The 55,074-nt window shown below is 69.9% G+C and carries 56 protein-coding genes (2 of these 56 cut by a window edge); 24 read left to right on the forward strand and 32 right to left on the reverse strand.

Going from position 1 to position 55,074, the window contains the following annotated elements; translation table 11 throughout:
* Both ACMGFI_RS07620 and ACMGFI_RS07625 read left to right on the forward strand, forming a co-directional pair.
* Window positions 1–1,427: the 3' portion of an ABC transporter ATP-binding protein gene (locus ACMGFI_RS07620; RefSeq protein WP_436908607.1), read on the forward strand. 217 nt of this gene lie to the left of the window's left edge; 1,427 of the gene's 1,644 nt are visible here — the last part of the coding sequence; its start codon lies off the left edge, out of view; the stop codon is at window positions 1,425–1,427.
* The gene (locus tag ACMGFI_RS07625) at window positions 1,420–2,208 is read left to right on the forward strand and encodes an inositol monophosphatase family protein (protein WP_436908608.1); all 789 of its coding nucleotides are present in this window, start codon (window positions 1,420–1,422) and stop codon (window positions 2,206–2,208) included. The genes ACMGFI_RS07620 and ACMGFI_RS07625 overlap by 8 nt, the downstream gene beginning before the upstream one ends.
* A 168-nt stretch (window positions 2,209–2,376) precedes the next feature.
* Here the strand turns inward: ACMGFI_RS07625 and ACMGFI_RS07630 are convergent, their stop codons facing one another.
* The 3 genes from ACMGFI_RS07630 to ACMGFI_RS07640 form a co-directional block, all read right to left on the reverse strand.
* Window positions 2,377–3,543 carry a flippase-like domain-containing protein gene (locus tag ACMGFI_RS07630; protein ID WP_436908610.1) on the reverse strand — a complete coding sequence of 389 codons (1,167 nt, stop codon included), beginning with the start codon at window positions 3,541–3,543 and terminating at the stop codon, window positions 2,377–2,379.
* A 101-nt stretch (window positions 3,544–3,644) separates the two neighbouring features.
* Window positions 3,645–4,997: a nitroreductase/quinone reductase family protein gene (locus ACMGFI_RS07635; RefSeq protein ID WP_436908611.1), complete on the reverse strand. Its 1,353-nt coding sequence runs from the start codon at window positions 4,995–4,997 to the stop codon at window positions 3,645–3,647.
* Complete coding sequence (locus ACMGFI_RS07640; RefSeq protein ID WP_436908613.1) at window positions 4,994–5,413, reverse strand: DUF6069 family protein; 420 nt, start codon at window positions 5,411–5,413, stop codon at window positions 4,994–4,996. Before ACMGFI_RS07640 ends, ACMGFI_RS07635 begins: the two co-directional genes overlap by 4 nt.
* A 1,694-nt stretch (window positions 5,414–7,107) precedes the next feature.
* Here ACMGFI_RS07640 and ACMGFI_RS07645 point away from each other — a divergent pair.
* From ACMGFI_RS07645 to ACMGFI_RS07675, 7 genes are all read left to right on the forward strand, one after another.
* Complete coding sequence (locus ACMGFI_RS07645) at window positions 7,108–9,420, forward strand: endo-1,4-beta-xylanase (protein ID WP_436908615.1); 2,313 nt, start codon at window positions 7,108–7,110, stop codon at window positions 9,418–9,420.
* Between the two features lie 79 nt (window positions 9,421–9,499).
* On the forward strand, window positions 9,500–11,638 hold the full coding sequence (locus ACMGFI_RS07650) for an ABC transporter substrate-binding protein (RefSeq protein ID WP_436908617.1): 2,139 nt from the start codon (window positions 9,500–9,502) through the stop codon (window positions 11,636–11,638).
* Between the two features lie 837 nt (window positions 11,639–12,475).
* On the forward strand, window positions 12,476–12,805 hold the full coding sequence (locus ACMGFI_RS07655) for a hypothetical protein (RefSeq protein ID WP_436908619.1): 330 nt from the start codon (window positions 12,476–12,478) through the stop codon (window positions 12,803–12,805).
* Window positions 12,806–13,061: 256 nt separating this feature from the next.
* Window positions 13,062–14,045 (forward strand): 4-demethylwyosine synthase TYW1, encoded by a 984-nt coding sequence (gene twy1, locus ACMGFI_RS07660; RefSeq protein ID WP_436908621.1) that lies wholly within the window; start codon window positions 13,062–13,064, stop codon window positions 14,043–14,045.
* A 234-nt stretch (window positions 14,046–14,279) separates the two neighbouring features.
* A complete protein-coding gene (locus tag ACMGFI_RS07665) occupies window positions 14,280–15,035 on the forward strand; it encodes a DUF120 domain-containing protein (protein WP_436908623.1) in 756 nt (251 codons plus the stop codon).
* 1 nt (window position 15,036) lies between these two features.
* Window positions 15,037–15,705, forward strand: a complete 669-nt coding sequence (gene ribB / locus ACMGFI_RS07670) for a 3,4-dihydroxy-2-butanone-4-phosphate synthase (protein WP_436908626.1) — start codon at window positions 15,037–15,039, stop codon at window positions 15,703–15,705.
* A gap of 98 nt (window positions 15,706–15,803) precedes the next feature.
* A complete protein-coding gene (locus ACMGFI_RS07675; protein ID WP_436908628.1) occupies window positions 15,804–16,229 on the forward strand; it encodes a plastocyanin/azurin family copper-binding protein in 426 nt (141 codons plus the stop codon).
* Between the two features lie 27 nt (window positions 16,230–16,256).
* Here ACMGFI_RS07675 and ACMGFI_RS07680 read toward each other — a convergent pair whose 3' ends face one another.
* The 3 genes from ACMGFI_RS07680 to ACMGFI_RS07690 form a co-directional block, all read right to left on the reverse strand.
* Window positions 16,257–18,644: a PAS domain-containing sensor histidine kinase gene (locus ACMGFI_RS07680; RefSeq protein ID WP_436908630.1), complete on the reverse strand. Its 2,388-nt coding sequence runs from the start codon at window positions 18,642–18,644 to the stop codon at window positions 16,257–16,259.
* A 264-nt stretch (window positions 18,645–18,908) separates the two neighbouring features.
* Entirely contained in the window at window positions 18,909–19,394 is a 486-nt protein-coding gene (locus ACMGFI_RS07685; RefSeq protein WP_436908632.1) for a DUF3592 domain-containing protein, read from the reverse strand.
* Entirely contained in the window at window positions 19,391–19,546 is a 156-nt protein-coding gene (locus ACMGFI_RS07690; RefSeq protein ID WP_436908634.1) for a hypothetical protein, read from the reverse strand. Before ACMGFI_RS07690 ends, ACMGFI_RS07685 begins: the two co-directional genes overlap by 4 nt.
* A gap of 208 nt (window positions 19,547–19,754) precedes the next feature.
* Here ACMGFI_RS07690 and ACMGFI_RS07695 point away from each other — a divergent pair, with 208 nt between their 5' ends.
* Both ACMGFI_RS07695 and ACMGFI_RS07700 read left to right on the forward strand, forming a co-directional pair.
* Window positions 19,755–20,693: a branched-chain amino acid transaminase gene (locus ACMGFI_RS07695; RefSeq protein WP_436908636.1), complete on the forward strand. Its 939-nt coding sequence runs from the start codon at window positions 19,755–19,757 to the stop codon at window positions 20,691–20,693.
* A 202-nt stretch (window positions 20,694–20,895) separates the two neighbouring features.
* Window positions 20,896–21,132 carry a hypothetical protein gene (locus ACMGFI_RS07700; RefSeq protein WP_436908637.1) on the forward strand — a complete coding sequence of 79 codons (237 nt, stop codon included), beginning with the start codon at window positions 20,896–20,898 and terminating at the stop codon, window positions 21,130–21,132.
* Between the two features lie 38 nt (window positions 21,133–21,170).
* Here the strand turns inward: ACMGFI_RS07700 and ACMGFI_RS07705 are convergent, their stop codons facing one another.
* The 7 genes from ACMGFI_RS07705 to ACMGFI_RS07735 all read right to left on the reverse strand — a co-directional run bounded on the left by ACMGFI_RS07705 (window position 21,171) and on the right by ACMGFI_RS07735 (window position 28,336).
* Window positions 21,171–21,983 (reverse strand): PH domain-containing protein, encoded by an 813-nt coding sequence (locus ACMGFI_RS07705; protein ID WP_436908638.1) that lies wholly within the window; start codon window positions 21,981–21,983, stop codon window positions 21,171–21,173.
* The gene (locus ACMGFI_RS07710) at window positions 21,980–22,630 is read right to left on the reverse strand and encodes a PH domain-containing protein (protein WP_436908640.1); all 651 of its coding nucleotides are present in this window, start codon (window positions 22,628–22,630) and stop codon (window positions 21,980–21,982) included. The genes ACMGFI_RS07705 and ACMGFI_RS07710 overlap by 4 nt, the downstream gene beginning before the upstream one ends.
* A gap of 560 nt (window positions 22,631–23,190) precedes the next feature.
* A complete protein-coding gene (locus ACMGFI_RS07715) occupies window positions 23,191–23,598 on the reverse strand; it encodes a pyridoxamine 5'-phosphate oxidase family protein (protein ID WP_436908642.1) in 408 nt (135 codons plus the stop codon).
* An 85-nt stretch (window positions 23,599–23,683) separates the two neighbouring features.
* Window positions 23,684–24,298: a zinc metalloprotease gene (locus tag ACMGFI_RS07720; RefSeq protein WP_436908854.1), complete on the reverse strand. Its 615-nt coding sequence runs from the start codon at window positions 24,296–24,298 to the stop codon at window positions 23,684–23,686.
* 92 nt (window positions 24,299–24,390) lie between these two features.
* On the reverse strand, window positions 24,391–26,190 hold the full coding sequence (locus ACMGFI_RS07725) for a TraB/GumN family protein (protein WP_436908644.1): 1,800 nt from the start codon (window positions 26,188–26,190) through the stop codon (window positions 24,391–24,393).
* 120 nt (window positions 26,191–26,310) lie between these two features.
* Complete coding sequence (locus ACMGFI_RS07730; protein ID WP_436908646.1) at window positions 26,311–27,318, reverse strand: AI-2E family transporter; 1,008 nt, start codon at window positions 27,316–27,318, stop codon at window positions 26,311–26,313.
* 274 nt (window positions 27,319–27,592) lie between these two features.
* A complete protein-coding gene (locus ACMGFI_RS07735; RefSeq protein WP_436908648.1) occupies window positions 27,593–28,336 on the reverse strand; it encodes a DNA polymerase sliding clamp in 744 nt (247 codons plus the stop codon).
* Between the two features lie 160 nt (window positions 28,337–28,496).
* On the opposite strand from ACMGFI_RS07735, the gene ACMGFI_RS07740 reads away from it, so the two are divergent.
* Complete coding sequence (locus ACMGFI_RS07740; RefSeq protein WP_436908650.1) at window positions 28,497–29,204, forward strand: hypothetical protein; 708 nt, start codon at window positions 28,497–28,499, stop codon at window positions 29,202–29,204.
* A 42-nt stretch (window positions 29,205–29,246) separates the two neighbouring features.
* Here ACMGFI_RS07740 and ACMGFI_RS07745 read toward each other — a convergent pair whose 3' ends face one another.
* From ACMGFI_RS07745 to ACMGFI_RS07755, 3 genes are all read right to left on the reverse strand, one after another.
* A complete protein-coding gene (locus ACMGFI_RS07745; protein WP_436908653.1) occupies window positions 29,247–30,161 on the reverse strand; it encodes an NmrA/HSCARG family protein in 915 nt (304 codons plus the stop codon).
* A 256-nt stretch (window positions 30,162–30,417) separates the two neighbouring features.
* The gene (locus ACMGFI_RS07750; protein WP_436908655.1) at window positions 30,418–30,930 is read right to left on the reverse strand and encodes a DUF8154 family protein; all 513 of its coding nucleotides are present in this window, start codon (window positions 30,928–30,930) and stop codon (window positions 30,418–30,420) included.
* Window positions 30,923–31,603 carry a nucleotidyltransferase domain-containing protein gene (locus ACMGFI_RS07755; RefSeq protein ID WP_436908657.1) on the reverse strand — a complete coding sequence of 227 codons (681 nt, stop codon included), beginning with the start codon at window positions 31,601–31,603 and terminating at the stop codon, window positions 30,923–30,925. The genes ACMGFI_RS07750 and ACMGFI_RS07755 overlap by 8 nt, the downstream gene beginning before the upstream one ends.
* A 242-nt stretch (window positions 31,604–31,845) precedes the next feature.
* Here ACMGFI_RS07755 and ACMGFI_RS07760 point away from each other — a divergent pair, with 242 nt between their 5' ends.
* The gene (locus ACMGFI_RS07760; protein WP_436908660.1) at window positions 31,846–32,628 is read left to right on the forward strand and encodes an RlmE family RNA methyltransferase; all 783 of its coding nucleotides are present in this window, start codon (window positions 31,846–31,848) and stop codon (window positions 32,626–32,628) included.
* Here ACMGFI_RS07760 and rio1 read toward each other — a convergent pair whose 3' ends face one another.
* From rio1 to ACMGFI_RS07790, 6 genes are all read right to left on the reverse strand, one after another.
* On the reverse strand, window positions 32,629–33,489 hold the full coding sequence (rio1, locus tag ACMGFI_RS07765) for a serine/threonine-protein kinase Rio1 (protein ID WP_436908662.1): 861 nt from the start codon (window positions 33,487–33,489) through the stop codon (window positions 32,629–32,631).
* A 69-nt stretch (window positions 33,490–33,558) separates the two neighbouring features.
* A complete protein-coding gene (eif1A, locus tag ACMGFI_RS07770) occupies window positions 33,559–33,846 on the reverse strand; it encodes a translation initiation factor eIF-1A (protein WP_436908664.1) in 288 nt (95 codons plus the stop codon).
* A gap of 82 nt (window positions 33,847–33,928) precedes the next feature.
* Entirely contained in the window at window positions 33,929–34,849 is a 921-nt protein-coding gene (locus ACMGFI_RS07775) for a metal-dependent hydrolase (RefSeq protein WP_436908665.1), read from the reverse strand.
* 94 nt (window positions 34,850–34,943) lie between these two features.
* Entirely contained in the window at window positions 34,944–35,270 is a 327-nt protein-coding gene (locus ACMGFI_RS07780; RefSeq protein WP_436908667.1) for a DUF5783 family protein, read from the reverse strand.
* A 160-nt stretch (window positions 35,271–35,430) separates the two neighbouring features.
* Entirely contained in the window at window positions 35,431–35,712 is a 282-nt protein-coding gene (locus ACMGFI_RS07785; protein WP_436908669.1) for a hypothetical protein, read from the reverse strand.
* A gap of 187 nt (window positions 35,713–35,899) precedes the next feature.
* Entirely contained in the window at window positions 35,900–36,121 is a 222-nt protein-coding gene (locus tag ACMGFI_RS07790) for a hypothetical protein (protein WP_436908670.1), read from the reverse strand.
* A gap of 131 nt (window positions 36,122–36,252) precedes the next feature.
* Between ACMGFI_RS07790 and ACMGFI_RS07795 the strand changes: the two genes are divergently transcribed.
* Window positions 36,253–37,113, forward strand: a complete 861-nt coding sequence (locus ACMGFI_RS07795; RefSeq protein WP_436908672.1) for a DUF7551 domain-containing protein — start codon at window positions 36,253–36,255, stop codon at window positions 37,111–37,113.
* 357 nt (window positions 37,114–37,470) lie between these two features.
* Window positions 37,471–38,079 (forward strand): GAP family protein, encoded by a 609-nt coding sequence (locus ACMGFI_RS07800; protein WP_436908674.1) that lies wholly within the window; start codon window positions 37,471–37,473, stop codon window positions 38,077–38,079.
* A 131-nt stretch (window positions 38,080–38,210) separates the two neighbouring features.
* Here the strand turns inward: ACMGFI_RS07800 and ACMGFI_RS07805 are convergent, their stop codons facing one another.
* The 4 genes from ACMGFI_RS07805 to ACMGFI_RS07820 all read right to left on the reverse strand — a co-directional run bounded on the left by ACMGFI_RS07805 (window position 38,211) and on the right by ACMGFI_RS07820 (window position 40,936).
* Window positions 38,211–38,702, reverse strand: coding sequence for a DUF1269 domain-containing protein (locus ACMGFI_RS07805; protein ID WP_436908676.1), 492 nt, complete (start codon window positions 38,700–38,702; stop codon window positions 38,211–38,213).
* Window positions 38,703–38,995: 293 nt separating this feature from the next.
* A complete protein-coding gene (locus ACMGFI_RS07810; RefSeq protein ID WP_436908678.1) occupies window positions 38,996–39,490 on the reverse strand; it encodes a DUF1269 domain-containing protein in 495 nt (164 codons plus the stop codon).
* A gap of 178 nt (window positions 39,491–39,668) precedes the next feature.
* Window positions 39,669–40,265: a DUF2238 domain-containing protein gene (locus tag ACMGFI_RS07815; protein WP_436908680.1), complete on the reverse strand. Its 597-nt coding sequence runs from the start codon at window positions 40,263–40,265 to the stop codon at window positions 39,669–39,671.
* Between the two features lie 68 nt (window positions 40,266–40,333).
* On the reverse strand, window positions 40,334–40,936 hold the full coding sequence (locus tag ACMGFI_RS07820; protein ID WP_436908682.1) for a hypothetical protein: 603 nt from the start codon (window positions 40,934–40,936) through the stop codon (window positions 40,334–40,336).
* 310 nt (window positions 40,937–41,246) lie between these two features.
* On the opposite strand from ACMGFI_RS07820, the gene ACMGFI_RS07825 reads away from it, so the two are divergent.
* Entirely contained in the window at window positions 41,247–41,855 is a 609-nt protein-coding gene (locus tag ACMGFI_RS07825; protein WP_436908684.1) for an HdeD family acid-resistance protein, read from the forward strand.
* Window positions 41,856–41,957: 102 nt separating this feature from the next.
* A complete protein-coding gene (locus ACMGFI_RS07830; RefSeq protein WP_436908686.1) occupies window positions 41,958–43,247 on the forward strand; it encodes an AI-2E family transporter in 1,290 nt (429 codons plus the stop codon).
* Between the two features lie 54 nt (window positions 43,248–43,301).
* Here the strand turns inward: ACMGFI_RS07830 and recJ are convergent, their stop codons facing one another.
* The gene (gene recJ / locus ACMGFI_RS07835; RefSeq protein ID WP_436908687.1) at window positions 43,302–44,729 is read right to left on the reverse strand and encodes a RecJ family nuclease; all 1,428 of its coding nucleotides are present in this window, start codon (window positions 44,727–44,729) and stop codon (window positions 43,302–43,304) included.
* A gap of 226 nt (window positions 44,730–44,955) precedes the next feature.
* On the opposite strand from recJ, the gene ACMGFI_RS07840 reads away from it, so the two are divergent.
* Entirely contained in the window at window positions 44,956–45,303 is a 348-nt protein-coding gene (locus ACMGFI_RS07840; protein ID WP_436908688.1) for a hypothetical protein, read from the forward strand.
* 418 nt (window positions 45,304–45,721) lie between these two features.
* Window positions 45,722–46,288 carry a mechanosensitive ion channel domain-containing protein gene (locus ACMGFI_RS07845; RefSeq protein ID WP_436908690.1) on the forward strand — a complete coding sequence of 189 codons (567 nt, stop codon included), beginning with the start codon at window positions 45,722–45,724 and terminating at the stop codon, window positions 46,286–46,288.
* Here ACMGFI_RS07845 and ACMGFI_RS07850 read toward each other — a convergent pair whose 3' ends face one another.
* Complete coding sequence (locus ACMGFI_RS07850) at window positions 46,289–46,675, reverse strand: hypothetical protein (RefSeq protein ID WP_436908691.1); 387 nt, start codon at window positions 46,673–46,675, stop codon at window positions 46,289–46,291. It abuts the gene before it with no gap.
* Window positions 46,676–47,216: 541 nt separating this feature from the next.
* Here ACMGFI_RS07850 and ACMGFI_RS07855 point away from each other — a divergent pair.
* The 5 genes from ACMGFI_RS07855 (at window position 47,217) to ACMGFI_RS07875 (ending at window position 51,941) form a co-directional block, all read left to right on the forward strand.
* On the forward strand, window positions 47,217–48,221 hold the full coding sequence (locus ACMGFI_RS07855; protein ID WP_436908693.1) for a formylglycine-generating enzyme family protein: 1,005 nt from the start codon (window positions 47,217–47,219) through the stop codon (window positions 48,219–48,221).
* A 112-nt stretch (window positions 48,222–48,333) separates the two neighbouring features.
* A complete protein-coding gene (locus ACMGFI_RS07860) occupies window positions 48,334–49,893 on the forward strand; it encodes an alpha/beta hydrolase (protein WP_436908695.1) in 1,560 nt (519 codons plus the stop codon).
* A gap of 128 nt (window positions 49,894–50,021) precedes the next feature.
* Window positions 50,022–50,999, forward strand: coding sequence for an ArsR/SmtB family transcription factor (locus tag ACMGFI_RS07865; RefSeq protein ID WP_436908697.1), 978 nt, complete (start codon window positions 50,022–50,024; stop codon window positions 50,997–50,999).
* A 66-nt stretch (window positions 51,000–51,065) separates the two neighbouring features.
* Window positions 51,066–51,320 carry a hypothetical protein gene (locus ACMGFI_RS07870; RefSeq protein ID WP_436908699.1) on the forward strand — a complete coding sequence of 85 codons (255 nt, stop codon included), beginning with the start codon at window positions 51,066–51,068 and terminating at the stop codon, window positions 51,318–51,320.
* A 60-nt stretch (window positions 51,321–51,380) separates the two neighbouring features.
* On the forward strand, window positions 51,381–51,941 hold the full coding sequence (locus tag ACMGFI_RS07875; RefSeq protein ID WP_436908701.1) for a metalloprotease family protein: 561 nt from the start codon (window positions 51,381–51,383) through the stop codon (window positions 51,939–51,941).
* Window positions 51,942–52,251: 310 nt separating this feature from the next.
* Here ACMGFI_RS07875 and lpdA read toward each other — a convergent pair whose 3' ends face one another.
* The 4 genes from lpdA to ACMGFI_RS07895 all read right to left on the reverse strand — a co-directional run.
* Window positions 52,252–53,676 (reverse strand): dihydrolipoyl dehydrogenase, encoded by a 1,425-nt coding sequence (gene lpdA / locus ACMGFI_RS07880; RefSeq protein ID WP_436908703.1) that lies wholly within the window; start codon window positions 53,674–53,676, stop codon window positions 52,252–52,254.
* A 49-nt stretch (window positions 53,677–53,725) separates the two neighbouring features.
* Complete coding sequence (locus ACMGFI_RS07885; RefSeq protein ID WP_436908705.1) at window positions 53,726–54,016, reverse strand: DUF5615 family PIN-like protein; 291 nt, start codon at window positions 54,014–54,016, stop codon at window positions 53,726–53,728.
* 579 nt (window positions 54,017–54,595) lie between these two features.
* The gene (locus ACMGFI_RS07890; RefSeq protein ID WP_436908707.1) at window positions 54,596–54,880 is read right to left on the reverse strand and encodes a DUF433 domain-containing protein; all 285 of its coding nucleotides are present in this window, start codon (window positions 54,878–54,880) and stop codon (window positions 54,596–54,598) included.
* 72 nt (window positions 54,881–54,952) lie between these two features.
* Window positions 54,953–55,074, reverse strand: the final stretch of a protein-coding gene (locus ACMGFI_RS07895) for a dihydrolipoamide acetyltransferase family protein (protein WP_436908709.1). Its footprint extends 1,612 nt past the window's final position; only the last 122 of its 1,734 coding nucleotides appear in the window; the start codon falls outside the window, past its right edge — the gene reads right to left on this strand; it ends in the stop codon at window positions 54,953–54,955.

The raw sequence follows: 55,074 nt of genomic DNA on the forward strand, positions 1-55,074 counted from the left end.
CGCTCGGCCGGACGCTCGTCGGGCTGGAGGACGCGACGAGCGGGACGATCGAGGCCGGGGGGCGGGACGTGACCGACGGCGGCGACGCCGAGTGGCAGCGCCGCGTCGGCATGGTGTTCCAGGACCCCGACGAGAGCCTCAACGACCGCCAGACCGTCGGCCAGATCGTCCGCGAACCGCTGGAGGCCCACGGCTGGCCGCGGCTCTCGGTCGCCGTCGAGGGGGTCGACGCGGCGACCGTCTCCGGATCGGGGCCGGTCGTCGGCGGGTCCGTCGGCGGCGACGACGCGGCCGGCGTCACCGGGAACCCCGACGACGGGCCGGACGTGACGGTCTCGCTCGCTCGCGGGACTCACGAGGTGTCGGTCCGCGACCGGCTCCCGCTGACGGCCGACGACGTGACGGTGTCGGTCGACGGGGGCGAGCGCCCGACTGTGTCGGTGCGCGTCGGGAAGTCGGTCGCGGAGCTGCGACAGGACCGCGTCGCGGAACTGATCACGCGCGTCGGGCTCAGCGAGGAGCACGTCCGGCGGTACCCCCACCAGTTCTCCGGCGGGCAGCGCCAGCGGGTGGGCATCGCCCGGGCGCTGGCGCTCGAACCGGACTTCCTCGTGCTCGACGAGCCCGTCAGCGCGCTGGACGTGAGCGTCCAGGCGCGGATCATCAACCTCCTGGAGGGGATCCAGGACGACCTGGGGCTGACGTACCTGTTCATCGCCCACGACCTGAGCGTGGTCCGGCACATCGCCGACCGGGTCGCGGTGATGTACCTCGGCAACGTGGTCGAACTCGGCCCGGCGGAGTCGGTGTTCGCCGACCCGCGTCACCCCTACACGCTGTCGCTGCTCTCGGCGATCCCCGGCAGCGGCTCCCCGTGGGACGGCGAGCGGGTGACGCTGCGGGGGACCCCGCCGAGCCCGCGGGACCCCCCGTCGGGGTGTCCGTTCGCCACGCGTTGCCCGGCGAAGATCCGCCCCGACGAGTTCGACCTCCCGGAGGCGACCTGGCGGGCGCTCGACGAGCTGCGGGTCGTCTTCCGGACGCGCGCCCGCTCGGAGGACTCGCTTCTCGCCCGGGCGAAGGCGCTCGCTGGCCGCCCCGTCGACGCCGAGGCGATCGACGACGCGGTCGACGAACTGCTCGGCGGCCGCGACCTCCCCCCGGCAGCGGCGGACGCCGTCGACGAGGCCGTCGACCTCGCCAAGGGCGGCGACGACCGCGCGGCCGCCGACCGGCTCCGGGAGACGTTCGGGTCCCGTTGCGACGGCGAGGCGCCCGACGCCTACGCGACCGGCGACGGCGAGCGCGAGAGTCGGTGTCTCCGGGCGGAGGACGACTATCGCGGCGTCGCTGCGACGGTCGCCGACCGGGAGCAAGGGGCCGGCGCGGCCCCGGCCGACCCCGCGGGCAGGAGCGACGGTGACTGACCCCGGCGCCCGGCGGGCGGCCGCCGAACGGGCCGCGCGCGCCGGCGGCGAGGTCGCCGCGTCGCTGTTCCGCGGGGACCTGGCCGTCGAGACGAAGGACAACGAGACCGACTACGTGACGCGGGCCGACGGGGAGGCCCAGGAGGCGGCCGTCGAGGTTCTCCGCGAGCGCTACCCCGACGAGCCGGTCGTCGGCGAGGAGGCCGACGCGCGGAAGACCGTCCCGGAGACGGGACGGGCCTGGGTCGTCGACCCGATCGACGGGAGCCACAACTACGTCCGCGGCGGGCGGGTCTGGGGCACCTGCGTCGCCGCCGTCCGCGACGGCGAGCCCGTCGCCGCGGCGACCGTCTGCCCGGCGCTGGGCGACGCGTACGTCGCGGGGGAGGGCCCGACCGAGCGAAACGGCGAGGTCGTCGCGGTGAGCGACCGGGCCGACCCCGCGACCTGCAGCGTCGCGCCGACGGTCTGGTGGCCGAGCGACCGCCGCGACGAGTTCGCCCGCGCCGCCGAGGCGGTCGTCACCCGCTTCGGTGACCTCCGGCGGCCCGGCTCCGTCCAGGTCGCGCTCGCCCAGGTCGCGGCCGGTCGCCTCGACGCCGCGATCACCAACGTCGCGGTCAACCCCTGGGACAGCATCGCCGGCGCCCACCTCGTCCGCCGGGCGGGCGGCCGCGTGACCGACCTGGCGGGCGACCGCTGGCGCCACGACGCGACGGGCCTGGTCGCGTCGAACGGCGCGGTCCACGACGACGCCCTCGCCGCCGCGACCGAGATCTGACGCTCTATATCGCTCCGGTGATCTACGTAGCCCCACGGGCCGTTCTTAGCGACCTTCTTTTCGCGTCGGGCGAAACGACCGAGTGGCGTGACCGGGCTGTCAGGCATGCACCACCCCCGAGCGGTCCGCCGCTCCCCGGACCGCTCGATTCTCCACGCCGATCCGCGGTCACGCCCCGTAGATCTCGTACAGCGCGGCGAGACCGCCGACGGCGACGACCAGCCAGTAGCTCGCCAGCCGGTAGACCAGCGCGACGGCCGCCGCGGTGCTCGCCGGGACCGTCGTCAGCGCGACGAGCAACCCGACCAGTGCGAACTCGACGCCGCCGAGGCCGCCGGGCGTCGGTACCAGCCCCGCGACGGTGCTCGCGGGGACGACGAACATGACGACGAACAGCCCGAGTTCCACGCCGAGGGTCCGGCCGGCCAGGTACAGCGGGAGGGCGAACAGCACCCAGCCGACGGTCGACAGCGCGAGCGCGTACGCGAGCGTCCGCGGCTCGGCGGCGATCCGCTCCAGTTCGGCGTAGAACCCCCGGACCGTCTCGCGGACCGACCCCACGTCGACGAACGGGAGCAGGTCGCCGGCGGTCCCGACCGCGCCGGCGACGGTGTCCTCGACGCGGTCGCGCTTGCGCCAGACGACCGCGCCGGTCACCGCCACCGTGCCGACGACCGCGGCGAGCGTCCCCGCCAGGAGGTTCGCCCGCCGCGGGAGTCCTCCTCCCAGGGCGAGTCCGCCGAAGCCGACGAGCGCGAACCCGACGTACGGGAGGAGGTTGATGGTGTCGGCGGAGGTGACGCTCGCCAGCCCCTGCTCGTAGGAGATCCGGTCGTCCGCCGAGAGGACGTAGGCGATCAGCGGGCCGCCGCCGGCCTTCCCCAGCGGCGTCACGTAGTCGCCGAACGTCGCCGCGAAGTAGGTGACCACCAGCGGCGGGTAGGCGGCGTCGACGCCGACCAGCGCGAGCAGTTCGTCCCACACCTTCGCCCAGACGGCGAGACCGGCGGCCGACGACGCCATCGCCAGCGCGAGCCACTTCGGGTCGGCGCGGGCGAACGTCGCCGCGATCTCCGACCAGCCGATCACCCGCCCGAACAGGTACAGCAACGCGACGGCGACGGCGAAGCCGACGCCGACCTTCGCGACGCTGCGCCGGTCGAGTCCCCCGCCGGGAGCCCCGGCCGTCCGGTCCCGGTCCGGGGCCGCCGGCTCCTGGCGGTCCGGACCCGACAGATCGTCGGACTCGCGCCGCTCCGCCCGGTCACGGGGCGAGTCGGTGCTCCGGCCGCGGTCGCCACCCGGGCGCCGCTCGCGCTCGGTGGTGTCGTCCATCGGTCGCGTCGGCTCCCGTAGTGCTCGCAGACTCAAAAGGAGCGACCGCGCAGGAGCGTGGTCCGACCGTCACGCGACGCACACGGCCGTCACACGCCGGTCTACGCGGTCGCCGCCGCGGCGGCCGCCTCCGCCCGCTCCAGTTCGATCTCGACGACGACGGTCCCCTCGACGCCGGTTTCCAGTTCCGCCCGCGTCGGTGGCCGGTCGCCCTTGACTGCGACGCCGAGGCGGCGGGCCGCGTCGACGCCGTTGCGCTCGACGTACTCGGCCACGTCCGCCGGGTCGGGGCGGGCGGTCGCGGTCCCCTTGTAGCGCTCGCCGCGAAGCAGGACCTTGACGGGCCGGCCGCCCCGGAGGTTGCGCCACCACGGGCTCTGGGTCGTGACGACCAGCCGCCCGTCGTCGTCGACCCAGTAGCCGACCGGCGTGGTGTACTCGTCGCCGCTCTCCCGCCCGGTGAACGTCAGCAACACGAGCGAGTCGCTGACGAGTCCGTGTAGCGGCGAGCGCAACAGCCGCTCGACGACGGGGTTGATCACGCGGTAGGCGACCTCCGGCACGGGCGGGCCGCGCGTCTCGACGTACCGGCGGTCGTCGGCCGGCCGGAACTGATCGGCGTAGTCGGCGACGAACGCCGCCACGTCGCGGGGCGGTCGACCGAGTATCCGTTCCGCGTCGTCGGTGACCCGGTCGGCGAGACCCACGCGTGCCGTCGTGTAGATGCCGACCATCAGGACGAGGAAGGGAAGCGGCTCCCCGCGCGAGCGCATCCGCCGGACGAACGCCGGTATCGACGGGTCGGCGTAGGTGATCGGCCGGTCGAGGGCGTCGCTGAACGCCGACGCGACCTCGCCGTAGGTGAGCGCCTCGGGCCCGGTGAGGTCGTAGGCGCGGTCCGCGTGGCCCGCCTCGGTCAGGACGACCGCGGCGACCTCGCCCACGTCCCGCGCGTCGACGAAACTCGTCGCGCCGTCGCCCGCCGGGACGAATATCTGGTCGCGCTCGACGACGTCCTCGCGGTGGACCTCGACGAGGTTCTGCACGAAGAAGGAGGCCCGCAGGAAGGTGTAGTCGAGGTCCGTCCCGGCGATCCGCTCCTCGATCCGGTGGTGGGGGATCAGCGGGTTCCGCTCGACGCCGAGCGTCGAGAGGTAGGCGAGCCGCTTGACGCCGACGCGGTCGGCCGCCGCAGCGAACTCGCCGACCCGCTCGCCCCCCGCGGTCGGCGGCCGCATCAGGAAACAGCCGTCCGCGTCGGCCAGCGCCCCGCCCCAGGTCTCCGGCCGCTCGAAGTCGAAGGCGACGTGCTCGGCCGCGTCGGGGAACTGTTCGCGGGCTGGCTCGGGGTCCCGCGTCGCGACGCGGACGGTCGCGTCCCGGTCGCCGAGGGCGTCGACGACGTGGCGGCCGACCGTCCCGGTCGCGCCGGTGACGAGGACCCGGTCGCTCATCCCTCACCCCGCCAGGAGACGAGCAGTTCGACCGCTATCGCGGCGACGACGACGTGCATGACCATCAGGACGACCACGCCCGCGGCCGTCGCGGCGGGGTCGGCGACCAGAAGCGCCAGGTCCGGGACGAACGAGACGACCAGTACCCCGAGGGCGAGTTTCCGGAAGGTCGCCGCCGGCTCTTCGACCCGGTTGCGCAACAGCGCGTAGACGCCGGCCGCTCCCACCGCGCCGAGGACGGAGAGGAAGACGACCGGCGGGTACGTCAGCGCCCGGAACCCGGGCGCGACCCCGACCGCCTGGACGACCGCGACCAGTGCGGCGTTGGCGGCGGCCGCGAGAACTGCCGCCAGTACCGTCCGTACCGGCAGCGAGCGCGCTCGCAGTGCTCCCGGGCCGGTGGTCGCAGCTACCATACTGTCCGTACGGCCGCCGAGTGGATATATCCCTGCCAGCGTCCCCGACCGCTCCGGGGACCGCGGTCGGCGGCGACTGCCGAATCGATCGACGTATAATACTGATTACTTTATACCAGTACTAACAGTAAATTTATAATAAATTCCGTCCGCAGAAGTTAGATGACGTGTACGAAACCGGGAAAATACGTCCCGGGCGCTCGCGACTACTAGTAACTATCGATCAGGTCGGTCTATACCGGTAGTACGGGTCTCCTCCGAGCGATCTCTCCTGGGAAGATCGCAGGAGCCATTTCGCGACGGCCGCCGACTACGGGGCCGACCCTCGACACGCCGTCTGTCCGCCGTAGGTGTCCGTAGATTCGGTTTCTGTACGTCTGACTGCGATATCGGATCGTCGCTTCCACGGGAGTTCCCCGTTCGGTGTTCCATCCCCGGCAAACTGCGTATCGATATCTGGGATGTGATACGATTGGTTCCTATCGCGATATATTACAAAAGTAGAGAATACGTTCTTTACGTATAATTCCGGAACTGGGACCGGTTACGGTCGCCAGTACAGAGAACCTGCACTACGGCGTGCGAACCCGCCTCGCGGTCGGCCTCGATCGGGATCGACAACGGTCGTCCCACGCCACAGCGATCAGCACCGATGGCCAGTGCTGATCCGACGATATCGGATAAACGACGGTTCTGAGCCACGCCTCGGTTCGCCGGAGTTGCTCCGACAGGCCGCCGTTCGACCCTCCGGGTTGCAATCGATTACACCAGTATGACTGTAATATATACGTCGGTACACTCCCGAATCTGTCCGGTATTTCCGGAAGGGCCTGGTTACCGGGTAGAACGCCGCCGTACGATCCGGTCAGTGACAACCGGTCGGAACGATACCGTCAGCTACCGGTGCTACTGGCCGGTCACCCTCCTACGTGAAGCTGTCAGGGGATGAGTCCTGCCGGGTCGGCGAACGAGCGGCGCGAGATGGACGACCCGGACACGTCAGCGGCAACTCCGCACGTCGCCCGTTCGTCGAGTACATCCTCGGAAGCCGATACCGCGGTGTCGGTCGCTCGGTACCCGCGTACCGCGTTCGGTTCCGGACTCCAGTTCGGTGACTGCGTATCCGATAGTACCGAATTACAGTCCGGATGCGATCGTACCCGGTACTTGCCCGAAAACAGAAGTGCCCGACCGGGATTCGGTGACGGCGTGGACGGGTTGGCGTCGGTCATCCCGTGTCGACCGACCGGCCGAACGTCGACGACTCCGGCGAGTAGACGGCTCGTCGGGTCGGTGTCGCGGATCTCGGCGAGAACGCCTCCTTCGCGTCTGGGGATCTGACGGCTGCGTCCCCGTCGCCGTCTCTGTATTTGTCCGATTTTACCGGACATCGTAGAGCCACACAGCCGGTATCTCCGGAACGATCCGACAGCGAGCGGTGGAGTTTGATCGCAGATCTCGGTCCCACGAACGACTGGAACGCTCCCCGCCCGACGCCGGGTCCGGACTGAGCGTGAGGAGGGCATCGGCGCGACCAACCGTGAGGGGAGTCGCCGAGTCGGCGTCCGACGCCTACCGCTTGCCGAAGTCGCCGCCCGGGCATTCGCCGACGACGGGGTCGGTGCGGAGGTTCCCGACGGGACACCGAAACTGCTAAGTGAGAAAGTGAAAACTGAACTGTTAGACGTTTCCACATGACAAGAGACTGGACTCCCGAGCACGAGCGCAGATCGTTCCTGAAATCGATGGCGGCGGTTTCGGCGGGGGCGGCGGTGTCGGCCGCGCCGGTCAGCGCCCGGTCGTCGCCGGACGACTACCACGAGACGCTCCGGAGCGACCTCACGGAGGGACAGGGGCTCCCCGAGGGGGAGTTCGTGTACGCCACGACCGAGGAGGGGGCGCTGGAGGCGTTCTCGCTCCAGGGCGGCGAGAACGGGACCGAGTCGGAGATCGACGTGACGGCGGAGGGCGTCCCGATCACGGTGGCCGACCGGGTCGAGATCACCGAGGCGCCGGCGAACGCCTACTCCTACACGTACAAGGCGAACATCGAGGACCGGTCGTTCGACGAGGGGGACCTGCTCCTGGCGGTCGCGTACCTCCGGGGCGTCGACGCCGCGGGCGAGGACACGTCGCCCCAGACCCAGGCTGGGTTCAAGTGGCAGTACACCAATCCCGACGGGAGCACGGGCTACTCGGCCAACATGGTCGCCAGCTCGGCGACCGTCTCGCCGGGGTCGAGCTGGGAACGGCACTACTTCGTCATCGACGTGGGCGCCAAGCCCGACGGGTCGGAGTACCAGCCCTACGTGGAGTTCTGGACCGGGTTCGCCGAGCAGACGATCGACTTCGGCGGGCTCGCGCTAGTCGACTACAGCGACACCGACGCCACCGTCGAAGACCTCAACGAGGCGCTGGTTTCCTACGACTACGAGGGCCGCGCCGAGGACGCCGAGTGGCGCGCGGACGCGAACGAACGGATCGAGGCGATCCGCAAGACCGACCTGGACGTCGAGGTGGTCGGGCCGGACGGCGAGCCGGTCGACGGTGCGACCGTCGACGTGGCGATGCGGGAACACGCGTTCGACTTCGGCGGCGAGTTCACCCTCTCGCAGATCGGCGACCGGTGGGACTCGGAGGTGGCGGAGACCTACCGGCAGAAACACCGGGAGAACTTCAACAAGGCCGCGCTCACCAACGGGCTGAAAGTCTCGCCGTGGAACGGGGAGTGGGGCGAGGCGGTCAGCCGGGAAACCGCGAAGCGGGCGGTCCAGTGGCTGCTCGACGAGGACGTGCCGACCCGGGGCCACGCGCTGGTCTGGGAGGAGTGGGACTGGATGAACGTCGACTCCGAGGGCTCCGCGGAAGAGATCAACGAACAGGTGAACCAGCGGATCCGGAACCGCGCCTCGGAGTTCCGGGGCGACCTCCCCGAGTGGGACATGCACAACCACCCGATCTGGCAGTCGAACATCCGCGACCAGATCGGCCGAGAGTACGCCCTCGAGTGGTGGGAGACTGCCCACGACGCCGCGCCCGACGCCCAGATGTACGTCAACGAGATGAACATCGTCGCGGGCAGCAGCTACCGCGACCCCTACGACGAGTTCATCTCCTGGCTGATGGACAGCGACGCCGGGGTCGAGGGGATCGGCTTCATGGGTCACTTCGACATCACCGCCCTGACCCCGCCGGAAGAGCTACTGTCGGTGTTCGACCGGTTCGGCGGGCACGGCGTCCCCCTGCAGATCACGGAGTTCGACGTGCAGATGGACACCCGGGACAACGAGGCCAAGGTCGAGGCCCAGGCCGACTACGTCCGGGACGTGCTGACCGCGGCGTTCAGCCACGAGGCCGTCGAGGGGGTCATGTCGTGGTGTCTCTGGGACGAGAACGGCGACCCGCGGCGGTACTACGGCGCGGACTGGGAACTGCGTCCCCACGGCGAGGAGTACCAGCGGCTGGTCTTCGACGAGTGGTGGACCGACGAGTCCGGCGAGACCGACAGCGAGGGGACGTATTCGACACGCGCCTTCAAGGGGGCCTACGAGATCACCGCCTCCGACGGCGAGCGGTCGAAGACGGTCACGACGACGGTTTCCGACGACACCGGGGCCGTCGAGGTCGCACTGGAGGGGTCTGCGGGGGCCGACACCGCGACCGAAACCGACGCGCCCGACACGGCCACGCCCACCGACACGGCCACGCCCACCGACACGGCCGCGCCCACCGACACGGCCGCGCCCACCGACACGGCCGCGCCCACCGACACGGCCGCGCCCACCGACACGGCCGCGCCCACCGACACGGCCGCGCCCACCGACACGGCCACGGGTGGCGACGGCGCGACCGAAGCACAGACGGGCGAGGACGGCGACGCCGCGACCGACACGTCGACGTCCGGGAGCGGCGCGCTGCCGGGGTCGGGCGCCGTCGCCGGCCTCGCCGGGCTGGCGGGACTCGCCGGCTACGGGCTCTCGCGGCGGAACGAGGACGGCGACGAGTAGCGGTCGAGCGCCGTTAGCCGCCGTTCATGAGGGAACATAAACATAATTTTTATATGTTCCTGTCGAATGGGTGTGACGTATGCGAGACGGTACCAACGAGAGTGAGCGGAACGTATCGCGGCGTCGGTACGCGCAAATACTGGCCGGAATGGGCGTTACAGGGCTGGCCGGCTGTCCGAGCGGTGGCGGGGACGGGACGCCGACCGGTGGGGACGGCGGCGACACCGATACCCCCGAGAGCGGCAACGGGGGCGACGGCGAGGACGACGGGACGCCCACGTCGGCCGACGAGACCGCCACGGCCCGCGAGCCGGTGGCGGACACGCTGTCGTACGCCGTGTTGAACTCGCCGAGCGTGTTCGACTGGAACGCCTGGACGCCCCAGGACAACGCGGCGGGCGACGAGATGATGAAGGAGCTGACGGGGCTCCGGAACGTCCACACGCGGGAGGTCCACATGAGCGGCGTGACGGTGCCGGCGCCGCACAAGCCCGACCGGGAGGAGGTGGAGATCATGACCTGGTTCGAGAGCCAGGAGGTCGAGCCGCCGTTCGACTGGTGGCACGACCTCGACGACCGGGCGCGGTTCTGGAACGGCGACCCCTACGACGCGGTCACCCGGGAGAAACACGACCACGTGAACTTCTTCCAGGCCGGGAACAAGTTCGCCGAGGGGGCGACGTTCAACTCGGAGGCCGAATCCCAGTGGCGCTACCACGGCTGGTTCGACAAGGGCGAGGTGCCCGAACAGGATCCCAGCCCGCAGGCCCGCCAGGTCATCGCGGCCGCGGCCTACGAGCTCCAGCTCTCGGCGATGATGCACCCCGACTTCACGGAGCCGTACATCGAGCGCTACCAGGACGCGGGCAACGCCGACCAGAGCCAGTCGATCACCGACGACCTGCAGAGCGACCGGATCCCGCTTCAGGAGCTCGCCGTCGAGGAGGGCAACGGCTGGGGCTCGGGGATGTACGTCCTCGAGACCATGGACGACGTGGGTTCGGAGAGCATGGTTCTCCACAAGAACGAGGACCACCCCAACGCCGACAACACCAACGTCGAGCAACTGGAGATCCTCTGGGCCTCCGGCGACCGCCTGCAGACGCTCCAGAGCAACGGCGCGGTCGACTTCAACGCCGGCGCGGTCACCCCGAGCGGGTCGATGAACCGCGAGACGCTCCCGGACCACATGCAGGAGGTGACCCGCTTCCTCGACGCGGTCGCCGGCCACGTCTGGAAGCTCAACATGAACGACGAGCACCTCCAGAACCTCTGGGTGCGCCGCGCGCTGGTCGAGGCCATCGACTGGAACGCCGTCGCCGCAAACGGCTGGGGCGAGGAGTCGTCGATCGTCACCGAACACGACACGTTCCTGCTGGACGCCCAGTCCGAGAGCACGTTCTCCGACGAGTTCCTCGACCAGCTGCACACCTACTCGCGCGGGCAGAACCTCGAGAACGCCAACCAGTACATGCGCAACGCGGGCTACAGCAGGCAGGGTGGCGAGTGGGTCGACCCCAACGGCAACACCGCCGAGATCGACCTGATGCAACACTCCGGCGGGACGGGCTACGTCCAGGGCTGTCAGACGGTCCGGGCGAACCTCGCCAACTGGGGCTTCGGCGTCAACTTCAGCACGGTGAACTACTCGACGTGGTCGAACAACATGGACCCCAACAGCGGGCTCAACTACGACTCGACCATCTTCTGGGCCGGGACGAACAACGTCTTCGGCTACTACACCGACCGCGGCGCCTGGTGGGGCGAGACGCTGCTGGGCGGCAGTCCCACCGCCGAGTCGCCCTACCGGCTCACCGAGGACGACGACTACGACACCCAGGGCCGGGCCGTCCACTGCGAGATCCCCAGCGAGGTCGGGTCCATCGAGGCGCCGGACCAGGCCGGCCTCGAACCGGACCTGGAGAACGGCGAGGAGGTCGACATGTTCGAGGTCGTCCAGCGGATCCAGCAGCCGGGCAACTCCGAGGAGGAACTGCTGGAGCTGTACCGCACCTGCGCCCGGTGGTACAACTTCTACCTCCCGAACTTCGTGTTCCGCCAGGGGCTCTCCGGCGCCTGGGGCAACGTCCGGGACTTCGACTGGCCCCCCGCGGACAACAGGGCGCTGGACTTCAAGCGCGCCGGGGTCGTCGACGCCTCCGTCCTCGGCGGCGTGACCCAGGCCAGCTACGACACCGAGTTCGAACCGCCCGAGTGATCCCGCCGCGGCGCACCGCGCACCGACACTGAACTGACCGAACCGCCCGCCGCCGTCGACGCTTCCCCCGAACCGACTTTTCCGGGCCCGACTTCACTGCCGGACCGCGACGCTCCCGATACAGGACCCTCTCGAGTGTGAAACAGCGGTGGCAGGCGAACTGTTCGACGCCTCACATCGCCGTCCAGCGACAGGGATCGTGGTCGCCGGCCGCCATCGCACCGCAGATCTCGGTTCCGAGTCGAGTGGCCTGACAGCCCGGTGTCTCCTCGCCTGCCGGGTTCCGATTCACAGCAGACCCATTTATGCGTTTGGTAGCCGATGGCGTGGGTCGCTGTCGCTCTCTCCGCCGACCCGCACGCGGAGTCCGAAACGACCGCTCCGGCGCCACGAGCCGGCGGCCGGTGACCCCGACGTGAGGACGAGTCGATCTGTTCCACCATCGCTGGAATCTGTATCTAGCAGGATCTTTCACCGTAATCCTCTCACAGCGTCGAAATCCCGTCACCACTCTTGTTATATGTTATCTTTTACCGTACTTTCGGCACGTGATGAATTACGAGTATACTATTGTAATTTTGCGCATGAATCCACTAATAGTGGATCCGACCGGAGTTGGGTGCGACCGGGTCGGCGTCCGCCGACGGTCGACTCACCTGGTTGCTGGCGGGCGCACGGGCGGACGGAAGAGTCGACACCGCTGATACTCCGATGCACGCGTCGCTCCCGATCCGCCATCGCTTCGGATCTCCGGTCTATAATTCGGTGATGGATTCACGGAGGATGGACGAGAAATACCCAAAAATATTTTAATCGTGGCGAATACATAGTCAGATAATGGAAAACGAGGATACACCACCGAAATCGGTCCAGACAACGGTCGAACTCGTCGGCGAATTCGATGATATCGAGGAGATACTCGGCCGGAGCGACTCCGGCGTCGACGAACTCGAACCGGTGACCGCCGACCTCGTCGCCCTCCTGGAGATCGTAGACCGGACCGGCGGAGCGACGAAGAGTCAGATCGCGGAGGCGGCCGCGGGCGAGGTGGCGGCGGAGTTCGACGCGGACTCGGTGATCCACGCGCTGCGACTGCTCGCGCAGTACGACCTGGTCGCCCTCGACGGCAACACGTGGCGTCCCGGGCCGGCACTGTCGATGGAGTAACGCCGACCGCCCCGGCGCCGTCGCTTCCGATGGGCCTCGGCACGACGGAAATACTGTTGCCTCCGAAAATACATCTATATACCGGAAAAATAGAGCTCGATATGGAACAGGTGTGGGTATGAGTGTCTATTCGCCGGAGAGAGGGACGGGGTGCGATGAGGGTCGGTTCGGTCCCGTTGGGATCTGTCGTCGAGAGCTCCACGCGAGACGCCCGGAGGGAACAGATGTATACGAGTCCCCGACGTGGCCCCTTCCAATGAGCGAATCGGACGGGCCCAAGCAGGTGTCGGACCCGGAGTACCACAGCGAGAACCACACGGCCGCACAGACCTGCGGCTGGACGGCCAACTCGCTACGGGGGGAGGGGAAGTGCTACAAGTACGCCTTCTACGGCATCGAATCACACCGCTGCATCCAGATGACGCCGGTCGTCAAGTGCAACGAACGGTGCGTGTTCTGCTGGCGCGACCACGCGGGCCACGCTTACGAACTGGGCGACGTGGAGTGGGACGACCCCAGCGCCGTCGCCGACGCCTCCCTGGAACTCCAGAAGAAGCTGCTCTCGGGCTTCGGCGGCAACGACCAGGTACCCCGCGAGCGCTTCGAGGAGGCGATGGAGCCCCGCCACGTCGCCATTTCGCTCGACGGCGAGCCCTCCCTCTATCCGTACCTCCCGGAACTCATCGAGGAGTTCCGCGACCGCGACATCACCACGTTCCTCGTCTCGAACGGGACGAAACCCGAGGTGCTGGCCGAATGCGACCCCACGCAGCTGTACGTCAGCGTCGACGCCCCCGACCGCTGGACGTTCGACGAGACGGTCAAGGCGGTGGAGGACGACGCCTGGGAGCGGCTGATCGACACGCTGGACGTGCTCGCCGAGAAGGACGACACCCGGACCGTCCTCCGGACGACGCTCGTCGACGGCAACAACATGCACCACCCCGAGTGGTACGCGTCGATGTACCAGCGGGCCGACCCCGACTTCGTCGAACTCAAGGCGTACATGCACGTCGGCCACTCGCGGGGCCGGCTGGACCGGGATTCCATGCCCGACCACGAGGACGTGCGGGCGTTCACCGAGGACGTGAAGGCGCATCTGCCCGACCACGACTACATGAACGAGGTGCCCGTCTCCCACGTCACCCTGCTGTCGAAGACCGAGGACACCTGGGTCCCCAAACTGCAGAAGGACAGCGAGTTCTGGGGACGGGACCCCTACGCCGACGCCGGCGACTGACGCGCTCCTGACTCTCGCCGTCCGCTCGTTCACGTCCTCTCGGGCGAGCGCTCGCCACCCCGCGCCCGGATATCACGCCGTGGGAGACTCCGATGCCGTTATTGCGACCCACCCCAAATTTCCGGTGTTCCGGCGGCGACTCGTGACGGTTCGCGGCCCCCGCTCCACCGTTCCAGTTCTGAGATGCGTTCCGGATTCGGTATACTTATCGGACGGTAGCCGCTAGTGGGAGATATGTCAGGGATCGCGGCGTCGTCGGTCGGCCACGCGGAGCTGGCGACGCTGAAGGCGCTGGCGCTGTCGGGCGGGCTCGACGGCGACCAGAAGGTGTCCTGCTCGGCGCTGGCCGAGCGGCTCGACGCCTCGACGCAGACGGCCTCCCGGCGGCTCCAGCGGCTGGAGGAGGCCGACCTGGTCGAACGCGAGATCGTCAGCGACGGCCAGTGGGTGACCGTCACGGCGGCCGGCGAGCGCGCCCTCCAGCGGGAGTACGCCGACTACCGCCGCATCTTCGAGCGCGACGCCAGCGTCGAGCTCCGCGGGGCCATCACCAGCGGGATGGGCGAGGGACGCCACTACATCTCGCTGCCGGGCTACATGCGCCAGTTCGAGGACAAACTGGGCTACGAACCGTTCCTCGGGACGCTCAACGTCGACCTCGACGAGGAGAGCGTCCGCGAGCGCGGCCGGCTCTCGTCGTTCGAGCCCGTCACCATCGAGGGCTGGGAGGACGACGAGCGCACCTACGGGCCCGCCTACTGCTACCCCGCGACCGTCGAGGCCGACGGCGGCGCGACCGGGGAACCAGGCGACGAGGGCGCCTCGGACGACGGCGACACCCGTCGTTTCGAGGACGCCCACGTCATCACACCCGAGCGCACCCACCACGGCGACGACCAGCTGGAAGTGATCGCGCCGGTGAAACTCCGCGACGAACTCGGCCTCGACGACGGCTCCCCGCTCACCATCAATGTCACCGAACAGCGATAGCATGACCGGCGACGCATCGACCGCCGCGGCGACCGTCGACCGGGCGGTCGACGCCCTCCGGCGCGGCGAACCGGTCCTCGTCCACGACGCCGCCGACCGCGAGGGGGAGGTCGACCTGGTCTACCCCGCGGGCGCAGTCACGCCCGAGGCGGTCGCCCGGATGCGCAACGACGCCGGCGGCCTGGTCTGCGTCGCGCTCGGCGACGGCGTCGCCGAGGCCTTCGACCTGCCCTTCCTGCAGGAAGCGATCGACCATCCCGCCGCGGCCGACCACGACCTGGGCTACGACGAGCGCTCGTCCTTTTCGCTGACGGTCAACCACCGCGACACCTACACCGGGATCACCGACGAGGACCGCGCGCTGACGATCACCGAACTCGCCGCCGCCGCGGCCGACCCCGCTGAGGTCGACTTCGCCGCCGAGTTCCGCGCCCCTGGCCACGTCCACGTCCTCCGGGCGGCGCCGGGTCTCCTCGCGGACCGCGAGGGCCACACGGAGCTGGCCGTCGCGCTGGCCGGCGCCGCCGACCTGCCGCCGGCGATGGTGGTCTGCGAGATGCTCGACGACGAGGGCGGCGCCGCCCGCTCGCCGGCCGCCGCCCGCGCCTACGCCGACCGCGAGGGGCTGGTCTACGTCGAGGGGTCGGCCGTCGTCGAGGGGCTCGGCTGACCGGAACTGGGACCGGGGCCGGGATTGGGATCGGGACCGGGATCGGGATCGGGACCGGGATCGGGCCACTGAAGGCCCGCCCGGACCCAGCGCCGACGATGCCACGCTGTTCGCGCCGCTCGCTCCTCCGCACGACCGGTCTCGCGGCCGCCGGCGTCGTCGCCGGCTGCGCGACCGACGACTCGGACGGCCCGACCGGGACGCCCGACTCGGGCGACATCGTCGCCGGCCCGGACGGCGCCTACGCCTTCGAACCCGAGGAGTACACGGCCTCGGTCGGCGAGACGGTCACCTGGTACTTCGACAGCCCGACCCACAACGTCGGCTGTCGCCCCGGCGACAGCCCACAGATCTCCCTGCCGGACGGCGCCGAACCGTTCGCCAGCTACGACGACAGTGTGGGCGAGACGGTCCCGCAGGGCGACACCTACGAACACACCTTCGAGACGGCCGGCGAGTACACGTACGTCTGCGTCCCCCACGCCCGCCAGGGGATGGTCGGGACGGTCGTCGTCGAGGAGTGACGGCCGGGGCTCGTCGAGGCCTGACCGTCAGCCCTCGTCGACGCCGACGACCTCGAAGCGGGCGCCCGGACCGTCCCAGTCGGCGTCGTCACCAGCGTCGCCGGAGCCGTCGGTGTCGTCGGTGGACTGGTTGGCGTCGGGACCGTCACCGGCGTCGCCGGGGGCGTCGGCGTCGGTCACGCGAACGTCCCAGCCGTGGGCGTCGGCCGTCTGCGCGACGATGGAGAGGCCCAGCCCGGTGCCGCCGGAGGCCGTCGAGAAACCGCTCTCGAAGACCTGGTCCCGTCGGTCCGGCGGGATGCCCGGGCCGTCGTCCGCGACGAAAAACCCCGGTTCGTCGTCGAGAGAGCCGACGCGGACGGTCGCGTCGGCGCCGGCGTGTTCGACCGCGTTGCGGAACAGGTTCTCGAACAGCTGGCGGAGCCGCGACTCGTCGGCCTCGACCACCCGCGTGCCCTCGACCCGGAGCGTCGCGTCGCCGGTGGCGACGGTCGCCCAGCTGGTCCGGGCGACCCGCTCGACGTCGACGGGCTCGGTCGACTGGACGCGCTCGCCCTCGCGGGTCAGCGTCAGGAGGTCCTCGACGAGTTCCTCCATCCGTTCGACGGACCGCTCGCACAGGTCGAGGTGGTCGTCGTCGGCGTCGACCATCTCCAGGGACCCGGCGAGGACGTTCAGCGGGTTCCGGAGGTCGTGGGAGACGATGCTCGCGAACTCCTCCAGCCGGTCGTTCTGACGGGACAGTTCCCTGCGGCGGCGGCGAAGCTCCTCCTCGCGGTCGGCCCGCGCCAGGGCGGCCTCGGTGGTGTTGGCGAGGATGCGGGCGAGCGACACGTCCACCTCGTCGAAGGCCTGTTCGGTGGTCGCGCCGAGGTTCATCACCCCGTACTCCCCCAGGGGAAGGATCAGTTCGCTGCTGATCGGCGTGTCGGGGTTCAACAGCCCCTCGGCGGTCGCGAGGTCGTCGTGGACCTGTATCTCGCCGGACCGGAACGCCTCCCAGGAGAGGCTCTCGCCGCTGTCGTAGGTCGGCGCCTCGCCGAGCAGGTCCGCGGCTTCGTCGGTGACGGCCGCGGGTTCGAGCGCGTCGGCGTCCGGCTCGTAGAACCAGAGCCCGTTGACGGGCATGTCCAGCACCGACCGCGCCGTCTCGACGGCCCGGTCGGCAACCGACTCGCGGTCGGGCGCCTCCATGAACGCCCGCGTCGCCTCGTGGAGCGCGCTCAGTCGCTGCTCGCGGCGCTTGCGCTCGGTCACGTCCCGCGAGGTGACGACGTACCCCTCGAAGGAGGTCCCGCGCCGGTTGGTCGCCTTCGACTCGATCCAGCGCCACTCGCCGTCGGCGGTCCGCATCCGGAACTCGATGTCCTCGGTCGACCCCGGCCGCTCGACGAGCTCCGCGAACCGCTCGGCGACCGCCTCGCGGTCCTCGGGGTGGACGTAGTCGAAGGCTATCTCGTCGACCAGCTCGTCGGGGTCGTAGCCCAGGACGTGCTCGACCGCGGGGCTCTGGTACTCGACGACGCCCGCCCCGTCGAGGACCGTGACGATGTCGGTCACCTCCTCGACCAGCGCCTCGTAGCGGGCCAGCTCGCGCTCGCGCTCGCGGCGCTCGGTCACGTCGCGGGTCGTCAGCAGCGCGAACCGCCCGGACCCGCCGGCGGCGACCGGGACCGCCCTGAGGTCGACCGCCGCGGTCGGCGACTCGACCCGGGGCTCGAACTCGACGTGGCGTTCCGGCGCGTCGCCCCCGACCACGGCGTCGACGGCCTCGGTCACCCGCCGCACGTCGGCCGGTTCGAGGACGCCCGTCTCGGCCAGCACCGAGAGTTCCCGCCCCTCCAGGCCGCCGTCTATCGCCGCCGGCGGCTCCGCCATCCGGTGGTCCGCGAACCGGAACCGGCCCTCGCCGTCCACGACGTAGACCCCCTCGCTCATGTGCTCGACCACCGCCCCCGGCCAGTCGGGCTCGCCGTCGGCGTCGGGCGGCGAGTCGTCGCCCCCGGCGGCCCCGCCCCGCTCACGGCCGGCGGAGCCGCTCCGCTCGACCGCGTCGCCGATCCGGTTCGCCAGGAGGGCGTGGCTGCCGGGCGCGCCCTTCCGGAGGTACTCGGCCGCCCCGGCGTCGAGCGCCCGCCCGGCGACGGACGCCTCGGCCGGCGCAGCGAGGATCACCGGGACCGCCGGGTGACGTTCGCCGACGGCGTCGATGAGCCACAGCCCGCTCCGCTCGGGTAGCCGGTACCCGCTGACGATGCAGTCGACCCGCCGGGCCGCGAGTCTGTCGAGCGCCTCGTCAGCCCGCTCGACCGCGGCCACGTCGAACCGCTCGGCCGCCTCTTCGAGTCGTTCGGCTGCCGTCGCCGTGAACGCCCGGTCGTCGTCGACGAGGAGCACACGGATCGACTGCGCCATACTCCGGCCCTGTGCGAGCCGTCTGAAATATCCACGGGTGCGAGTATCACGAACAATAGTCCAGTACCGGCTTCGGCCCCGACGGTCAGCACCCGGCCACCGGCTCGGGGGCGACTCCATCGGTCCTCGGCTGGTGCGCCCCCCACGAGCATAACTCCCGGGCAGCGGTTTCAGGCTGTGACACCGCCTGCGGAGGGGTCGACGGGCGCCCGCGACAGACCCACCCGGCCGTCGGGTCCTGCCGCCCGCGAAGCGACGCGCCGGTCACAGTTGCTTCAGCGCAGACCACCCGCCGGCCAGGACGAAAAAGAGCCCGAACACGGCGGCGACGAGCGGCGTGTTCGTCGTCCTGTTTTTCAGGAACGCGTCGCCCGGCCGGTCGGGCGCGACGTAGGCGGTGACCGTCTCCCCTTCCTCGTAGTCGGAGACGACCGACCGTGCCGCCGACTCCGTGTCGTAGGTCGGTGCTATCGACGCGGGGAAGACGCTGGTGCTCTCGTAGGCCTGCCCGTCGTACTCGTAGCTGAACCGGACCGTCGGCTCGTGGTCGACGCCGCGCCTGGCCGAGACGGTCTCCACGCCGACATCCTCGACCGTCGCGTTCACCTCGACCGCGTCGCGCACCGCGTCGGACTGCTGGACGTAGTCGTAGCCGCCGTAGCCGGTGACCGCGAGGCCGACGAGCACCATGAGCAACGCCCCGCGGAGCGAGTCCGGGCCGCTGATCGAGAGTCCCGAATCGTCGCTCATGCCGAACTCTCCCGGGACAGGAGGGTGGTCGCGGGGGCCGTCGCTGGCGCGTCGGTGAACTGGGCGGCGGTGAGCGTCGTCGCGGGCGGTTTGCGCGCGTCGCGAGCGCGTCGCGCCCCGCCCGCACCGTTCGGGGACCGTTGGAGGGTCATCGTCCCTGGAGAGTCGACGCGCTCGCTCAAAACCCCTCCCGTAACTCCGGTGGCTGTTTGTGTCACCCGGTGGCACGCGACCGTCAACACTCTTTACAGCGGGGCCGGAACCGGAGGTCATGGACCGGATCGGCGAGGCGGCCGACGGCGCCGGCGGCGGACCGACAACGTATAAACCGACGGGGACCCTCACCGGGAGGTACGACCCATGAGCGAGCGCCCCGAGATGTTCCAGGGCGTCGACGAACTCTGGATGGACGGCGAGTTCGTCGACTTCGACGACGCACAGATCCACGTCCTCACCCACGGCCTCCACTACGGCTCGGGGGTCTTCGAGGGCGTCCGCTGCTACGACACGGTCGACGGTCCCGCCATCTTCCGCTGGGAGGAACACTTGGAGCGGTTCTACCAGTCCGGCAAGCCCTACGACCTGGAGATCCCCTTCGACCGCGAGGAACTCACCGAGGCCACCGTCGAACTGATCCGCCGGGAGGAGCTGGAGTCCTGTTACATCCGACCCATCGCCTTCTACGGCTACGACTCCCTCGGTGTGAGCCCCGGCGACTGCCCGACGCGGGTCGCCGTCGGCGCCTGGCCGTGGGGCGCCTACCTCGGCGAGGACGCCCTGGAGAACGGCGTCGACGTGATGGTCTCCTCCTGGCGCAAGCACGCCTCCAGTCAGATCCCGACCAACGCCAAGACGACGGGGCTGTACGTCAACTCGATGCTCGCCACCGAGGAGGCCAAGGGCAACGGCTACACCGAGGCCATCGTCCTCAACAAGGAGGGCAACGTCGCCGAGGGCCCCGGCGAGAACCTCTTCCTCGTCCGCGACGGCGAGATCTACACCCCCGGCCTCGCCGAGTCCATCCTCGACGGCATCACCCGCCGCACCGCCATCGAACTCGCCGAAGACCTGGGCTACACCGTCCACGACGAGGCGACCATCTCCCGCGGGGAGCTGTACACCGCCGACGAGCTGTTCTTCACGGGCACTGCCGCAGAGGTCACGCCCGTCCGCAGCGTCGACGACAACGTCGTCGGCGAGGGCACCAAAGGCCCGGTCACCGACGAGATACAGTCCGCGTTCTTCGACCTCGTCGAGGGCCGCCTCGACGGCTACGACGACTGGTTCACCTACGTCTGAGCGCCGACACGGATCGGTTTCGAGAGCGACTCTCGGACGTGAACGCGCCGGTTTCGGCGTTCGGAGGCTAAACAATTAGGGGTAACGGTCAGGGGTGTTTGCCTCCGATATCGGGATAGATGCAACCGATGAGTGCGACCGGTAGTCACGACTGGCGCGTACGAGACCGCGAGGACGAGACGCGCGAAGGGGGGAGCGGCCGATGCCGCTGACCGCCCGCCTGCGGTCCGTGCTGAGCGACGCCCGCGAGCGCGCCGGCGGCGGGGACGCCGCCGCGTCGAGCGGCCCGGGCGAGGACGGCGGGTCGACCGAGGAGCCGTCGTCGGGGCTGTTCGAGTGTCCCGCCTGCGGGACCGTCTACGTCGCCGATGAGAAGTCGACCTGTTCGTCCTGCGACGAGCCCGTCGAGGAGGTCTCCGCCACGCTCTCCCGGGAGTGACCGCCGCGTCGACGGGGTCCGCGAGCGATGGGTGTCGGTCAGTTCCCGTCCCCGTTCGACCCGAACGGGTCGCCCGCGTCGGGAATCCCGTCCGTCGAGCCCGACGAGTCGGTTTCCGCGCCCTCCGCGTCGTCGGCCCGCCGGTCCGGGTCGGCGGTCGACGGATCCGCCCCGTCGGCCATCCGCGCCTCGACGCGTTCGAGCGCCTCGCGGGTCGCCCGTAGCTCGGCGACGAGCTGTTCGAGCTGGTCGGCGCTCGCTGCCTGCCGGTCGGCGGAGCGGCCGCCCCCGCCGGTGCCGTCGCGGCCGCCGCCCCCGCCGAACTCCCGCTGAACGCGGGAGATCTCCTCGCGCACGTCGCGGGCGTCCTCCACGTCGTCGAAGGAGATGTCCGCGCCGGCGCTGCCGGCGGTGCTGATCTCGATGGTCCCGAACCCCAGCTGCTTGCCCCAGAACGACTGGGTGAACTCCGTGTTCTGGATTCGGTCCAGATCGACGCTCTCGATGTTGGTGCTGAGGATCCCCTGTTTGACGTACAGCGACCGGGTCGTCACCACGTAGTCGGTGTGTTTGATCCCCAGGTACGACAGCGGCGAGAACAGGAGGATCAGGATGCCGATGAGGACGGGGATGAGGACCACGCCCGTCACGAGCGTGCCGACCATCCGCAGTTTGGTGGGCTCGCCGACCCAGACGACCTCCTCGTCGGGCTCCAGCGAGAGCCACTCCGAGACCTCCGGATCGGCCGCCGCCGCGGCGCGGTCGGTCAGCGAGCCGCCGGTCTCGGCCCCGTCGTCCGCCGTCGAGTCGCTCGATTCGCTCCTCCCACCCGTCGAGTCACCGTCGCTCATGCGTGTTCCTCCATGCGTTCGGCGACGGCGCGGAGTCGCCTGGTTTCCTCCAGGAGCGCCTCGACGGTCGCGTCGTCGAGCGCACCGGCGGCGGCCCCCCGGTCGTCGCCCGCCTCGTCGCGCTCGCCCGCGGCGCGGACCTGCTCCTGCAACGCGTCGCGGAACGCCTCGGGGTCGTCCAGGTCCGAGACCGTCAAGTCCGCGCCGCCGCTGCCGGCCGTCGAGACGGCGACGGTCCCGTAGTCGAAGAGGTTGCCCCGCCAGTCCTTGTGTAGCGTCGTGTTCTGGACGCGGTCGACGCCGACGCTCGTGACCGTCTCCGAGAACACGCCCGTCTTCCGGTAGATCCGCCGGTCGGTCAGCACGTAGTCGGCGTGCTCGACCTTCAGATACGCCCAGGCCACGCCGAGGACCTGCGAGGCGACGACCAGCGCCGCGACCGCCCAGACCGCGAGCCCGGGGTTCACGGGGAACTCGGCGGGGTCGAGCGGTACCTGCGTGGTCACGAAGGCGGCGCCCGCGACGGCCAGCAGCGACACGACCGCCGCCCCCGCGGCGGTGCCGGCGATGCGCCATATCCGGGGCTGGCCGGTCCAGACCACCGACTCGCCGGGGTCCAGTGAGAGCCACTCGTACTCGTCCGTCATATCGCGTGAGTGGCACGCTCCCCGGGATAAAACCACGGGACCGTCCGCCGGGGAGACGCGTTACGCGCTCCGATATCGAGCGTTCGGTCCGTGGTCGGCGGTTTTCCCGATAGTTCGAACCCACTTTTTGCGACGGAGAGCTCCTCGCTCGGCCTTCGGCCTCGCTGCGGGGATCCTCCGTCTGCTCACGGCGCGTAGCGCCGTTCGCATGGTCCGAGGGACCTTCGGTCCCTCGCTATCGCAAAAACGTGGGGAAAAAGGCCGGACGGCTCGCTCCCTGCGGTCGCTCGCGTCCGGTGAACCGCCTCGCTCACTTCGTTCGCCCGGCGGATGCAGGCGTGGGAAGTCCATTCCCTGCACTGAGCATCCGCGCGAGCGAAGCGAGCGCGGTTCACCGCATCGAGGTCGAAGGCCGAGATGCGGCTTTTTCACCCATGTTTTTGGACCGGGGGCGGGTCGCGGGCACGGCCCGCGACCGAATGACGTGGCGGCTACGCCGCCACGCAGTCCCCGCAGGCGCGCGAAGCGCGCCGAGGAAACGCTTGGCCGAAAAAGATGGTTCAGTACGTCCTGTGACTGGTCGACCCGACGGCGATCCGGACGAGCGTGTTGTCCGACCAGTCGTCGGGGTCGGCGCCGTACCGGCGGTTGATCCGCCGGTTCGCTCGCTCGTTCTCGTCAGGGTCCTCGACGACCGTCGCCGTCCCGCGGACGGTGACCGTCCACTCGGGGTGGCCGGCGTCGCTCTCCTGGACCGAGAGCGCGACGCGGGGGTTCTCGCGGATGTTCGCGAGCTTCCGGCCGGTGGTCGTCACCTCGATGGTGGGTCGCTCGTCGCCGTCGGCCGGCTCGTAGCGGAACCAGACCGGGGCGGCGTGGGGCCGCCCGTCGGCGCAGGTCGCGAGGTGGGCCGCGACCGGGTCGTCGGTCAGCAACCGCTCGACCGCCTCGGGGACTGACTGGGCCATGCCGGCGGTTGGGCCGCCAGCCGGAAGTGGGTTGTTCGCCGGAGGTCGCCGGGCGGTCCCCGACTCGCCGCAGTGACGAGCCCGCTCAGAGCCCGAGGCCGACCAGCGCGTACAGCGCGAGCAGGACCGTCGGGACGGCGGTGGCGACGTACACCGGCTTGCTCCAGCGCAGGACCTTCCGGCCGTCCAGCGGGCCGTAGGGGATCATGTTGAACCCGGCGAGCAGGAGGTTGATGCTGAGGCCGCGGCCGCCGATCAACCCGAGGAGACCCGGTAGGTCGAGCAGGAACAGCGGGAGAAAGACGGCGGCGAGGCCGACGTTCGTGACCGGGCCGGCCAGCGCGATGAGGCCGTTCTCGCGGGCGGTGATCCGGCCGCGGTGGACGACCGCGCCGGGCGCGGCGAACAGGAAGCCCGCCAGCGCCGACATGACGGCCAGGAACAGCATGCCGTAGTCGGCCTTGAACGCCGCCACCTGTCCGAAGCGGACGGCGACGACCTTGTGGGCGAGTTCGTGCAGGAGGAAGGCGACGCCGACGGTCGCCAGCGAGACCGCTAGCGCGAGCGCGAGCGCCGCGGGCGGGCGGGCGCCGCGGGCGACCAGGTCGACCAGCGCCCGGTCGATGAACAGCGTGAAGGCGACGCCGAGCGCGAGCCACGCGATCCCCAGGTCCCGGAGTTCGCTGCGGCTGAAGGAGATGCCGTGCCAGCCGCGGCCGCCGCCCGGCGACGGGGGACCGCCCCGCCCGCGGGCGCCACCGCGGCCGCCGCCGCGGCCGCCGGGGCGCTCGCTCACGAGACTGCACCCCACACGATCTCCCAGCCGTTGCGCGCGCCGTCGAGCAGGAGGCCCGGGATGGCGTCGACGCCGCCGATGGGCGCCGACAGCATCGGGAGGATCAGCGGGAAGACGACGAGGCTGGCGATCATGCTCCCGACGTTGGTGAGCCCGGCGATGAGGATCAGCCGGAAGAGCGGGACCTGCCGCATCCGCGCGAAGATTTCCCCGACCGGCGCCTCCTCGTCGTCCATGATCTCGTTGAGCCGGCCGATGTCGGAGACGTTCACGTCGACGTAGCGCAGTTCGACGTAGCCGGCGAACCAGCCCGGCGCCAGCAGGGGGTTGACGCTGGTCAGCCAGGCGACGCCGCCGCCGACGAGCGCGCTGGGCCAGGTCGCCCCCGCGAGTTTCGCCAGCCCGCCCGCCAGCAGGGCGTTGACGACGAACCACGCGACGAACAGCTCGACCAGCCACGCGTTGCTCGCCCCGCCCAGCGCCAAGAGGACGAAGAAGGCGGCGAAGCCGACCGTCAGCAGGTAGCCGACCGCCTTGTAGAGGTAGCCCGTCAGGCTCGACCCGGAGGTCTCGCCGACCAGCGACTCCATCGGCGGCAGGCTCCCGGGGTCGTCGAGGTACCGCTCGATCCCCTCGCGGTGGCCGGCGCCGACGACCGCGACGACGCTGTAGCCCGCCTCCCGCAGCGCCACGAGCCGGTGGGCGATGAACGCGTCGCGCTCGTCGATGAGCGCCTCGGCGGCGCCGGGGGCGAACCGGCGGAACTCCTCCATCATCGCCGTCACCACGTCCGCGTCGGTCAGCTCCTCGATGTCGATCTCGTCGAGCTCCTCCTCCTCGGGCAGGAACGCCGCCAGGACGAGCCCGCCGGCGGCCCCGAGGGCGGCCCCGCCGACGGCGCCGCCGAGGACGCCCGTCCCGGCCTGGAGGACGAACCCGCCCAGCCCGGTCAGCCGCTCGCCCGACACCGCGAGCGGGCCGAGGGCGAGCCCGCCGCTGGCCGCGACGGCGACGCCCGCGGCGGAGCCGACGACGACGCCCGCTGCGACTCTGGTGTAGGTGGTGTTCGGGACGGGCAGGGCGTCGAGCCACTCGGCCAGCCACGGCTCGATCAGGCTCCAGAGGACGACCCCGGCGATGGCGCCGCCGACGAGTCCGCCCGCGAGTGCGACGGTCTCGGCGCCCAGCGCGGCGACGAAGTCCGCGCTCGCGAACCCGAGCGACCCGGCGGCGACCGTCGCGAGGGCGAAGCCGGCGAACAGGCCGAAGGCCAGCCCGAGGCCGGCGCCGACGGCGACCGGCGACCCGATCGCCAGCGTGAGGTTGCCCAGCATCGCCAGTTTTCGGAGCGGGCTGAGCCTGGCCCAGAACCGCTGGACGGTCAGCTGGATGTCCCGGTCGACCAGGGCGACGCCGAGGCCGTGCTCCTCGGCGGAATCGATGGCCGCCAGCATGTCGGCGCCGGGATCGACGCCGAACTTCTTGCCCAGGCGGGTCTGGACGTAGGACAGCATCCAGTAGGCGAGAAACTGGAAGACGGTGTTGCCCCGGAGCATGTCGCCGGGGTCGATGTCGTCGGGCGTCTCGCCTTTCAGCTGGCGGTAGCGGCCCTCGTCGAGTTCGACGGCGACCACGTCGGGCTTGCGCTCGGCGATGGTCGCCTCGACCTCCTCGACGCTCTGCTCGGAGACGTGGGCGGTGCCGAGGACGTGGACTTCTCCCTCCCCGCGCTCGCGCGAGGGCGGGAGCGACAGCTCCCCGTCCACCCCGAGGTCGTCGCCGGCGCGCTCGGTCATTCACCCGCGCTACACGGCGGTCCGGTTTACCGTTGTCGGGACGGCGACGCGGTCCGCGAGGTCCCGTCGGTCGCCGGGAGCGGCGATTCCGCCTCCCCGAGGCCCTCGCACCCCCGACGGTCAGCCGTCGACGTACTGCTCGTCGAACAGGCGGACGAGCGTGCCGAACAGGCCGACGACGATCGGGCCGTAGAACAGGCCGACGGCACCGAAGGCGTAGACGCCGCCGAACACCCCGACGAGGACCGTCGCCGAGTGCAGCGACGACCCGCGGTCGACGACGCGGGCCCGCAGGTAGTCGTCGACGACGGCGACGGCAGTCGCCCCGTAGACGACCAGGAAGGCGGCCGCGAGCAGGCGGTTCTGGAACCCCAGCCACAGCGCCGCCGGGCCGAGCACGCCCGCGACGCCGACCACCGGGAACAGCTCCAGCACCATCATCACGGCGCTCCAGAACAGGACGTTCGGGAGCCCGACCAGCAGGAGACCGACGCCGGCGACCCCGCCCTGGACGACGGCGACGAAGACGTGACCCTTCAGCACCGCCCAGGTCGTCCGGTGGGCGTCCTCGCGGAGCGCCGCCGTGGTCGCGTCGTCGAACGGCAGGCGCTCGCCGACCCAGTCGACCAGCCGGTCGCCGTCGACCAGCAGGTAGTAGAGGACGAACAGGAAGAGCACGGCCCCGAGGAAGAAGTCCGTCGTCGCGCTCACCAGGCCGGTGAGGTCGCCGACGAGCAGCTCCGCGACCCGCCGCGGGACCGACTCGACGATCGACGCCAGCGGGACCTCGACGCCGAGCAGCCGCTCGACCCGCTGCTCGGCCGCGGTCGGCACCGACAGCCCCTCCAGCGTCGCCGAGAGGTCGCCCAGCCCGGTCGGCGCCGCGGCGACCAGGACCGCGCCGACGGCGGCGGTCGCGGCGACCGCGAGCCCGACCAGCCCGGCGGCCGATATCCGCTCGCCCACCCGCGGGGCGAGCCGCCGCTGGACCGGCGCGAGCAACACCGCCAGCAGGACCGCGACCAGTAGCGCCGTCAGGAACGGCCGGACGATCAGCACGACCAGGTACCCGAACACCAGCAGGACGAGGGCGAAAAAGCCCACCCGCAGCCGCTCCGTGTCGACCATCAGGTCCTCCGGTCGGCGGCGGTCGGTCGACCACGGTTCGCTCCTCGCGGGGCGGCGCCGCTCAGTACGCGCACGCCGTGATCGTCGGGTTCCGGCCGGAAGGGCCTTGATCCGGGCTACGTGCTGGTCCGTCGCGGACTACGGACGGGTCGGTTGCGGGCCACGCGCGGCGGGGTGGGTCGCCAGCGTGGCGACGCTCCCTGGAGACCCGGGGAGAGCGCCGCGCGGCCGCTGGCGGACGAGAGAGACGGCAGAACGGCGGAGCGCGGACGGGTTACTCGCTCTGGATGCGCGGCGCGAGCATGAACGTGACCTGGCCCTCGCCCTCGGCGATGTCGAAGTGCATCTTGACGGGGAACTCCTCGCCGAGCTCCATCCGCACCTCGGCGTCCTTCGGGATGGCCTTGTTCATGTCCTTGAGGTAGTCCAGCGAGAACAGCGAGTGGGCGGGACCGGCCGTCAGGTCGATGAGGTCCTCGCGGGTGAGTTCGAGGTGGACGTCGTCGGTGTCGCCCTCCGCGTCGACGTAGAAGTACTCGTCGGCGTCGTCGACGCCCAGCGCGATGTGGTCGGAGACCATGTCCGCCGCGGTGACCGCGCGGTCGATGTCGCGGCCCTCGATGACGATCTCCGCCGCGAGGTCGAGGTCGGGCAGGTCCGGTTCCTGGCGGATGGAGTCGGGGTCGATGAGCGCCAGCGTGTACTCCAGGCCGTCGATGGCGATGTGGAGCTTGCGGGTCTCCTCGTCGAGTTCGAGGTGGACCAGCTGGTCGGCGTCGGCCATGCCAGCGATGTCCTCCAGCCGCGAGAGGTTGACGCCGATGACGCCGCCGTCGGTCTCGTAGGACTCGAAGGCGGAGGCCGACAGTTCCATGTCCACCATGCCGACGTTGGCGGGGTCGACCGCCCGGATCTCCAGCCCGTCCTCCTCGAGGTGGATCTTGCACTCGTCCACCAGCACGCTCACGGAGTCCAGCGTCGTCCGGAGCGTGTCCGCGCTCACGATGGCGTTGAACATCTTGCCCGCGGCTACGCCCCCATCCGTTAAAAAGTCCCTTCTTTGCCCGCGAGCCCGCGTGCGGCCGCACGGTGCAGTTCCGGCGGGTTCCGGGCGCCCCCGCGGGTGCCTGCGAATGCACCCATCGGTCTTAGCCGACTCACGACCCAATCGGAGCCGTATGCCGCCACTATCACCCGGCGGAGGGGCCGCAGGCTCAACCGACGGAGACCCGGCGAGCGACAGTGGCGCTGACAGCCGGCCGACCGTCTCCCGCCGGCGCGTCCTGCGGGGCGCCGCGACCGCCGGCGCAGGTGCGGTCGGCGCGGGCGCGCTCGCGAGCACGAGCGGCGTCGGGTCCGCCCAGATCACCCAGGCCGCGGCCATCCCGGACGTTACGCGGTGGGAGAACGACAACCTCGCCGGGTTCATGATCCACGTCGGCGGGGCGACCTCGCCGTCGCAGACCCGGGTCGCGGAGGGCTGTGTCCCTCCCGGCAGCGACACCTGGCCGCCCGACGAGATGCTCGCCTACGAGGCGATGCTCATCAACCGCAAGCAGGGGGACACCCCCGAGGCCGAGACGACGCTGTACATCGGCGGCTCCGTCGAGGTGCTGCCCGGCCAGCTGTACCTCATCAACCGGTTCAACCGCTGCGACGGCGACTTCGTCGGCGTCGTCCTCGAACAGATCGGCCGCTCCGACGTGAGCGCCGGCCCCGGCCAGCAGGCCACCAACCGCCCCGTCGCCGACGTGGAGGAGGACGAACGGCCCAGGGAACTGGGGACCACGACCACCGACGGCGGCCCCGGTCTCGGCATCGTCGCCTCGCTCGTCGGCCTCCTGGGCGGCGGTGCGCTGCTCCGCAATCGCGGGGACGAGGAGTGAGCGTGGCGACGCCATCGCGGGCCGTTCGCGGTCGCCGTGGCCTTACTGCATCGCCTTGACCCAACCGGGGACCGACGCCATCCCGTCCTTGTCCTCCCAGCCGTTGTCGCGGAGGTACGTCTCCAGGTCGTCGAAGGCGAAGCCGAACCGCTCCTCCAGCGCGGGGATGTCGGCGCTGTAGCCGACCTCGTTGAACCACTCGCACATCACGGTGAACTCCTCGCCGAAGCTCTCGTAGGCGTCCTCGATGGGGACGTGGACGGCCTCGACGTCGACGCCCGTGACCTCCGAGAGGACCGCGGCGGTCTCCTCGAGGGTCTTCTCGTCGCCCGCCAGGTCGATCGCCTCGCCGACGAACTCGTCGGGGCGCTCGAAGGCGACGGCGGCGGCGTGGCCCACGTCGTCGTTTCCGACCATCTGCAGGCCGACGCCCTCCGCGAGCGGGAGGGCGAGCTGGCCGTCCTCGACGATGTCCTCGGCGAACGCCTCCAGGTTCTCGAAGAAGAAGACCGGCTTGAGGACCGTCCAGTCCAGATCCGTGTCGCGGACGTGCTGGGCGATCTCGTCGGCGGAGTCGAAGTGAGGGACGCCCGTGTCCTCGTCGTGGCTGCCGACGCCGGAGAAGACGAAGCGGTCGACGCCCTCCTCGTCGGCGACCGTCGCGAGGTTCTTCCCCTGCTGGACCTGGGCGTCGTAGCCCTGCGTCCAGAAGTTGGTCACGGCGAAGACGGCGTCGGCCTCGCCCACGGGCTCGCGCAGGCTCTCGGGGTCGTTCAGGTCGCCCTCGACCATCCGAACGCCGCGGTCTTCGAGCGCCTGTGCGGTGTCGCTCGTCGCGTCGCGGGTCAGCCCGCGCACGTCGAACGCCTCGTCGCTCGCCAGCAGGTGGTCGACGACCGCGCCGCCCTGGTTTCCTGTCGCTCCCGTTACGAGTACGGTGGTAGTGTCGTCTGTCATTGGTTCGTCGTCTACGGGTAGGTCGGCCACACGTATATCTTTCAGGCGACGTACACGATACCGGATGACATCGGTGTCACCGGGCGGTTCGGGTACGTCGGAGCCGGTCGAACTCCGCGGGTTCCGGACGGCGGCCACGCCCGCCGAGTTCACCGAAGACCCGGTTCGGCACTCCCTCGCATCGGCTGTGGCGCTCGCCAGTTGCGAGGCCGAACGCCACGGTGGCGCTCTCCGCTCCCGCTCCGATCTCGCGCTGTCAGTCCCGGCACCGGCACTCGTGCGATAGCCGTGCGAAGTCCGTGACGTGGTCGTGGACGGTGACCGCGAGGTCGAACATCGCCTCGGCCTGCCCGGCGGCCGCCACCGTGTCCCGGTAGTACGCGGCGGCGCGATTGTCGCGGTACAGTCGCTTCAGCCGCCGTGCAGTCGCTTCCGTGACGAGGTTCAGCTCGGCAGCGCGGTCGTAGGCGCGGTCGTGCCCCTCCCGAAAGTCGTCGATCGTGTCGTTCGACGCGGTGAGCGCGTAGAACTCGAACGTGCGTTCGACGGCCGCGAAGGACATCTCGATGACGCTGGTGTGGTAGCCGTCGTGTTCGCGCAGGAGGCGACACGCGTCGAGCAGCCGGCACGCCTTCCGGAGCTGGATCACGTCGGCGTCGTGTTCATCCGGATCGAGTCCCTCCTCGTACTCCAGCCGGCCCAGTTGCCCGCCGAACGCGTCCTCGGCCCGGTTAATGGCGTCGTCGAGGGCATCGCGTTCGTCAGGCATCGCCCATCACACCGTGCTTGAGGTCGCGGAGCGCGTCGCTGTTCACCAGCGTGATCGCGTCGGTGAACACGTCTTCGAGCCGGTCGGCGTGACTCCGTGCCGACTCCGGCGTCTCGACGAGGATCTGGAACTCGTAGCGGTCGCCGTCGAACCGCTCTCCACCGAGTTCCTTCGCGAGTTCGTTGGCGCGGTGCTGGTCGGCGCGGTCGCCAGCGAGCACCCAGAGGTCGATATCGCTCCGGCGGTCGGCCTGCCCCCGGGCGACACTGCCGAACACGAGAGCCCCCCGAACCTCGCCCAGGTCGTCGCGAATTCGTTCGAGCGCCGCGCGGACGGGCCGGTGGAACTCCGGCTGCGGGATGCGCAGGACGGGGTCGTCGGGCTTCGTCACCCGGGCTCGGTTGATGCCGACCAGCCGGCGGTTGCCCCCGGCCTCGACGACGACCAGCCCGTTGGCTTCGAGGACGTCGACGGCCCGTTTGACCGACTGGGCCGCGTTGTCGGTAAGTCGGCTCAACTCCCGGATCGTGAACTGCTCGTAGGGGTTGTCGAACAGCAATCGGAGGAGGTCGTCGGTGGCCGTGTGACGGAACAGGTCGGGCTCCGGCGCCGGAACCGGCAACTCGACGGTGGCTTGCTCCGTCTCGCGGGCCCCGTTCTTCTGTCTCGACATACGTTACGTGTCTCGTCTCACGAGACAATAACCCTGGGGTTGCCCTGCACGGGTTCTGCGCCAGTTCTATCTCGTGGGTCGTCGAGTGGGCGCGTAGCGAGGCATCGGCGGCCACGGTCGCCAGGGTAATCGCCGACACCATCCGACGCCCCTTTCCGCTTCGATGGCGTCACCCCTCCTATGAGCGAAACTTCGCCGGTCCGACCCGCGCCCGGAGGGCCACGGAATGGGGTGAGACACGCATGAGCGGTAAGGACGAGTACTACAACAAGGCCAAACAGGAGGGCTACCGCGCCCGCTCGGCGTACAAGCTCAAGCAACTGGACGAGACGGCCGGCCTGTTCGGGCCGGGCAACACGGTCGTCGACCTGGGCGCGGCACCCGGCGGCTGGCTCCAGGTCGCCGCCGAGGCGGTCGACGAGCACGGCACCGTCGTCGGCGTCGACCGCCAGCGGATCGATCCCCTCGACCGCGACAACGTCGAGTACGTCCGCGGCGACCTCACCGAGGACTCGACCATCGACGAGGTCGTCGAACGGGTCGGCGCCGACGGCGAGGGGCGTCCCGTGGACGTGGTGATCTCCGACATGGCGCCGAACATGACCGGCGACTACGACCTCGACCACGCCCGTTCGGTCCACCTCGCCCGCCAGGCCTTCGAGGTGGCCGACCGCGTGCTCGCCCCCGGCGGCGACCTCGCCGTGAAGGTCTTCGACGGGAAGGACCTCGACGACCTGGAGGCAGACATCGAAGAAGAGTTCGAGTACGTCCGGCAGGTCCGTCCCGACGCCTCCCGCGACTCCTCGTCGGAGCTGTACCTGGTCGCCAAGGGCTACCTGACGGCGCCGGTCCGCGAGGGCGACCGTGTCGAGGTCGAGATCGTCGACACCGGGAGCGAGGGCGACGGGATCGCGAAAGTCGACGGGTTCACGCTGTTCGTCTCCGGCGCCGCGGAGGGCGAGACCGTCGAGGTGAGCGTCGGCGACGTGAAGCCGAACTACGCGTTCGCCGAGCCGGTCGAATAGTCAGAACTCGTCTTCGCCGTCCTGGCCGACGACGTAGGACTTCAGCTCGTCGGCGGTCACGTCGTGGCCTTGCCGGCCGAAGAAGGCGGCGACGTTCTCGCAGTCGCGGTCGAGGAACTCCTCGGCGTTGGGGTGGTGGACCGTCACCGCCTGGCCCAGGTCGATGACGTAGATGTGGTCGCCGTGGACGACGAGGTTGTACTCCGAGAGGTCGCCGTGGACCAGCCCGGCGTCGTGGAGCCGCCGCATGTACTCGGCGACGACCTCGTAGGCGGTCTCGGGGTTCTCCAGGTTCACCTCCGAGAGCCGCTTGGCGCGGCCCTCCTCGGTGCCGAGGTACTCCATGACGAGGACGTTGCGCTCGACGGCGATGGGCTCGGGCACGAGCACGCCGGCCTGGCGGGCGCGGCTGAGGTTGGCGAACTCCTTGCGCACCCACGCGAGGACGACCTTCTTCTTGTCCGAGCCGATCCCCTGGAAGCGCGGGTCGCCGTCGAGGTAGCCCCGCATGTCGGTGAAGTCGGAGGCGTTGATGCGGTAGACCTTGACGGCGACCTCGGTGTCCTCGTCGCCCAGCGCGGTGTAGACGTTGGCCTCCTTCCCCGTGGAGATGGGGCCGCCGAAGGCGACGATGTGGTCGTCCTGGACGAGCTTGTAGAGGGCGGCGTAGGTGGCGTCGTCGAACACCGAGTCCTCGACCTTGAACTGCTCGGTGTCCTTGATGCGCTTGCGGAACTCGTTGAACTCTCGGTCCCGCTTGCGGGCGATCCGGTCGGCCTCGGTGTCCTCGATCTCGACTTCCTCGAACTCGTCGCCGGGGCTGTCGGCCTCGTCGGTGTCGAGCAGGCGGTACTCCGCCATGGTCAGCGCCACCGGGCGCGCGAGGAGAAGACAGTGGCCGCGCGCTCGGCGGTGATGCGGTCCTCCATGCTACTCCTGGATGTGCCCCTCCTCGCGCAGCTGGTCGGCTTCCTGTTTCTCGTAGCGCCACGTGATGTCGCCCTTCTCGTCCTCCCAGTCCCACGGCTCGACGAGCACCACGTCGTCCTCGCGGATCCAGATGCGCTTCTGCATCTTGCCGGGGATCCGCGCCGTGCGGTTGGTCCCGTCCATGCAGCGCACCTTCACCCGATTGGCGCCCAGCATCTCCGTGACGACGGCGAACACCTCGTCGTCGTCCGGCATCCGCAGGTCCGTTCGCCCCTCGTTGTCGCTCATACCCGACCGTTGACTCGGGAGACCTTTTAAGGTTTCCAGAATTCCGGACGCCGCCCGCCCGCCGTCGGGTCCCCACTGGCGGTCATCCGACGACAAGGTACACCGCGGCGTAGGCGACGGCGGCGAGGCTGACCGCCGCGAGCGCGGTCACGCCCGCTCGCCAGCTCCGGAGCCGGTCGAGCGACGGCGGCGTGACGCCGACGACCCCGACCGCGAGCACGCTGAACACGAAGTGATAGGATACCTCCAGCGTGGGCGCGGGGAGCGCGAGCGCGGCGCCGGCGTAGGCCACGCCCAGCACCGCCCGGCGGTCGACGTGGGCCGCCGGTCGCTCGCCGGAGACGCGGAAGTAGGCGGCCAGCGCCAGCCAGGCGGTCGCGAGTTCGACCCCGAACGCCCCGAGCAGGTGCAGCGTCGGGTCCGCCGAGAGGACGACCCGCTCGGCGACTACCGTCGCGTCGAAGGGGTACAGCAGGGCCGGCGGCTCGCCGGTGAGCAGGTCGCCGAACGGGTGGGTGAACAGGCCCACGAACGCCGCGCCCGCCAGTACTCCCGACGGGACGCCCCGCCGGCGGGCGAGCGCGACGACCGCACCCACGCAGAGGACGAACACCGCCGTCACCGCGCCCGCGAGCCCGCCGCTGAGAGCGGCGACGACCGGGACGAGCGCCGCGAGCAACGCCGCGCCGGCCGCTCGCGGAGCGGTCTCCGCGCGTCCCCCGAGCCAGACCGCGGCGGTGACGACCGCGGCGACGGGGAGGGCGTGGGTGACCCCGCGGTGGACGCGGTTGCCGGCCGCCCAGAACGACTCGACGGGGACGGGCCCCGACCCCGCGGCGGGCGCGATCAGTCCCGACAGGCCGTAGATAACGTCCACGTCGGGGAGCGTCGCGAACAGCGCCGCGAGGGCGGCCAGCCCGAGCGCGCGCTCGCGGGACCACCCGAGGCGGTCGGCGCCCAGGGCAGCGACCGCGAACGCGAGACAGGCGTGGCCGACGAACATCACGCGGGTTTCGCCGCGCGGAAGGATAAGTGTCTCGCGGGAGTCAGTCGCACACTGCCGTCGAAATCACCGGCGCTAGCCGCCGAGACTGGGGTTACTCCTCGTCGAAGCCGAACACCGATCGGATCTCGGCCTCGATCTCATCGACGTATCGCTCCAGGATCGTCTCGACCTTCTCCTCGTCAGCGACGAGGACGCCGGAGAGCCGCTCGTGGGGGTCCTCGGGGAGTTCGATCCGGAACTGCCCGTCGCCCTCGTAGAACGGTTCGCTCTCCGAGAGGATCTGCTGGTCGATGGCGTGGATCAGCTCCGAGTCGTAGCGGTCGTTCATCGTCTCGAAGGCGCTCTTGTAGGCGCGCTGCAGCTCGGTGAAGTAGTTCGCGTACTTGTCCTCGAACTTCTCGGGGTCGAACTCGGCCATTGGCCGAAGCCACGACCACCGCCGACAAAAGTCGTCCGTCTCGGCGCTCGCTCGGGTCGCCCTCCCGGACCGTTCGCTCGGGTCGTCCTCCCGGACCGTTCGCTCGGGTCGCCCTCCCGGACTGTTCGCTCGCAGTCGTGGGGCCTCACAGCGGGGCCGCTCACTCCTCCTCGCCGACCCCGAAGTCCACGTCGTCGACCGGGATCTTCGTGCGGTTCTCCGGGAACGCCAGCAGGAACAGGCCGCTCCCGACGATGCCGGCGAAGACGATCCCCCCCGCGACCGTCGCGACGACGGTCGTCGGCAACGCCGTGCCGTTCGTCGCGGCGACCGCCACCACGACGCCCAGCAGGACCAGCGTCACCATCACCCCGAACACGAACCCCGCCCCGAACAGCAGCTTCCCGTCGTCGGTCAGCGCTCGCGTCGGTTCCGTTGCCATACTACCGGGGCTAGCGCCTCTCGCATAAATATCTGCTACCCGCTGTCCGTCTTCGCGCTCCCGCCGGCCGCGAACCCCTCGTTTCCGTATATCGGCATGAGATTTACGGTGCGATAGGCGGACGGCCGACGCTCGCCGGTCTCGAACGGTCGAGACGCCGGGTGCGGCGGCGACGGCGACCGCAACGTTACTGCGTGTTCGGCAGGTAAAGCACGGCGTAGGCGGCGAACAGGACGCCCGCGACGCCGAGCAGGAACAGGTAGGTCAGCGGCCCGAGCGACGTGACCGCGCTCACGGCCCGTCCCACGACCGCCGCGGGGTTCGAAGCGCTGACCGCCGGGCCGACGACGAGCACCAGGGCTATCGCCACCAGTGCCAGGTCGAACGCGTCGCGCTCTGCGACCGCCATCGACAGAAGGCTCGACGCCCGCCCTCATAGGCCTCACGGCCCGCCCTTCGCTCCCCTGTCCGAACACCCCGCTCTCCCGCCGTCGGAAACCACCCCCTGTTATGTACTGGCGTGATTTAGGCCAACCTAAAATGATCGGACGGACGCTGACGGACATCAGGGCGGAGCTGGAGGACCTCGCCGAGGAGTCGGGGGAGTACTACGTGCAGTGCGGGCGGACGGGCGAGCGGCCGGTGCCCGTCGACGGCCGGCGGTTCCCGGACCGGGAGACGGCCGTCCAGGCGGTCCGGGTCGCCCACGCCTACCGGGCGACGCTCCGACGGTACGACCCGCGCGCGCCGTGGTACGACTTCGTGGTGTGCGAGGCCGACGGGGAGGCCGCCGAGGAGCGGGCGTGGTCGTTCCCGCCCGCGACGGGGGCCGACACGTCGTCCCAGCGCGCGCTCGTCGCCTACTGCCACGACCTGGCGGGCGCGGTGTTCGAGGCGCTCTCGGCCAGCGATCACGACGGCGTCGAGTCGGCGGTCATGGACTCGTATCTCTCGGCGGCCGAGCGGACGCCCGACCGCGACCGGCTCTGCTGTCTGCTGCTCGCGACGATGGCGACCGAACTGCGGGCGCGACTCCCGCCGGCCGCCCGCGTCGACACCCTCCAGCGAGCGACCGCCCACCTGCCCGCCGTCCCCGGGAGTACGACGCCCGTCCGCGACGCGCTCGACCGTCTGGAGTCGACGGGACTGGTCGACGGGTACGCCCTCGCCGAGGGCCAGTGGGACCGCCCGCGAACGGTGACCGTCCGCGGCTACGAACTCCCGACGCACGAGGGGCGACTCCCGGCGCTGCCGCTCTCCGTCGAGACGGTCCGGCGGACGGCCGGCACCCCTCGGGTCGTCACCGAAGCCGCCCCGGTCGACGACGGCTGGCGCGTCGCCCTCTCGCTCGCGACGCCGGACTCGACCTCGACCGGCGCCGCCGCCCGGATCGACGTCTGAGTCGCTTTTCCCGACGGTATTCGTCGTTTCACGCTTGCGCTCGTGGCCCGTCGGTCCTCGCTGCTCCGTCCCGATAAACCTCGACGGGCTATACGAAACTGCGGCGGCGACGCCGGGGTCGAGCAGACCTCCGCTATCGCCTACTGACTGGATCGTCGGGATTCGTGGGGACGCGACGGACTGACGACGCCGATCGACAAATCCGCTGCCCTCGTCCACCCGACCCGACCTTGAGTTCGCCTGCAGTAGTCTGATTCCGGTCATAGACGCACATATATCTGTGAGTTCACACGTCCCCGGGGGCGTGCGGGGTCAGCCGGTCGACGAGCGGGCTGCGAGTTCCTGGTGGACACGCGGATGAGTTTCCTCACGGTGCTACCGCTGGCAATCGTGATGGTGGCCGGCCCGCAGCTCCTCAGCGCTATCTTCCTCGCGACGAGTCGGGAGTGGCGTCGCAACTCCGTGCTGTTCGTCGTCGGTGCAGGGCTCTCGATCTCGACGGGAGTCTCCCTGACGTACTTCCTCGGCGGCGTGTCGACGGGTGGGGCCGCCGAGTCGAACGGCATCCTCTCTCTGGTCGTCGTCGTACTGATCGTCGTGGCGATGATCTCGACGTTTCTCGGCCGCGAGGACTCGGAGCCACCGAAGTGGATGGGGAAACTGGATCGAGCCACCCCACGATTTTCCTTCCGACTCGGATTTCTCCTGCTCGGCGTGTTCCCGACCGACATCGTCACGTCCGTCGCGGTCGGGTCGTATCTCGCCGCGAACGGCCTCCCCTTGTGGGACGCCGCTCCGTTCGTCGTGCTCACGCTCTCGCTGCTGGCGCTGCCGTCGCTCGTAGTGGTCGTGCTCGGCGCTCGGGCCGAGACGCTCCTCCCACGAGTGCGCGATTGGATGAACGATAACTCCTGGATCGTGAACGAAGTCGTCCTCGCCTTCTTCCTCGTGCTGACGCTCACCTGATTGGGGCGAAACGTTCGGAGTCTGTTTGGGATGTTCGGCACGAAACTATGGACAAACACCTCCAGCAGTGAGTCACGTCCGGATCCGAGGCGCTGGGGAAAGCCGCTGACCGGTGTGGTGGGAGCTTCTCCTTACGCTCCGTCCGCGGCGAACGTCTCCCGTAACCTCGCCGCTCTGTCCGGCGGGAGGTCAGTGTGGATGATGGTAAAGTCGATGTCGGATAGCTCCTCGCGGATTCGTTCCCGCTTGGCGTGTCGCGTCCAGAGAAAGAGCGCGGAGTGACCGGTCTCGATCGTTTCGCTCACCTCCTCTACGAACTCGGGTTTCAGACCGATATCACCGATCTTCCCGATTACCGTCCCCAGCCCCGTCCCCGTGACGAGACCGAGCCACGGGGCGAGAAAGAGCAGTCCGATCAGCGTCCCCCAGAACGCGCCGCCGAGCGCGCCCACGCCGGCGAGGCTGTGCGCCTGCTTGACCTTCACCCGCCCGTCCGAGCGCCGGACGACGATCGCCGCATCGTCGACGGTGAGCAACCCCTGTTCCTGCAGTTCGTACATCTGTTCTCGCACCGATTCCGCACCGTCTTCGGTCTCGAAGGCGAGGACGACGAGCGATCGCATGGGACTCGATCGGCGTCGGACTACATTGTTATTGTCCTGACAGTGACGGTAGGACCGCCGTACGGACCGATCGCCGTCGAGGAGGTGAGTGCGAAATCGGGATATTTCTCCACCGGGTTACGGGACCTCTCGACCGAACGGGAGAATGATGGCCGCGAGATGGCGCGATTCGGCGTTGCCACGGGCAGTACCCTCCCGGTTCGGGACGCTGTCGCCCTCTCACTGGACATCTCTACGTCGATGGACCCGAAGCGAACGGTGGAGCGATCGACTCGGCGAGCGGTTCCCGCGACCTATCCCGCGATCTCTTCGGCCGCGAAGGTGTCCCGAAGCCGGGTCTCGTCGTCGGGGGAGAGGTTCGTTTCGAGTATCTCGAAGGCCTCGTCGGTTTCCGAGGCGATCCGCTCCAGTTGCGCGTCGCGAACGAGCAAGAAGAGGGCCGACTCGCCGGGCTGGATGGCGTCGCTCACATCCTCGATAAACGAGTCGTCGATCCCGATATCGCCGAGCTTGCCCGATATCGCGCCGCCCGCCGCGCCCGCTACCAGGCCGAGCCACGGGGCGAGGAAGAGGAGGCCGACGAGCATCCCCCAGAACGCGCCGCCGAGCGCGCCCGCGCCGACGAGGCTGTGCGCCTGCTTGACCTTCGCGCGACCCGATTCGTTGCGGACGACGACCGCGGCGTCCTCGAGTCGTATCAGCTCTCGCTTCTGGAAGTCGTACAGTTTGTCGCGCATCTGCTCGGCGCCGTCCGTCTCGTCGAACGCCAGTACCACCAGTGAACTCATATCACTGCTGTTGGCACCGTCGTCCGTAGTAATTCGGCGTCAAACCCGAGTAACCGACCCGTAGATTCCGAGATGTCCGGTCTCCACGCGATCGCCGATCGAGCCGCGACCGGCAGACGAAATCTCTCGTTACTTCTGGATAACATAGACAAAACATACATATCGGGACGGTATCGGGTCAGCGTCCGGTTTGCCGCTCCTCGAACCGGGCGACGAGCTGGTCGGAGAGACCGTTCAGGTGGGCGGCGCCGAACGCGGCGACGAGTACTCCGCCGAGCGTGTCGTAGACGATGTCGAGTACGGTGTCGTCGAGTCCGTACTGCGTCAGGATCGTCTCGTCGCCGATGAGCCCGGAGACGACGGTGATGTAGAACTCTAGCAGTTCCCACAGCACGCCGAAGGCCACGACGAATACGAGGAGGTACGCGAAGAGGAACTGGGGCGGGAAGTGGATCGCCTCGGAACGGTCGTCGACCGCGCGAGCGGCGGTGTAAGCGACGCCGGCGACCAGTGACGCCGACAGCGTGTGTGTCACGTGGTCCCACCACCACGTCTCGCTGTACAGCGTCGAGAACCCCAGACCGGGTAGCGGGAGCGTCCCGAACGCGTGCAGGAACATCGCGACGGCGATCCAGAGCACGAGTCCGGCGTCCATCGTGACGTCCAGATCACGGTCGAGGACGGCCGGGAGGAACGTGGCGAGGAGTCCGACCCCCGCGTTGACCGCGATCCCGAGGTCGCCGGTCCAGATCCCGACCCCCAAGACTCCGAACATGCCCCCCTGAAGGGCCCGAACGAGTGTCGCCTCGTGTGCGGTAGTCAGGCCGATGCGATCGGCGACGCTCACTCCGCGGTCACCTCCTCCGTCCCGACCGACCCCTCCTCGCGGAGCTGCCGACGGAAGTACCAGCGGAACACGAGACCGCCGAGGACGCCGCCTACTGTCGCGGCGGTGAACACGCGCATCAGTTCGGCGTTCGTCTCGACGAACTCGCCCCCGAAATAGGTTGCAGCCGCCGCCGAGAGGACCGTCCAGACGCCGGTGGCGGCCAGCGTCACGAGGAAGACGAAGGCGACCGCGAACCGCGGGGTCGTTCTGACCGTGGTGGTCAACTGGAGCGCGACGACCGCGAGCATCCCGAGCGCGGCCACGCCCGCTCCCTCGACGACGAGCCCGTAAACCGTCGGTTCGACCGAGCCGACGACGAACGGGAGCGTCGCGAGTGCCAGCACCGGCCACGGGACGGTCCGCAGTCGCGACCTCCCGAGCGCGACCGGAAGCGTCGACAGTCCCACCGCCGTGGCGGCGACGACGGCGCCGACGAGACGACCGGACAGCAGCCTCTGGACCGCCGCGAGCGCGAGCAGCGCAGTGAACCCCCACGCGAGGGCCGCGTTCACTCGGCCGCTGCTCAGGAACCACGTCGCCGCGTCCGGTCGACTCACGCGATGCCTCCCTCGCCCGCGATCCCCTCACGCGCGGTCTCCGGGCGGTGACCGTGTCGATATCCGTGGTCCATCGATCGGATCCCTCGGTCCGCGCTTCATAACTGTAATTGACGATTCGTCGATAGTTTACTGTGATCTGCCCGTCGTTTATCTCGGGTAAGCTAGATATTGCTTCGGTACGGACATTCAACCGACAAATCGGGCGCCAGCAGGCACACCGAGACTGGATACAATCGCCAGATCATGCAGACACAGTATCACGAATACGGTTAACGTCCGAGAGAGACAACAGGACGGACGAGAGACGATGAGTACTGACACCCCTGGGGCGTCCTCGACCGTACTGCAATCGAACGAACGAAGCTGGCGATACCTCGTCGGTGTCGGGGTCCTGATCTCCGTCCTGGGAGGGCTCGCGGTCCTCGCGCCGTTCGCCACCGGGATCGGGGTATCGCTTCTCCTCGGCGGACTGCTCGTCGTCGGCGCGATCTCGCACGCCGTCCTCGCGTTCAGGAGCGAGGGGCTCGCGGGGACGGCGTGGCAGGTCGCGCTCGCGCTGGTCTACGCCGCCGCGGGCGCGTCGCTGATAGCCAATCCCGTCGTCGGCCTGGCGACGCTGACGATCCTCCTCATCGCCTACTTCGCGGTGGAGGGGGTCGTTGAGGTCGTCGGCGGCCTACGCATGCGGCCCGACCCCCGGTGGGGATGGATGACCGGGAGCGGGGTCGTTTCACTCCTCCTCGCCGGGTTGCTCTGGGTGGGCTTCCCGAGCACCGCGGTGTGGGCGCTCGGACTCCTGACCGGTATCCACCTCCTATCGACGGGGATCATGCTGGTCCTCGTGGGCTATCTCGGTCGCCGGTCTCCGAGCGCGACTGGCGGAGGGGCTCCCGGTGGCGAGCCCGGGAGCAACTGAGTGGGGGACACGGTAATGACCGTGAAATACAGTTCGAGCGGTCTCCCGCGAGATGGGTCGGGCCACTGGTGACGGAGCGATCGAACAGTCTGTCACCACTCAATGTCCGACGACGCCACCGATCGAACGGGCGAAACGGACGCGGAACCACCGGCAGGGAGCGACTCGACCGCAGTCGGCGACAGGCTCCCGACGACGGTGCGCCAGTTCGAGGGTGGCCGGACGCGGTGGGCGCTCTGGATCGCCGCGCTGGCGCTCACGGCCGCGCTCGCCTACGTGGCGTGGCGCTTCGTCGGCACCGTCGTGGTGGGCGTGTTCGCGTATTACGTCACCCGGCCGGTACTCGAGCGGATAGACGAACGAGTCGCCTCGCGGACCGTCGCCGTCGGCGTGGCGCTCGTGACGGTCGCGTTCCCGGTGCTGGTCCTCGCCGGCTGGACGCTCTCCGTCGCGGCCGCCGCGCTCACGGACGTCGTTTCGGGAGATCTCGGCACCCAGATCGCCGCCGCGCTCGAACCGTACGCCGACCTGACTCCCGTCGCCGCCGATATCACGACTGCGTTCCGGGGGGTGCTCGACGACCCCGCGCGGCTCGCGGACCTGGAACTCGGCCCGGTACTCGGCGAGACGATCGAGGGATTCAGCGGCATCGTCGGCGACCTGTTCGCCGTCGGTCTGCACGCGTTCGTCGCGCTCGTCGTCGCCTTCTACTTGCTCAGAGACGACTCTCGTCTTGCCGACTGGGCTCGGCGGACGTTCGCGGCCCCCGGCGGGGTGATCGAGCGGTACCTCGTCGCCGTCGACCGCGACCTGAAGAACGTGTTCTTCGGAAACATCCTGAACGCCCTCCTGACCGGCTTCCTGGCCGTCGGAACCTACCTCCTCCTCGACGCGGTCGCACCGGGACCGGTGCGGATCCCGGAACCCGCCCTCGTGGGCCTGCTCGTCGGGGCGGCGAGCCTCGTCCCGGTGATCGGGATCAAACTCGTGACCTGGCCGGTCGGTCTCTACCTCCTCGCTCGGGCTGGCCTGTTGGCGCCCGAGGCGGTCTGGTTCCCGGTCACGTTCCTCGTCGTCTCGTTCGTCGTCGTCGACTACGTCCCGGACCAGTTGCTCCGACCGTACGTCAGCGGGCGGACGCTACACATCGGCGCCGTGATGCTGGCGTACACCCTGGGACCGCTTCTGTTCGGCTGGTACGGCATCTTCCTCGGACCGCTCATCTTCGTCGTGATGTTCGATTTCGGGCGAATTGTCGTCCCGTGGCTCGCAGACCCCGAGACCGCCGGTGACTGTTCGGAGCGCGCCGCCACCGAGCTCCCGTCGTCCGACCCCGCAAGCGAGGGGGACGACGCGCCGTCGGGTCCGAACTCGCCGCCCGCCTCCGAGTAGAGTCCGAACGACTCGCCGTGATTGAGCAGCGAGACCGGCGACAGTTCGGCGCGCTCAGCCGGTCTGGTCGGCGACGATGTCGTCGGCGGCGTCGACGAACTCCCCCTCTTTCCCCGCGGGGACGGTCGCGCCGGCGGCGATGTCGTGGCCGCCGCCGTCGCCGCCGACCGAGCGGGCGGCCTCGCCCATCACCGCCGACAGGTCCAGCCCCTCGCGGACGAGCGTCCCCGTCCCGCGCGCGGAGACCTTCGTCTCCTCGTCGTTCTTCCGGGCGAACGCGACGATCGGTTTGTCCGCGGCGACGCCGTCGGTCCCCAGCGCCATCCCGGCGACGATGCCGACGATGGTCTCGCGGATGGCCTCCCCGGCGTCGAACCACTGGAGGTTGTCCTCGTGGGTGACCCCCTCCCGGCGGACGTACTCCAGCCCCTCCGAGAGGTTACGACGGTGGTTCGAGAGGAGCGTCTGCGCGCGGTCCAGGGCGCCCTCGCGGTTGCCCAGACAGACGCCGAGCCCCACGTCCGCGCGTTCGTAGCGGGCGGTGGCGTTCAGCAGCGTCGAGAACTCGCTTGCGTCCCGCAGCTCCGTCCCCTGCGGCTCGTCGACCAGTTCGTAGGTCGTCCCGACGAGCGTGTTGATCTTCTTCGCCGGGACGCCGCGCTGGACGGCGTGTTGCACCAGCGCGCTCGCGACCGTCTGTCGTTCCTCGTCGGTCAGGTCGACCCACGTGCGCCACTCGCCCGCCTCCTTCAGGTCAACGTCGAGGTCTTCGAGAAAGCGGACGGCGCCCGCCTCGTCCCCGGAGATGCCCGGGATCTGCACCTCGGTCGCGTACTCGAACAGCTTCGGGAGCGGTCGGGTCTGCTTGCCGTACAGCGAGAGGTCCGTCCCCTCCGCGAGGACCCCCGCCGCGACGCCCTCCTCGACGATGCCGCGGTTGGCGCCGACGAGTTCGCCGCCCACCGCCTGCATGTCGCCGACGGCGCCGACGACCGCCAGCCCCGCCAGGTCGCGGTTGTCCGCGGGCTGGTCGCCCCGCTCCGCGAGCGCCCGCGCGAGGACGTACGCCGCGCCCGCGCCCGACAGCTCGGAGGCCCCGTCGATGCCCTCCAGCAGCGGGTTGAGGTGGTACTCGGTCTCGGCCTCGGCGGGCTGGTGGTGGTCGGCGATCACCGGTTCGAAGTCACCGACCCGCTCGTGGGCCGCGATGGCGTCCAGCTGTCCGCTCCCGAAGTCGGTGAACAGCACGGTGTCGTACTCGCGGGCGGCGATGGACCCGATCTCCGTCTCGTCGAGCTGTTTCTTGAACACCGTCTCGAAGTCCAGGCCGGCCCGCTCCAGCGCCGTCGACGCGACGGCCGCGCTCGTCAGCCCGTCGGCGTCGATGTGCGACGCCAGCAACACCTCGTCGCTGTCCAGCAGTCTGTCGGCGCAGGCGGCCGCGCGGTCCGCCAGGTCGGGTACCGGCCCGGTCGTGCTCATCGAGCCGTTCTTATCGCGGCTTCGGGTTTAAGGGTCCGGGTGTCCGGCCGCCGCCTCGTCGGTGGCTCCCCGCTGGCCGGCCATCGTGCCGCTGGTGTCTGCCGCACGTCCGACGCGTGGCCGACGGGCGGGAGAGCGGTCACGGCGCCGCAGTAGTGCGATTTTCGCTCAGCGTTCCTCGTCGCACCGAACCTGTTTAGTTCGGGTATCTCCAACCCCACGTATCGTGAACGCGGTCGACCGCTGGGAGGCCGCGCTCGCCGACCGGGGCGAACTCACCCCCGAGGCCGTCGACCGGATCCTCGATCTGCACGGCGAGCGCGGCGCGCGCGCCATCGACGCGGTCTCCGAGCGGCGCGTCAAGGAGTACCGCGACTTCACCGTCGTCGTCGGCCACGACGACGAGTACGTCGTCGAGGACGACTCCTGTGACTGCAAGGACGCCGAGTACAACCTCGACGACGACGACCCCGAGGAACTCTGCTGGCACGCCATCGCCGTCCGCGTCGCCCGCGCCGTCGGCGCCGAGGACCACCACGACATGTGGTACTCCGAGGTCCGCGAGTTCCTGTGACCATGTTTTTCGACCGGGGGTTTCCTCGCGCGCCGGGGGCGCGCTGCGGGGAACCCCCGGTCCAAAAACATGGGTGAAAAACCGGACGACTCGCTCACTCCGTTCGTTCGCGTCCGGCGTCTGCGGGAGTGAGCACCGCGAACGACCGCAGGCTCGTCAGATCTTGCCTCTGACGGTGAACCGGCGCTCCGCGCCGGACGTTCGACCTACCGCCCCGCAGTACCATCGCACTGCCCCGCACCGCCACCGTGACCGCACAGCTACCGCCCTGCACAGCCACCGCCCTGCACAGCCACCGCCCTGCACAGCCACCGCCCTGCAACCGCACAGCCCCGCCGCCACTCCACTCTGCCTTTCCCCCTCGTTTCGGGTCGAACTGCCCCCGACACTCTTGGACCGTCGGTCCAATGGGGTCGCTATGCAGACGCCAGTCGGGTTCGTCGTCGACCTCGCGACCGAGACGGTGAACGAACTCGGGGCCGCGCTCTCGGATGCGATCCCCAAGCTCGTCATGGCGATCGTCTTCGTCTCGGTCGCGTACGTGGCGATCAAGGTCGTCCTGTCGATAATCAGGCGATTCTTCCGCAGTATCTACCCCAGCGAGCAGGACCTGATCGCCCAGCTGTGGACGACGATCATCGGGGTCTTCTGCTGGTTCGGCGCCGCGCTCGTCCTCCTGAACATCGTCGGTCTGGGCGCCATCGCGGCGAGTCTCGGCACCGCGACCGGCTTCCTCGCGCTCGGTGTCTCCTACGCCCTGTCGAGCATGATCGAGGACGCCGTCGCCGGCGTCTACCTCCTGCGGGACCCCGACTTCAACCCCGGCGACCGCGTGACGACCCAGTCGATGACCGGGACAGTCGCCAGCATCGAACTCCGCAAGAGCCGCTTCGAACTCGACGACGGCGACACGGTCGTGCTCGCCAACCGCGAGGTGGAGAAACGCTGGACGAAGGAGGGCGATAGCGCTGTCAACGCCGCGTAGCTACGAGGGGTCGAGCCGGTAGCGGACGGTGGGCTGGCCCTCGAAGGTCGGGCCGGTGCCGGTCCGCTCGAAGCCGGCCGTCTCGGCCGATTCGCGCGTCCCGCGCTCGTCCTCCGGGACGAGCAGTTCGACGGCCATCCCCTCCGAATCGGCGAAGCGGATCGGTTCTTCGAGCAATCGGTCGCGCACGTCCTCGGTGCCTTCGAGTTGCGTGACGTGGACCGTCTCCTCGCGCGCGTCGTAGCTGACGAACCCCTGGATGGCCTCCTCGTCGGTGGCGACGCGGACGGTCCGGTCGTGGACGAGGTTGCGCATCACGTCCTGGGGCGACCCCGTGAGTTCCGCCAGCCGGTCCGCGTCCGCCTCGACTGCGTCCCGGATGTCCATGTCCGCCACCATGCCCCCTGCGCAATTAAATCCACGCCTGGGTGTGGACGAATCCGCTCGCAAAACGGGGGTTCGCTATCCGGCATCCTCGTCGACAGCTCGGGAACTCCGACCGCAACCGCGAACAGCGTGAAAGCCTCCGCGTGCTCCGGTCGCGCGCCTCGCTGCGCGCTTCACTCGCTCCGCTCGTTCCAGTGTTACGTCGTCGTGCTTCCCGGAGCACGCGGCCCCTTTCATTCCCGCCCGCGTCGGCCGGTCGGTCAGTCTATGCGGGTGGGAATGAAAGGGGCGACGCGTTCGCCGAACCCCGGCGACGCAAGTGACGCGGGACCGGAGGTCCCGCTAATCTGAGGCCGTAGCCCTCAGACACCGCAGGCCGAAGGCCGAGGAGCACAGCGAGCCGCGGGAGGCGAACGCGTCGGGGCTTTCACGCTGTTTGCGGTAGTTTTCTCGCTGCCGTCTCACCTCTCGCAGCCGTCGACGCCCATCCGACAACTCGTCGCACCCAAACCGTTTCCTCGGCGCCGCCCGAAGCGGGGGCGTGAGCGAGGACGACCGCGCGTGCTGCAGCCCCGGACGCGGAGCGGACAACTCCGGATCGACCACCGACTCGTCGACCGACGACTCGCCGGACGACGACTGGCGCACCGAACCCGCCACGGACGACGACCCGCGGACCGACCGGATGGTCCGCGTCGACCGGGGAACCTTCCGGATGGGCACCGACTCGGATGTCGGCTTCCCCGAGGACGGCGAGGGGCCCGCCCGCGAGGTGGCGACCGACGCCTACTACGTCGACCGCTACGCCGTCACCAACGCCGAGTTCCTCGAGTTCGTCCGCGATACCGACCACACCACCGACGCCGAGCGGTTCGGCTGGTCGTTCGTCTTCGAGAACTTCGTGGCCGCGGCCGACCGCGAACACGTCCGCGAGCGCGTCCCCGGCGCCGACTGGTGGGTCGCCGTCGCCGGCTCCGACTGGTTCCACCCCCGCGGCCCGAGTTCGAGCGTCGTCGCCGACGACCTGCTGGACCACCCGGTCACGCACGTCTCCCACCGCGACGCGGCGGCTTACGCCGACTGGGCGGGCAAACGGCTCCCCACCGAGGCCGAGTGGGAGCGGGCCGCCCGCGGCGGCCGCGAAGGCACCCGATTCCCCTGGGGCGACGAGCTGGAACCCGGCGGCGAGCACCGCTGTAACGTCTGGCAGGGGGAGTTCCCCGAGCGCAACACGGCCGAAGACGGCTACCGCGCGACCGCGCCGGTCGACGCCTTCGAGGCCAACGGGCTGGGCCTCTACAACGTCTGCGGCAACGTCTGGGAGTGGTGTCGCGACTGGTTCGACGCCGACCACCACACGACGGCGGCCTACGACCCGGCGAACCCGACCGGCCCCGCCGACGGCGACGAGCGCGTGATGCGCGGCGGGTCGCACCTCTGTCACGAGTCGTGGTGCAACCGCTACCGGCTCGCCGCCCGGTCGAGCAACGACCCCGACAGCTCGACGGGCAACATCGGCTTTCGCTGCGTCGTCGACGCGGCGTGACCGCTCGACTGCGGCCGGCCGTCCGCGGCGTCCACCCGGGTAAGTCGGCTCTCTTACAGAAATCCGATTCGCCACACGCTGAAGTGCCAGCCGGGCGTCACTCCGGGTGACGATGCAGTCCGACCCTGACAGCTCCCCCGACGCTTCGCGCAGACGACTCCTCCGGGCGGTCGCCGGACTCGCCCTCGCCGGCGGCCTCGCCGGCTGTAACCAGGCCGGCGAGGGAACCGACGGTTCGCCCGCACCGGCCGACAGCGACACGCCGGCCCCGAGTCCGACGCCCTCCCCGACGCCCGCGGCGACGACCGCGCCGCCGACCGACCCGCCGACGGCGACGGCCACGGCGACCGCCACCGCGTCGCCGACCCCGACGCCGGCCGGCCGGTCGACCGCTCGCGAGTTCGTCGCCCACCTGCGGGCCGGCGAGTTCGACGCCGCTCACGCCATGGGGACCGACGAACTCGCCGAGAACCTCCCGCGGTCGACGCTCGAACGGCTCTGGATCGGCCTGCAGGCCCAGCACGGCGCCGTCGAGTCGACCGGGAGCGTCGAGACGGCGACCCGGGACGGCTCGGCGACGTTCGTCGTCCCCGTCGACTGCGCCGAGGGCTCGGCGCGGGTCGAAATCGAGGTCGACGGCGAGGACCGCGTCGGCGGCCTGTGGTTTCCCGCCGAGTACCGCTCGCCGGAGTACGTCGACCCGGCGGCGTTCACCGAGCGGACGCTGACCCTCGAACCCGGGGGGTGTTCGCTCCCGGCGACGCTGGCGGTCCCCGCCGACGCGAGCGGCGGCGGGTCCGGGACGGCGACCGCGACGGACGGCGGGACCGGGACCGCCACGGCGACCGCGACGGGCTCAAGTTCGGTCCCGGGCGTCGTCCTCGTCCACGGTAGCGGCCCGCACGACCGCGACGAGACGATCGGGCCGAACAAACCTTTCAGGGACCTCGCTCAGGGGCTCGCCACCCGCGGCGTCGCAGTCCTGCGCTACGCCAAGCGGACGTACGCCTGCGACGTACCCCGTGCCGAGTGGGCCATCGACGACATCATCGTCGACGACGCCGTCCACGCGCTGGAGGTCCTCCGCGACCAGCCCGAGGTCGACCCCGACCGGACGGTCGTCGCGGGCCACAGCGTCGGCGCGGCCTGCGCGCCCCGGATCGCCGAGCGCGACGGGCGGGCCGCCGGGGCGGCCGTCCTCGCCGGGAACGCCCGCCCGTTCACCGAGGTCTACCCGCCGCAAGTGAAACACATCTTCGCGGTCCAGGGCGGGCTCTCCGCCCGCGAGGAGCAACAGCTCGCGGCGGTGAAACGGCTGATGACCGCCGTCGAGAACGGGTCGGTCGCCGACGGCAGACCCATCGGTCCGCTGCCGGGGATCTGGTGGAAGACCTTCTACGAGTACGACCAGGTCGCGACCGCGAACGCCGTCGACGCCGACCTCTTCTTCGGGCACGGCGGCCGGGACTTCCAGATCCCGGCCGACCCGGCGCTGTCCGGCTGGCGCGAGGGGCTCGACGACGCCGAGGCGGCCCGCTTCGAGCGCTACCCCGACCTGTCGCACATCTTCCAGCCCGGGGCGGAGCCGTCGCTGACCCGGGAGTACGCCTTCGCCGACAACGTTGCCGAGGACCTGGTCGTCGATCTGTCCGACTGGACGACCGGGCTGTAGCGGTCGTCGGACGACTCGGTCCGTCGGTTCCGCGGGGAGCCGCACCGACCGCGGTCGGCCGATGGATTTGTGCCCGTCGACGCGGAACGGTGGCGTATGTGCCGGGTCACGACCGGGCGGGTGGGACCGTGACGGGGACGCACAGCGGCGATACCGAGGAACCGGACGAGCCTGCGGACACCGCCGGGACCGCCGCGGACGACGTATCTGACGGGACCGCCGATTCGAGCGAGTCCGCGGCGGTCGCCGAGCAGCGCGTCGACCCCGCGGAGGCGTTCGCGGCGCTGTCGGACCCGCTTCGGGTGGACATCCTCCGCGAACTCGCGACCGCTCACCGCGCCCGGGAGGTCGAGTCGGTGGGGTTCGCGGCTCTGCGCAAGCGCGTCGGGGTCCGCGACTCCGGGCGCTTTCGCTACCACCTCAACGAGCTCCGGGACAACTTCGTCCGGAAGACCGACGACGGGTATCGCCTGACCGTCACCGGCGTGGAGACGGTCGCGGCCATCCTCGCGGGCACCTACACCCACGGCGGGACGCTGGGGCCGGCCCCCATCGACAGCGAGTGCTCCGAGTGCGGGGCCGACGCGGTCGCGGTCTACCGCGACGGCCGCTGCGGCGTCTCCTGCGAGAACGACCACCCCCTGTTCGGGTGGACGCTCCCGCCCGCCGCGGCCGCCGACGCGACGCTCCCGGAGGTGGTCTCGCTGGCCGAGTTGTTCGCCCGCCAGGCCATCGAGCGGGGCCTCGCCGGCGTCTGCCCGAAGTGCTCGGCCCCCGTCGAGCCGCGGATCGTCGACGAGCGCGACGACGCCGAGCCGGTCGACCCCACACCCGGCCTGCGGGTCCGCTGTGAGACCTGCGGCGGCCGCCTCGTCGGCCCCGTCGGTTTCTGCCTGCTGGTCGACCCCGCCGTGGAAGCCTTCTACCGCCGCCACGACCGCCCGCTCGACGCGCTCCACGTCTGGGAGCCCGCCTTCGTCGCCGACGAGGGGGCGGTCGAGGTGGTCGACCGCGACCCGCTCCGCGTCGCGGTCGAGGTCACCCTCGACGGCGACCGCCTCGCCGTCACCGTCGACGAGTCGGGCGGGGTGTCGGTCCGCGACTGATGACAGATTCCGAATAGAAGATCCGTTCGCCGAGCGCCCAAGTGGCCGGCGGCCGGAGCGATCGGTATGGGGACGAACGGTATCGAGTCCGACTCGGGCGGGCTCGCGAGCCTGTACCGGGAGGCGAAGTCGATGACCGCCTCGCCGCTGCTGTACATCGGCGCGGTCACGGTGGTCGTCGGGACGGAGTTCGCCGAGTGGCTCCCGCTCGGTGACTTCTACTCGGCGCTGGCGCTCGTCCCGGTCGCGCTGGTCCTGCTGTACGGGCAACTGGGGCTGCTGGCGTACCTGCGCCGGCGGGGCTACGGCGGCGGTTGCTGACGGATGGTGTCGGGCGAACCCGACCGACCGCTGAAGTGGTCGCGGGGGCAAGTCGGCGGTATGTACGCCGATCCCGACCCCGAGTGCGACGACGACGCCGTCGGGACGGCGCGAGCGGTCGCCGTCCCCGTGGCGGCGACGACGGCCGCGTTCGCGGCCTACGTGGGACTGTACGGCCTCGATAGCTACCTCGGCTACGCCGACTTGCTGGGGCCGCGCGGCGAGTGGGTGCAGTTTCTCGTGATGGCCGGCGTGGTTGCGGCGCACGGCGCGGTCCACGCGGCAGGCTACGCAGTGCTGGGTGGCGGTTCCCGGCGCGACGTGACCGTCGACTTCGAGGCGTTTCCCGGCGGGTTCGAGCCGGTTCGCGTGGCGGTGTCGCCCGGCGGGCCGATCCGGCGGTCGGCCTATCTGGCCGGGCTCGTCGCCCCCGGCGTGGTTCTGGGTGTGGTTCCCGTCGCGTGGGCGCTCGCCTCCGGGAACCCCCTCGCCATGTTCGTCGGTGCCGTCGGGTTGCTAGTGTCGGGTTCCGACGTGAGTGGAGTGATCGACGTGGTTCGGGCCGCCGACTCGTCCCGGTCGTTAGCGGTTACTTCGACCGCACCCGACGGTGAGCGCTGAAAGCCCTCGGCCCGCTCGCGGTCGCTGAGCGGGATATCCGCGCTCTCCGCACGGCCCGCGCGGATAGTGCCCGCTCAGACGACTGAACTGGACGCGAGCGCGCCTCGCCCTTTCAGTCCGCCAGGACAGCACCGCCCCGCACCGCGACCGTAGACGGCCTCACGCCTCCCCAGCCTCTTGCGATGCTCGCAGGCTGCGCTTCTCATCCCTCGCACGACTATTTCGGGCGGCCCGCCAGGAGGCGGGCACGCCCGACAGCGCGCGCCAAAATGAAGACCTCGTCAGCAGAAACAGATCGGTTGGCCGCGAGTCACCGATTCAGCGTGTGGATCGCCTCGCCGAGCGCGTTGGCGCAGGCCTCGCCGACGGCCTCGGAGAGGGTGGGGTGGGTGTGGATCGTGGCGGCCACGTCCGCCAGTTGCGCGCCCATCTCGACGGCGAGTGCGAGTTCCGCGATCAGTTCGGAGGCCTCGGGGGCGACGACCTGGGCACCGAGGAGGAAGCCGCTGTCGCCGTCGCCGACGACGCGGACGAACCCCTCCTCGTCGTCCAGCGTGAGCGCGCGGCCGTTCGCCCGGAGCGGGAACTGCCCGACGACGGGGTCGAAACCGGCCTCCTCGGCCTCGGCCTCGGTCATCCCCACCGTCCCGATCTCGGGGTCGGTGAACACGGCGGCGGGGATCGCCTGGTGGTCCAGCGCGGCGGGCTCGCCGGCGACGACCTCGGCGGCGACCTCTCCCTCGGCGCTGGCTTTGTGGGCGAGCATCGGCTCGCCGGCCACGTCACCGACAGCGAAGACGTGTTCCACGTCCGTGCGAGCCTCGTGGTCGGTTTCGAGGAACCCGTCCTCGTTCGGTTCCAGTCCCACGGCGTCCAGGTTCAGGGTGTCCGTGACGGGCTGGCGACCGACGGCGACCAGACACTTCTCGGCGCCGAACTCCGCGATCTCGCCGTCCTCGTTCTCGGTGCGGACGGTGATGCCGTCGCCGGCCGCCTCCCAGCTATCGGCGGCCTGGCCGAAGTGGAAGTCGACGCCCAGGTCCTCGGCGCGCTCGCGGACGACGCGGGCCACGTCGTCCTCGTAGCCCGGGAGGGCGTCGTCCAGCATCTCGACGACGGTCACGTCACACCCTAGTTTCTGGTAGACCGTCGAGAGCTCCATCCCGATGTAGCCGGCGCCGATGACGACCATGCTCTCGGGGACGGAATCGAGGTCGAGCGCCTCTCGCGAGGAGAGGACGTGCTCGCCGTCGAACTCGAAGCCCGGGACCTCGATGGGCCGCGAGCCCGTGGCGACGATCGCGTGCTCGAACTCGATGGTCTCGGCGCCCTGGCCCTCGCCGCCGTGGACGATGCGGGCGCGGTCCTCGCCGGCGAACTCCGCGCGGCCGGAGACGAGGTTGACGCCCGCGGCCTTGCAGAGCTTCTCGACGCCCCCCGTCAACTGGTCGACGACGCCGTCTTTCCACTCGACCATGCCCTGCAGGTCCACGGCGGGGTCGGCGTAGATGCCCATGTGCTCGGCGTCGCCCGCGTCGTGGGCGATGTCCGTCGCGGAGATCATCGCCTTGGAGGGGATACAGCCGTAGTTCAGGCAGGTCCCGCCGTAGGCGTCCTTCTCGACGAGGGTCACGTCCAGGCCGAGCTGCCCGGCGCGGATGGCGGCGACGTAGCCGCCCGGTCCCCCGCCGATGACCAGTACGTCAGTTCCGGTAGTCACGTCTCCGACGACCATTGTCGGAGGGTGGAGTGCCCGCGTAAAAAGAGGCGGGTGTGGCGACGGGTCAGACCCAGTCCCCGGTCAGGTGGTACGCCTCGCCGTGCTCGACGACCGCCCGCTGGTCGACGTGTTTCCAGATCTCGTTGACGATATTCGCCGTTTCGAAGGCTGGTGTTCGCCCGTTCTCTTGAAAGAGGACGCCGATCCGGTTCAGCGTCTCGTGTTGTGTGAGGAGATCGTCGTCGTACGTCACGAGCAGTCGGTCATCGCGTTCCGCGAAAGCGACGATCTCGCCGTCGGCGGTCCCCGGGCCGAGTTCCGGACAGTCGACGACTCGGACGACATCGTGATCCATCTTGCCGAGTTGACATCCTCCTCCGCGTAAACGCGGAGGAATCCCGAGCGGTGGGAGTTTCAGGTCTGCAGTCCGGTCACCGGATTACCACACCTTTCGGGCGCGGTAGTCCCACGGCATCGATGTGGTGGACTGCTGGCGGTGTCAAGCCACCGTTACCCCTATCCTCAACCGTGTTTGGCGTCCCAGTGTTGTTTTGGCCATGGGGACGCCAGCAGGCGTCAGCGGAGTTGGGAGTATCGTGTCGCGTGCTTTGAGCAGTCGGCACGTTGATACACCCCTCGAAGATGTGACGTTCACCGACTGATCTTTCGGACATTGCCTCGTTTCGTGGGCGGACAGGCCGCCTCCGAAGGACGGTTCGGAATCCGCTCCGTTCCGACCGATTCCTACACCACTGTACGGCGGCCCGTCACTTAAACGCCGATATTCTGCAACTCAAGGGGGCGTCGAACGTGGATTCTCTCCCAAGTTGACGGCGCGTATCCACGGCCTGAAGGCCGTGGGATTGCGCCTGCTCCGCGTATAATCCGCGAGCCCGGCTTCCGTCATCTCGTCGAGGAGCAGGCGAAACCCCATCTACAGGTCGTCCGGGCCGGTAACTGCGCCCTGTTCCCGCGACGATTCCACACGGTTCTGGCGACGCTGCTCCACGGCGTACATCTCGTCGGAGTGGTCGTGATAGTACGCCAGCGCCCGGTACACGTCGGCCACGTCGAGGCCGAGCCGGTCGGCGACCGTCTGCGGCGTCAGCCCCCGTTCTTCGACCTGCTCGTGCAGATGCCGCACCGAGATACGATGCCCTTCGACGTGCGGTTCGTCCATGCGTTCACGGACGACCCGGGCAGACCCCTCCTGTGCCATCTCACCACGAGATTGTGCGCCAAGCGTTATGAACCTCGGGGCGGATCGGAAAACGAAGCTGTTCCGGTCCGCCTACTCCAGCAACAGCAGCGTCGGGTCTTCGAGGTACTCCTTGAGCGTCTCGACGAACCGCGCGGCGTCGGCGCCGTCGATCACCCGGTGGTCGACCGACAGCGACAGCGTCAGCACGTCCC

Source organism: Halosimplex marinum (assembly GCF_051414075.1).
Taxonomy (GTDB): Archaea; Halobacteriota; Halobacteria; order Halobacteriales; family Haloarculaceae; genus Halosimplex; species Halosimplex marinum.

Bases quoted from the DNA above. Each gene is read 5' to 3' on its own strand.
- ACMGFI_RS07630 (WP_436908610.1), bottom strand. From the start codon at position 3,543: ATGGACGACACCACCGAGCGCGAGCGGCGCCCGGGTGGCGACCGCGGC.
- ACMGFI_RS07635 (WP_436908611.1), bottom strand. From the start codon at position 4,997: ATGAGCGACCGGGTCCTCGTCACCGGCGCGACCGGGACGGTCGGCCGC.
- ACMGFI_RS07640 (WP_436908613.1), bottom strand. From the start codon at position 5,413: ATGGTAGCTGCGACCACCGGCCCGGGAGCACTGCGAGCGCGCTCGCTG.
- ACMGFI_RS07645 (WP_436908615.1), top strand. From the start codon at position 7,108: ATGACAAGAGACTGGACTCCCGAGCACGAGCGCAGATCGTTCCTGAAA.
- ACMGFI_RS07650 (WP_436908617.1), top strand. From the start codon at position 9,500: ATGCGAGACGGTACCAACGAGAGTGAGCGGAACGTATCGCGGCGTCGG.
- ACMGFI_RS07655 (WP_436908619.1), top strand. From the start codon at position 12,476: ATGGAAAACGAGGATACACCACCGAAATCGGTCCAGACAACGGTCGAA.
- twy1 (WP_436908621.1), top strand. From the start codon at position 13,062: ATGAGCGAATCGGACGGGCCCAAGCAGGTGTCGGACCCGGAGTACCAC.
- ACMGFI_RS07665 (WP_436908623.1), top strand. From the start codon at position 14,280: ATGTCAGGGATCGCGGCGTCGTCGGTCGGCCACGCGGAGCTGGCGACG.
- ribB (WP_436908626.1), top strand. From the start codon at position 15,037: ATGACCGGCGACGCATCGACCGCCGCGGCGACCGTCGACCGGGCGGTC.
- ACMGFI_RS07675 (WP_436908628.1), top strand. From the start codon at position 15,804: ATGCCACGCTGTTCGCGCCGCTCGCTCCTCCGCACGACCGGTCTCGCG.
- ACMGFI_RS07680 (WP_436908630.1), bottom strand. From the start codon at position 18,644: ATGGCGCAGTCGATCCGTGTGCTCCTCGTCGACGACGACCGGGCGTTC.
- ACMGFI_RS07685 (WP_436908632.1), bottom strand. From the start codon at position 19,394: ATGAGCGACGATTCGGGACTCTCGATCAGCGGCCCGGACTCGCTCCGC.
- ACMGFI_RS07690 (WP_436908634.1), bottom strand. From the start codon at position 19,546: ATGACCCTCCAACGGTCCCCGAACGGTGCGGGCGGGGCGCGACGCGCT.
- ACMGFI_RS07695 (WP_436908636.1), top strand. From the start codon at position 19,755: ATGAGCGAGCGCCCCGAGATGTTCCAGGGCGTCGACGAACTCTGGATG.
- ACMGFI_RS07700 (WP_436908637.1), top strand. From the start codon at position 20,896: ATGCCGCTGACCGCCCGCCTGCGGTCCGTGCTGAGCGACGCCCGCGAG.
- ACMGFI_RS07705 (WP_436908638.1), bottom strand. From the start codon at position 21,983: ATGAGCGACGGTGACTCGACGGGTGGGAGGAGCGAATCGAGCGACTCG.
- ACMGFI_RS07710 (WP_436908640.1), bottom strand. From the start codon at position 22,630: ATGACGGACGAGTACGAGTGGCTCTCACTGGACCCCGGCGAGTCGGTG.
- ACMGFI_RS07715 (WP_436908642.1), bottom strand. From the start codon at position 23,598: ATGGCCCAGTCAGTCCCCGAGGCGGTCGAGCGGTTGCTGACCGACGAC.
- ACMGFI_RS07725 (WP_436908644.1), bottom strand. From the start codon at position 26,190: ATGACCGAGCGCGCCGGCGACGACCTCGGGGTGGACGGGGAGCTGTCG.
- ACMGFI_RS07730 (WP_436908646.1), bottom strand. From the start codon at position 27,318: ATGGTCGACACGGAGCGGCTGCGGGTGGGCTTTTTCGCCCTCGTCCTG.
- ACMGFI_RS07735 (WP_436908648.1), bottom strand. From the start codon at position 28,336: ATGTTCAACGCCATCGTGAGCGCGGACACGCTCCGGACGACGCTGGAC.
- ACMGFI_RS07740 (WP_436908650.1), top strand. From the start codon at position 28,497: ATGCCGCCACTATCACCCGGCGGAGGGGCCGCAGGCTCAACCGACGGA.
- ACMGFI_RS07745 (WP_436908653.1), bottom strand. From the start codon at position 30,161: ATGACAGACGACACTACCACCGTACTCGTAACGGGAGCGACAGGAAAC.
- ACMGFI_RS07750 (WP_436908655.1), bottom strand. From the start codon at position 30,930: ATGCCTGACGAACGCGATGCCCTCGACGACGCCATTAACCGGGCCGAG.
- ACMGFI_RS07755 (WP_436908657.1), bottom strand. From the start codon at position 31,603: ATGTCGAGACAGAAGAACGGGGCCCGCGAGACGGAGCAAGCCACCGTC.
- ACMGFI_RS07760 (WP_436908660.1), top strand. From the start codon at position 31,846: ATGAGCGGTAAGGACGAGTACTACAACAAGGCCAAACAGGAGGGCTAC.
- rio1 (WP_436908662.1), bottom strand. From the start codon at position 33,489: ATGGCGGAGTACCGCCTGCTCGACACCGACGAGGCCGACAGCCCCGGC.
- eif1A (WP_436908664.1), bottom strand. From the start codon at position 33,846: ATGAGCGACAACGAGGGGCGAACGGACCTGCGGATGCCGGACGACGAC.
- ACMGFI_RS07775 (WP_436908665.1), bottom strand. From the start codon at position 34,849: ATGTTCGTCGGCCACGCCTGTCTCGCGTTCGCGGTCGCTGCCCTGGGC.
- ACMGFI_RS07780 (WP_436908667.1), bottom strand. From the start codon at position 35,270: ATGGCCGAGTTCGACCCCGAGAAGTTCGAGGACAAGTACGCGAACTAC.
- ACMGFI_RS07785 (WP_436908669.1), bottom strand. From the start codon at position 35,712: ATGGCAACGGAACCGACGCGAGCGCTGACCGACGACGGGAAGCTGCTG.
- ACMGFI_RS07790 (WP_436908670.1), bottom strand. From the start codon at position 36,121: ATGGCGGTCGCAGAGCGCGACGCGTTCGACCTGGCACTGGTGGCGATA.
- ACMGFI_RS07795 (WP_436908672.1), top strand. From the start codon at position 36,253: ATGATCGGACGGACGCTGACGGACATCAGGGCGGAGCTGGAGGACCTC.
- ACMGFI_RS07800 (WP_436908674.1), top strand. From the start codon at position 37,471: ATGAGTTTCCTCACGGTGCTACCGCTGGCAATCGTGATGGTGGCCGGC.
- ACMGFI_RS07805 (WP_436908676.1), bottom strand. From the start codon at position 38,702: ATGCGATCGCTCGTCGTCCTCGCCTTCGAGACCGAAGACGGTGCGGAA.
- ACMGFI_RS07810 (WP_436908678.1), bottom strand. From the start codon at position 39,490: ATGAGTTCACTGGTGGTACTGGCGTTCGACGAGACGGACGGCGCCGAG.
- ACMGFI_RS07815 (WP_436908680.1), bottom strand. From the start codon at position 40,265: ATGTTCGGAGTCTTGGGGGTCGGGATCTGGACCGGCGACCTCGGGATC.
- ACMGFI_RS07825 (WP_436908684.1), top strand. From the start codon at position 41,247: ATGAGTACTGACACCCCTGGGGCGTCCTCGACCGTACTGCAATCGAAC.
- ACMGFI_RS07830 (WP_436908686.1), top strand. From the start codon at position 41,958: ATGTCCGACGACGCCACCGATCGAACGGGCGAAACGGACGCGGAACCA.
- recJ (WP_436908687.1), bottom strand. From the start codon at position 44,729: ATGAGCACGACCGGGCCGGTACCCGACCTGGCGGACCGCGCGGCCGCC.
- ACMGFI_RS07845 (WP_436908690.1), top strand. From the start codon at position 45,722: ATGCAGACGCCAGTCGGGTTCGTCGTCGACCTCGCGACCGAGACGGTG.
- ACMGFI_RS07850 (WP_436908691.1), bottom strand. From the start codon at position 46,675: ATGGACATCCGGGACGCAGTCGAGGCGGACGCGGACCGGCTGGCGGAA.
- ACMGFI_RS07860 (WP_436908695.1), top strand. From the start codon at position 48,334: ATGCAGTCCGACCCTGACAGCTCCCCCGACGCTTCGCGCAGACGACTC.
- ACMGFI_RS07870 (WP_436908699.1), top strand. From the start codon at position 51,066: ATGGGGACGAACGGTATCGAGTCCGACTCGGGCGGGCTCGCGAGCCTG.
- ACMGFI_RS07875 (WP_436908701.1), top strand. From the start codon at position 51,381: ATGTACGCCGATCCCGACCCCGAGTGCGACGACGACGCCGTCGGGACG.
- lpdA (WP_436908703.1), bottom strand. From the start codon at position 53,676: ATGGTCGTCGGAGACGTGACTACCGGAACTGACGTACTGGTCATCGGC.
- ACMGFI_RS07885 (WP_436908705.1), bottom strand. From the start codon at position 54,016: ATGGATCACGATGTCGTCCGAGTCGTCGACTGTCCGGAACTCGGCCCG.
- ACMGFI_RS07890 (WP_436908707.1), bottom strand. From the start codon at position 54,880: ATGGCACAGGAGGGGTCTGCCCGGGTCGTCCGTGAACGCATGGACGAA.